The 57,671-nt window shown below is 39.0% G+C and carries 45 protein-coding genes and 2 other RNA genes; 16 read left to right on the plus strand and 31 right to left on the minus strand.

What is annotated here, in order from left to right; genetic code table 11:
• The 5 genes from ACFILW_RS03905 to ACFILW_RS03925 form a co-directional block, all read left to right on the plus strand.
• On the plus strand, window positions 1–921 hold a 921-nt coding region (locus ACFILW_RS03905; RefSeq protein WP_375685208.1), incomplete at its 5' end, for a tyrosine-type recombinase/integrase.
• A gap of 237 nt (window positions 922–1,158) precedes the next feature.
• Window positions 1,159–2,085, plus strand: a complete 927-nt coding sequence (locus ACFILW_RS03910; protein ID WP_375646196.1) for a D-2-hydroxyacid dehydrogenase family protein — start codon at window positions 1,159–1,161, stop codon at window positions 2,083–2,085.
• Between the two features lie 232 nt (window positions 2,086–2,317).
• Window positions 2,318–2,956 carry an MFS transporter gene (locus ACFILW_RS03915; RefSeq protein WP_375685209.1) on the plus strand — a complete coding sequence of 213 codons (639 nt, stop codon included), beginning with the start codon at window positions 2,318–2,320 and terminating at the stop codon, window positions 2,954–2,956.
• Window positions 2,957–2,970: 14 nt separating this feature from the next.
• On the plus strand, window positions 2,971–3,342 hold the full coding sequence (locus ACFILW_RS03920) for a hypothetical protein (protein WP_375685210.1): 372 nt from the start codon (window positions 2,971–2,973) through the stop codon (window positions 3,340–3,342).
• 365 nt (window positions 3,343–3,707) lie between these two features.
• Window positions 3,708–4,547 carry a TauD/TfdA family dioxygenase gene (locus ACFILW_RS03925; protein ID WP_375685211.1) on the plus strand — a complete coding sequence of 280 codons (840 nt, stop codon included), beginning with the start codon at window positions 3,708–3,710 and terminating at the stop codon, window positions 4,545–4,547.
• Between the two features lie 673 nt (window positions 4,548–5,220).
• Here the strand turns inward: ACFILW_RS03925 and ACFILW_RS03930 are convergent.
• The 7 genes from ACFILW_RS03930 to ACFILW_RS03960 all read right to left on the minus strand — a co-directional run bounded on the left by ACFILW_RS03930 (window position 5,221) and on the right by ACFILW_RS03960 (window position 14,311).
• Window positions 5,221–7,020, minus strand: a complete 1,800-nt coding sequence (locus ACFILW_RS03930; RefSeq protein ID WP_375685212.1) for an acetolactate synthase 3 large subunit — start codon at window positions 7,018–7,020, stop codon at window positions 5,221–5,223.
• A gap of 270 nt (window positions 7,021–7,290) precedes the next feature.
• A complete protein-coding gene (gene miaA / locus ACFILW_RS03935) occupies window positions 7,291–8,163 on the minus strand; it encodes a tRNA (adenosine(37)-N6)-dimethylallyltransferase MiaA (protein WP_375685213.1) in 873 nt (290 codons plus the stop codon).
• 966 nt (window positions 8,164–9,129) lie between these two features.
• Window positions 9,130–10,653, minus strand: a complete 1,524-nt coding sequence (locus tag ACFILW_RS03940) for a Do family serine endopeptidase (RefSeq protein ID WP_375646187.1) — start codon at window positions 10,651–10,653, stop codon at window positions 9,130–9,132.
• Between the two features lie 151 nt (window positions 10,654–10,804).
• Window positions 10,805–11,743, minus strand: coding sequence for a protease modulator HflC (gene hflC, locus ACFILW_RS03945; protein ID WP_273790755.1), 939 nt, complete (start codon window positions 11,741–11,743; stop codon window positions 10,805–10,807).
• Between the two features lie 2 nt (window positions 11,744–11,745).
• Entirely contained in the window at window positions 11,746–12,891 is a 1,146-nt protein-coding gene (gene hflK, locus ACFILW_RS03950; RefSeq protein ID WP_375623332.1) for an FtsH protease activity modulator HflK, read from the minus strand.
• A 119-nt stretch (window positions 12,892–13,010) separates the two neighbouring features.
• Window positions 13,011–13,520: a dihydrofolate reductase gene (locus ACFILW_RS03955; RefSeq protein ID WP_375623334.1), complete on the minus strand. Its 510-nt coding sequence runs from the start codon at window positions 13,518–13,520 to the stop codon at window positions 13,011–13,013.
• Complete coding sequence (locus ACFILW_RS03960; protein ID WP_375623336.1) at window positions 13,517–14,311, minus strand: thymidylate synthase; 795 nt, start codon at window positions 14,309–14,311, stop codon at window positions 13,517–13,519. The genes ACFILW_RS03955 and ACFILW_RS03960 overlap by 4 nt, the downstream gene beginning before the upstream one ends.
• A 213-nt stretch (window positions 14,312–14,524) precedes the next feature.
• Here ACFILW_RS03960 and ACFILW_RS03965 point away from each other — a divergent pair, with 213 nt between their 5' ends.
• The 3 genes from ACFILW_RS03965 (at window position 14,525) to ACFILW_RS03975 (ending at window position 20,051) form a co-directional block, all read left to right on the plus strand.
• The gene (locus ACFILW_RS03965; protein WP_375623338.1) at window positions 14,525–15,832 is read left to right on the plus strand and encodes an MFS family transporter; all 1,308 of its coding nucleotides are present in this window, start codon (window positions 14,525–14,527) and stop codon (window positions 15,830–15,832) included.
• Between the two features lie 952 nt (window positions 15,833–16,784).
• Window positions 16,785–18,095, plus strand: a complete 1,311-nt coding sequence (locus ACFILW_RS03970) for an MFS family transporter (RefSeq protein ID WP_375612015.1) — start codon at window positions 16,785–16,787, stop codon at window positions 18,093–18,095.
• A 648-nt stretch (window positions 18,096–18,743) separates the two neighbouring features.
• Window positions 18,744–20,051, plus strand: a complete 1,308-nt coding sequence (locus ACFILW_RS03975; protein ID WP_375632971.1) for an MFS transporter — start codon at window positions 18,744–18,746, stop codon at window positions 20,049–20,051.
• A 67-nt stretch (window positions 20,052–20,118) separates the two neighbouring features.
• Here ACFILW_RS03975 and ACFILW_RS03980 read toward each other — a convergent pair whose 3' ends face one another.
• A complete protein-coding gene (locus ACFILW_RS03980; RefSeq protein WP_375623344.1) occupies window positions 20,119–20,424 on the minus strand; it encodes a DUF2853 family protein in 306 nt (101 codons plus the stop codon).
• Between the two features lie 97 nt (window positions 20,425–20,521).
• Between ACFILW_RS03980 and ssrA the strand changes: the two genes are divergently transcribed.
• The 5 genes from ssrA to ACFILW_RS04005 all read left to right on the plus strand — a co-directional run bounded on the left by ssrA (window position 20,522) and on the right by ACFILW_RS04005 (window position 24,518).
• Window positions 20,522–20,878: a transfer-messenger RNA gene (ssrA, locus tag ACFILW_RS03985) on the plus strand.
• Between the two features lie 181 nt (window positions 20,879–21,059).
• Complete coding sequence (locus ACFILW_RS03990; RefSeq protein ID WP_375623346.1) at window positions 21,060–21,605, plus strand: SspB family protein; 546 nt, start codon at window positions 21,060–21,062, stop codon at window positions 21,603–21,605.
• An 8-nt stretch (window positions 21,606–21,613) separates the two neighbouring features.
• Entirely contained in the window at window positions 21,614–21,796 is a 183-nt protein-coding gene (locus ACFILW_RS03995) for a DUF4169 family protein (RefSeq protein ID WP_375623348.1), read from the plus strand.
• A 10-nt stretch (window positions 21,797–21,806) separates the two neighbouring features.
• Window positions 21,807–22,058 carry a ribbon-helix-helix domain-containing protein gene (locus ACFILW_RS04000; RefSeq protein WP_273790764.1) on the plus strand — a complete coding sequence of 84 codons (252 nt, stop codon included), beginning with the start codon at window positions 21,807–21,809 and terminating at the stop codon, window positions 22,056–22,058.
• A gap of 120 nt (window positions 22,059–22,178) precedes the next feature.
• Complete coding sequence (locus ACFILW_RS04005; protein ID WP_375685214.1) at window positions 22,179–24,518, plus strand: ATP-dependent helicase; 2,340 nt, start codon at window positions 22,179–22,181, stop codon at window positions 24,516–24,518.
• Between the two features lie 55 nt (window positions 24,519–24,573).
• Here the strand turns inward: ACFILW_RS04005 and ACFILW_RS04010 are convergent, their stop codons facing one another.
• Entirely contained in the window at window positions 24,574–25,203 is a 630-nt protein-coding gene (locus tag ACFILW_RS04010) for a DapH/DapD/GlmU-related protein (protein WP_375623353.1), read from the minus strand.
• A 139-nt stretch (window positions 25,204–25,342) separates the two neighbouring features.
• Here ACFILW_RS04010 and ACFILW_RS04015 point away from each other — a divergent pair, with 139 nt between their 5' ends.
• Genes ACFILW_RS04015 through ACFILW_RS04025 form a run of 3 tightly spaced genes read left to right on the plus strand, consistent with a single transcriptional unit; the run spans window position 25,343 to window position 28,664 of the window.
• On the plus strand, window positions 25,343–25,924 hold the full coding sequence (locus ACFILW_RS04015) for an SCO family protein (RefSeq protein ID WP_375623355.1): 582 nt from the start codon (window positions 25,343–25,345) through the stop codon (window positions 25,922–25,924).
• 26 nt (window positions 25,925–25,950) lie between these two features.
• Window positions 25,951–26,820, plus strand: coding sequence for a 50S ribosomal protein L11 methyltransferase (locus ACFILW_RS04020; RefSeq protein ID WP_375623357.1), 870 nt, complete (start codon window positions 25,951–25,953; stop codon window positions 26,818–26,820).
• Window positions 26,821–26,837: 17 nt separating this feature from the next.
• Window positions 26,838–28,664 (plus strand): aminopeptidase P family protein, encoded by a 1,827-nt coding sequence (locus tag ACFILW_RS04025; RefSeq protein ID WP_375646177.1) that lies wholly within the window; start codon window positions 26,838–26,840, stop codon window positions 28,662–28,664.
• Window positions 28,665–29,257: 593 nt separating this feature from the next.
• Here the strand turns inward: ACFILW_RS04025 and ligA are convergent.
• The 22 genes from ligA to ACFILW_RS04135 form a co-directional block, all read right to left on the minus strand.
• Complete coding sequence (ligA, locus tag ACFILW_RS04030) at window positions 29,258–31,417, minus strand: NAD-dependent DNA ligase LigA (protein ID WP_375685215.1); 2,160 nt, start codon at window positions 31,415–31,417, stop codon at window positions 29,258–29,260.
• A gap of 113 nt (window positions 31,418–31,530) precedes the next feature.
• The gene (recN, locus tag ACFILW_RS04035) at window positions 31,531–33,192 is read right to left on the minus strand and encodes a DNA repair protein RecN (protein ID WP_375685216.1); all 1,662 of its coding nucleotides are present in this window, start codon (window positions 33,190–33,192) and stop codon (window positions 31,531–31,533) included.
• A gap of 6 nt (window positions 33,193–33,198) precedes the next feature.
• Window positions 33,199–34,092 carry an outer membrane protein assembly factor BamD gene (locus ACFILW_RS04040; RefSeq protein WP_375623365.1) on the minus strand — a complete coding sequence of 298 codons (894 nt, stop codon included), beginning with the start codon at window positions 34,090–34,092 and terminating at the stop codon, window positions 33,199–33,201.
• A gap of 170 nt (window positions 34,093–34,262) precedes the next feature.
• Window positions 34,263–35,135: a UDP-3-O-acyl-N-acetylglucosamine deacetylase gene (lpxC, locus tag ACFILW_RS04045; protein ID WP_375623367.1), complete on the minus strand. Its 873-nt coding sequence runs from the start codon at window positions 35,133–35,135 to the stop codon at window positions 34,263–34,265.
• 213 nt (window positions 35,136–35,348) lie between these two features.
• A complete protein-coding gene (gene ftsZ, locus ACFILW_RS04050) occupies window positions 35,349–37,121 on the minus strand; it encodes a cell division protein FtsZ (RefSeq protein WP_375623369.1) in 1,773 nt (590 codons plus the stop codon).
• Window positions 37,122–37,184: 63 nt separating this feature from the next.
• On the minus strand, window positions 37,185–38,486 hold the full coding sequence (ftsA, locus tag ACFILW_RS04055) for a cell division protein FtsA (RefSeq protein WP_375646171.1): 1,302 nt from the start codon (window positions 38,484–38,486) through the stop codon (window positions 37,185–37,187).
• Complete coding sequence (locus tag ACFILW_RS04060) at window positions 38,483–39,394, minus strand: cell division protein FtsQ/DivIB (RefSeq protein WP_375623458.1); 912 nt, start codon at window positions 39,392–39,394, stop codon at window positions 38,483–38,485. Before ACFILW_RS04060 ends, ftsA begins: the two co-directional genes overlap by 4 nt.
• Entirely contained in the window at window positions 39,382–40,302 is a 921-nt protein-coding gene (locus ACFILW_RS04065) for a D-alanine--D-alanine ligase (RefSeq protein WP_375623373.1), read from the minus strand. Before ACFILW_RS04065 ends, ACFILW_RS04060 begins: the two co-directional genes overlap by 13 nt.
• Window positions 40,303–40,540: 238 nt before the next feature.
• The gene (murB, locus tag ACFILW_RS04070; RefSeq protein WP_375623375.1) at window positions 40,541–41,518 is read right to left on the minus strand and encodes a UDP-N-acetylmuramate dehydrogenase; all 978 of its coding nucleotides are present in this window, start codon (window positions 41,516–41,518) and stop codon (window positions 40,541–40,543) included.
• Window positions 41,496–42,923: a UDP-N-acetylmuramate--L-alanine ligase gene (gene murC, locus ACFILW_RS04075; RefSeq protein WP_375646169.1), complete on the minus strand. Its 1,428-nt coding sequence runs from the start codon at window positions 42,921–42,923 to the stop codon at window positions 41,496–41,498. Before murC ends, murB begins: the two co-directional genes overlap by 23 nt.
• On the minus strand, window positions 42,907–44,043 hold the full coding sequence (murG, locus tag ACFILW_RS04080; protein ID WP_375685217.1) for an undecaprenyldiphospho-muramoylpentapeptide beta-N-acetylglucosaminyltransferase: 1,137 nt from the start codon (window positions 44,041–44,043) through the stop codon (window positions 42,907–42,909). Before murG ends, murC begins: the two co-directional genes overlap by 17 nt.
• Window positions 44,036–45,190: an FtsW/RodA/SpoVE family cell cycle protein gene (locus ACFILW_RS04085; protein WP_375623381.1), complete on the minus strand. Its 1,155-nt coding sequence runs from the start codon at window positions 45,188–45,190 to the stop codon at window positions 44,036–44,038. Before ACFILW_RS04085 ends, murG begins: the two co-directional genes overlap by 8 nt.
• Window positions 45,191–45,332: 142 nt before the next feature.
• The gene (gene murD, locus ACFILW_RS04090; protein WP_375623383.1) at window positions 45,333–46,727 is read right to left on the minus strand and encodes a UDP-N-acetylmuramoyl-L-alanine--D-glutamate ligase; all 1,395 of its coding nucleotides are present in this window, start codon (window positions 46,725–46,727) and stop codon (window positions 45,333–45,335) included.
• Window positions 46,728–46,731: 4 nt separating this feature from the next.
• On the minus strand, window positions 46,732–47,802 hold the full coding sequence (gene mraY / locus ACFILW_RS04095) for a phospho-N-acetylmuramoyl-pentapeptide-transferase (RefSeq protein WP_375623385.1): 1,071 nt from the start codon (window positions 47,800–47,802) through the stop codon (window positions 46,732–46,734).
• A gap of 22 nt (window positions 47,803–47,824) precedes the next feature.
• Window positions 47,825–49,246 carry a UDP-N-acetylmuramoyl-tripeptide--D-alanyl-D-alanine ligase gene (murF, locus tag ACFILW_RS04100; protein WP_375685218.1) on the minus strand — a complete coding sequence of 474 codons (1,422 nt, stop codon included), beginning with the start codon at window positions 49,244–49,246 and terminating at the stop codon, window positions 47,825–47,827.
• Window positions 49,243–50,694, minus strand: coding sequence for a UDP-N-acetylmuramoyl-L-alanyl-D-glutamate--2,6-diaminopimelate ligase (locus ACFILW_RS04105; RefSeq protein ID WP_375685219.1), 1,452 nt, complete (start codon window positions 50,692–50,694; stop codon window positions 49,243–49,245). The genes murF and ACFILW_RS04105 overlap by 4 nt, the downstream gene beginning before the upstream one ends.
• Before the next feature lie 23 nt (window positions 50,695–50,717).
• A complete protein-coding gene (locus ACFILW_RS04110; protein ID WP_375646156.1) occupies window positions 50,718–52,460 on the minus strand; it encodes a peptidoglycan D,D-transpeptidase FtsI family protein in 1,743 nt (580 codons plus the stop codon).
• Window positions 52,460–52,864 (minus strand): hypothetical protein, encoded by a 405-nt coding sequence (locus tag ACFILW_RS04115; RefSeq protein ID WP_375623393.1) that lies wholly within the window; start codon window positions 52,862–52,864, stop codon window positions 52,460–52,462. The genes ACFILW_RS04110 and ACFILW_RS04115 overlap by 1 nt, the downstream gene beginning before the upstream one ends.
• Entirely contained in the window at window positions 52,861–53,859 is a 999-nt protein-coding gene (rsmH, locus tag ACFILW_RS04120) for a 16S rRNA (cytosine(1402)-N(4))-methyltransferase RsmH (protein WP_375623395.1), read from the minus strand. The genes ACFILW_RS04115 and rsmH overlap by 4 nt, the downstream gene beginning before the upstream one ends.
• 263 nt (window positions 53,860–54,122) lie before the next feature.
• Window positions 54,123–54,510: RNase P RNA component class A (gene rnpB, locus ACFILW_RS04125), an RNA gene on the minus strand.
• 84 nt (window positions 54,511–54,594) lie between these two features.
• Window positions 54,595–55,104, minus strand: coding sequence for a lytic transglycosylase domain-containing protein (locus ACFILW_RS04130; RefSeq protein WP_375623397.1), 510 nt, complete (start codon window positions 55,102–55,104; stop codon window positions 54,595–54,597).
• A gap of 1,352 nt (window positions 55,105–56,456) precedes the next feature.
• Window positions 56,457–56,834, minus strand: coding sequence for a hypothetical protein (locus ACFILW_RS04135; RefSeq protein WP_375623399.1), 378 nt, complete (start codon window positions 56,832–56,834; stop codon window positions 56,457–56,459).
• Window positions 56,835–57,671 lie beyond the last annotated feature (837 nt).

The following is a 57,671-nucleotide window of genomic DNA, read 5'->3' on the forward strand; positions in this document are numbered from 1 at the left end:
CAAGAGTTTGTTGATAACTACAAAAGCGCACTTGCCGAGTTACAAGGGCTTATACTTCCTAAATCAAAAACTGGTAAGCTAGTCGAAGGTTCATTCGCATGGCTCCTTAAACAGTATTTTAATAGCTCCAATTGGCATAACCTCGCTAAAGCCACAAAGAAACAAAGAGAATACACTCTTATGAAAGTGTGCGATACTATAGGTCACATTTCATACCAAGCAATCGAAAAGAAACATATCATAGCCGGTGTTGAACGGCGCAAAGAAACACCAGCAATGGCTAGAGACTTTCTACAATCCCTAAATGGGCTTTTTAAATGGGCAATTGAACAAGGACTTTTGGAAAGCAACCCTACTTTAGGTATCACAAGACCTCCTCTTAAAAATAAAGAGGGCTTTCCCATTTGGACAGAAGAAGATGTTGAAAAATATTACCAACGCTGGTCACATGGTACCCATGAACGCGTTTGGATTGATGTTCTTTTATATACGGGTCTGCGTCGTGGTGATGCGGTCCGCATTGGCTGGAAAGACGTCAAAGATAATATCATTCACATCAAAACAGAAAAGAGCCAATTTAAAACAGATGTCTTTCTCCCAATTTTGCCAGAATTAGCCAAAACGCTTGAAGTTGGTCCTATTGGAGAAGAAACATTCATTTGTGGTAAACGCGGGAAAAAAATACCCAAAAAAAGCTTCGGAATTACATTTTATAATGCTTGTACCCAAGCAGGTATCAAAAAATCAGCGCATGGCTTAAGAAAATTAGCAGCAACACGCGCAGCTAACTCTGGTGCAACAGTATCACAACTCAAAGCACTCTTTGGCTGGACAAATGACAGTATGGCATCTCTTTATACCAAGAGCGCAGATCGCAAAAAACTCTCCCTTGAATCGATACAAAAGCTCCAAAAAAGTTAGGGATAGAGATAAAAAAACATAATAGAATCAATAAGCACCTAATCCCTTACTACAAATATAACTTTTTGATTTAATTATTATTTGTTACCGTTGCTAGAAATAACAATGAAATCAAGGGGGATAATTTGTTAATAGGCTTGGCGTTATGTCAAAATATCAGTGGTGATATTGCTTTTTGGTTGTTTTAGAAATGAAATAATGAACTCAAATATTGATGAATAAAACAGGAGGTTTAAATTGAAAATATTAATTCCAGATGACTATCAAAAAGCTACCCTAACATTACAGTCTATTACAAAATTAATGAAATCGCATGAAGTGCTGGTTATAAATAATTTAGCTCAAGAATGTGATTTAGAAGATAGGCTCAAAGAGATAGATATTCTGATCTTAATCAGAGAGCGGACTATAGTTGATAGAAATCTTCTCCTGAAACTGCCAAATTTAAAATTAATCTGCCAAACAGGCCCTATAGGTTCACATATTGATATAGAAGCTTGTAGAGACTTAGGAATTGAAATATTAGACGGTGGTGGAGATCCAACTTCTGCTGCTGAATTTGCATGGCTCTTAATTATGTCTGCGCGTAGAAAACTCTGTAAATCTGTATCTGATATGAAAAAAGGACGATGGCAAACAACATTTGGCAACCAAATGAAAGGGGCTACTCTTGGAATATTCGGGTTTGGGCGTATTGGTAAAATGGTTGCTCAATATGCTCAAGCTTTTGGCATGTCCATTTTGGTTTATGGGAGTGAGCGTTCAACGCAAGAAGCAAAAAATTTAGGTTATCATTTTACGCATTCAAAAGATGAATTTTTTACACGTCCTGACGTTATATCCGTCCATTTACGTTTAAGCGATAAAACCAGAGAAATCATAAAATTAGATGATCTATTGAACATGAAACCACATGCTATTTTTGTTAACACAGCGCGTTCAGCTTTGGTTGAAAAAGGGGCGATAGAAAAAATACTCAGTTTGGAAAATTCAACTTACTTTGCACTGGATGTTTATGACAGCGAGCCAGTATATGAGAGCAAATTATTGCAATCAGATAGAGTTCTTTGCACACCGCATCTGGGCTATGTGACTGAAGAAAGCTTTGAGAATTATTTTGAAAAAGCTTGCCAAAATATAGCTTCTTTTATAAAGAGCGCTTGATGCTGGCTGAGCCAATGTTTGTAAAATTTATCTTATATCGCTAGCGTATCAAATTTGCACGACACATAATAGCTTATTTCCTTAAATGAAGCATATTCCTTAGCTTTCACATTAAGACCAATCGTATTGACAGATTTTTATGTAATCAGCATAAAATACCTCATTTATTGTTGCAATCATTATTAAAAAAAGGCTACTTTATTGGAATACACTTTAATTGGAGGGGGGCTGAGTGAGCAATAATAAATTTATAGAAAAGAATTATTATAGATGGATTATATTGCTTGTTGCCACGATCGCTCAAGCATCAGCTTGCTTCTTTGTTCAAGGGATTGGTCCTTTAGCTGAATTTTTTAAGAAGGATTTCTCGCTTAGTGACTCTCAAATAGGTTTGCTGTCTTCAGCAGCGCAGTTCCTACCTATTATTGGGTTACTCATAGCTGGTGAATTACTAGACAAGTTTAACGAGCGCTATATTGTTGGAGTTGGAGCGGTCGGCGTTTCTGTCGCTCTTTTGTTGGGAGCAATCACAGATAACTATATTTCCCTTTTGGTTTGTTTGCTCATTGTAGGGGGATTTTATAGTTCTGCTCAACCTGGTGGCGCTAAATCTGTTTCTGCATGGTTTCCACAATCGCAACGCGGATTTGCAATGGGAATAAGGCAAGCGGGGCTACCATTAGGTGGGGCATTAGCTGGGATGGTTCTTCCTGCGAGTGCCCTTGTCTATGGCATACAAGGTGCGTTTTTGGTCGGTACCATAGTTTCTTTTTTAGGTGGATGTATATTTATTATTTTTATCACTCACCAGCAAAAGTTATCACTATCGTTCCAGAAAGCAAGGCAAGAATTTCGTTCTATGCAAATGTAAGATCTCGTCTTGCAATGTTGGCTGCGCCTCATATGAAGAATATTATTTTTCCAAGCGTTTCACTTGTAATCGTTCAATATGTTTTAACTATTTTTATAACGATCTATTTTTATAGAATCTATCACCTGTCTCTAGATAAAAGTGCTTATTTATTTTTTGTTTCACAGGCTTCTGGTGCCTTAGGAAGAATTATTTTAGCAGCGTGGCGTGATCATTGTAAAAAAGGACAATTTTTTCCTGTCTTGTTTTGCATGATTGCAGTCGTTTTTGGATTTTTAATATTAATTTTGGGCATAAGTGGATCCATAATTTATTTAACTATTTTATCTGCTTGGTTAGTTTTTTGGGAATGGAATGGTATGGCCCTTGGGCTGCTTATATTGTAGACTCTTAAGCCGAAAGAAAGCGTTGTGTTTTCTCTGGGTTTAGCAATATCTGTAAATCAAATCGCAATTATTACTACTCCACCATTATTTGGATTAATCCAAGATTTTACAGACACTTATGTACTAACATGGCTGATTTTAATTATTATTTTTTCACTTTTCTTAATAAGAAAGTAGGGAAAGATAATTGGGGAGGAAATTATAATGATAAATGAAAATACTTTTGAGTTGAGCAATCTCGAAAGAGACAAACTTTGGGAGGCTTTGGACCATGTTATTTATGATCCATACGGTGGTATTGAATATTCGGTTAAGCTAAAAAAATAGCATTTTCGCTGCTACCCCATAGAATATTGACAATTCTTATGAATCAAAAGATGTCTATTACCCCTAGAGCATATTTAATCTTTGAAAACCTTCCAATTGATAGACAAATTAATACGTCACCTAATCCTTATAATTTAGATGCGTCTTGTAAAAGTGGCTATATTAGCGAAAATTTAATTATGATGTTTTCTTTATTAATCGGAGAGCCTTATTCAATTAAATTTGAAGGCGAACATATAGTAAACAACCTAGTTCCTTTAGAGGATAATAAAAAAGATTATACAGGATTAGGATCTGAAGTTGAGTTAGATTTTCATATAGAAAATGCTGCACTAAAATTTATAAGAGGTTTAAATTTATCTCCTAAAGGGATCCTTTTATCTGGTGTTCGCAATGATGTTGATGGCCCATTAACGAGAATATCTGATGCACGTCTCGCTCTAAAACTTTTAAATGAGGAGGATTTGAGGAGCTTAAGGGATAATTTATATATAATTAATGTTCCCTATAGATGGAGAAAAAATGGGGTAACCTCTACAAGTAAAGTACCCCTAGTTCAAGGGGACGGTGAATTCCCAGATATCAGCGCTGTTTTTTATCCAGGCATGTTAGAGCCACAATCAAAAAAAGCCAAGGAAGCTTTAGATCATTTTTATGAAGCTATTAAGGCTGTATCTTTTGGAATTGATGTACAACCAGGAAGATTATTATACATTGATAACAGAATGGCTCTACACTCTAGAGATAAATTTTCTGGATCATTTGATAGTTATGAAAATCCAATGCGGTGGATTCAAAGAGTGTTTGTGTCTGCAGATTTATGGAATCATAGATATGTAGAACAAATAAAAGAAAGAGTATTTGATTTTCAATGCTAATGTCCTGATAATGATATAATGGTGAGTATTATTCTGATTTATATATATTGACGATACATCTCATATGTATAGATTCCTCCCGCATAATCAGGTGAGGTTACTACCTGATTATAAGCTATGGTGACCTATTGATTTTCTATGGCTGCATTTGCTTTTTGTTATATTTGCCCTTCCTTTCAAGCCGCTAGGGGGATTTTCCTATCAATCCCTTGAAAGAGCGATTTGGAGTAATTTCATAATGCGAAACCAAAACATAGTGACAAACTTTTCTATTGTTTTCACAAGTATGACGGTTTGCATGGTTGCCCCCTTCAAGCACAGTGGATTTTTTTCTTGCACGATGGAATCTTTCATATATGAGACAACATAATTAATTTATAACAGATAATTCAATGTATTATCTAAAAAATGCAACGAAATAGCTATTAATGTGAACATATGAATTAAAAAAACAAACATCGCGTACAAATAAATTCAAACATAATTGTTGCACACGACTTATAACATTTTTTAGATGAACAAATAATAATACACCCCATGTCTTTAAACAAAGAATGAAAATCATAAAATGATCTCTAAGGATAATAGGAACTCTCCACAAAGAAGAGACAGAGATGAAGACTCCAAAGACTTCATCATCACCATCCTTCACTATTTTATTAATATATTCATTTTATACAAGAATCTTTCCATCGGAAGAAACAGCATTTGCAATAGCTTCTTCGTTTGCCTCATCGGGTAATAACATCTCATTATGGGCACATCCTGATGGGATCATAGGAAAACAGTTTTCTAAATGATAAACACGACAATCAAAAAGAACAGGCTTATCACAGTCAATCATTTGCTGAATTTTATCATCAAGTTCATCGGGTTTTGAACAATGAATTCCTACGGCTCCATAAGCTTGAGCCAATTTCACAAAGTCAGGCATAGATTCCGTATAAGAATGAGAAAGACGATTACCATGCAGCAATTGCTGCCACTGGCGAACCATCCCCATATACTGATTATTTAAAATAAAAATTTTCACCGGTGTGTCATGCTGGATTGCTGTTGCAAGCTCTTGAATATTCATCTGAATAGAGGCATCACCAGAAATACACAAAACAAGCGCATCAGGATGTGCTATTTGAACACCGATAGCAGCAGGAAGACCATACCCCATCGTTCCAAGACCACCAGAAGTCATCCAATGTTTTGGCTCATCAAAGTGATAATACTGCGCTGCCCACATCTGATGCTGTCCAACATCCGTTGTAATATAAGGACAGGCATCTTTGGTAAGAGCATATAGCCGTTCAAGAGCATATTGTGGCATGATAACATCTTTTTTTTCCATATATGCCAATGAATTACGAGCTTTCCAGCGATTAATTTGCATCCACCATGTTTTACGACTTTCTTTATCGAACTTTGATTGATGTATATGCAAATGTTGCATTATATCTGCCAAAACATGCGCCACATCGCCAATAAGTGGAACTTCTGCTTTTACAATTTTATTGATGGAAGAAGGATCAATATCAATATGAATAATACGCGCATGAGGTGCAAATGCATCAAGGCGCCCCGTGATACGATCATCAAATCGTGCTCCAACAGCTAACATAACATCACAATCATGCATGGCCATATTAGCCTCATAGGTTCCATGCATTCCAAGCATTCCAAGCCAATTTTTACCGGAAGCAGGATAAGCACCAAGTCCCATGAGTGTTGATGTAATCGGAAAATCTCCCAATTGAACCAAATTACGTAAAAGCTGTATAGCTTCCATCCCCGATGAAATAACACCACCACCAGAATAAATAATAGGACGTTTTGCTTCAACTAAAAGAGAAACAGCAGATTCAATAGCCTTAGTATTCTCTTTCAACGATAGAGAAGAATGCAAAGGATCCTGAACTTGAGGGGCTCTATAAAATCCTGAAGCAAATTGAACATCCTTAGGAATATCAATCAAAACCGGCCCAGGACGACCTGATTGAGCAAGAAAAAAAGCTTCATGAATAATTTCTGCAAGATCATTGACGTTTTTAACCAGCCAGTTACGCTTCGTACAGGGCTTTGTAATACCAACCGTATCAGCTTCTTGAAAGCCATTTGTTCCAATGATCGTTGTCGCTACCTGACCAGAAAAACAAACAAGAGGTATAGAATCCATAAGAGCATCTTGCAAAGGTGTCACAGCATTCGTTGCCCCTGGACCAGAAGTCACAAGCATAACCCCTACCTTTCCAGTACTGCGTGCATAGCCTTCAGCCGCATGCCCTGCAGCTTGTTCATGGCGCACCAAAATATGCTGGAGTGTATCTTGGTGATAAAGAACATCAAAAATAGGCAAAACAGCCCCACCAGGATAACCAAAAATATGTTCAACGCCTTGATCTATAAGAGCCTGAATCACTATTTCAGCGCCCGACATTATTTTTCCATCTGCACTCTCTTGCTTTCTTTGATCATTTCTCATTTTTCCCACTCACCTACTTTATAGGACAATAAAAAAGCCCCTAACGGAGCCCATAAAAAAAGCCCCCAAAGGAGCCCATTACACAACACATACTGTATGATTACCCCCCATTATTCCAACGTATAAAATATATAAAAAATTCCTTGTAGACAGATTTTTAATTCCATTGATACCATTCGTCAATAAAAAATTATATTTTCTAAAAAATTTCTTTTTTACGAATTATCTTTTATCTTTCGAAAGTTTCTTTGCAAGGCTCCAGCTCTTTTATCAAAAAGTAAGCATCCATTCTTCATCAAATTGATTACGAAACCATGTCATTTGTCTTTTTGCATATCTCCTCGTTTGTATTTTCACCGCTTCAAGAGCACTCTCAAAGCTTCTATATCCATCCAAATAAGCTATAAATTCAGGTATACCAATAGCCTTCATTGCTGGTAATGAAGGGGAAAGTTTAAGTTTTTTCATAGCCATCACTTCTTCTAAAGCTCCTCTTTCAATCATAGAATCCAAGCGTTTATGAATACGTTCATAAAGCAGAGGACGTGGTGGCATGAGAAGAATTTTTTCGGTCAAATTCGGCGCAATGAGAGGTGTTGTTTTTTGTTTCTGCCACCAACTGAGCGTCTTACCGGTTGCATCATAAACTTCCAAAGCACGGACAATACGCTGTCTATCATGCGAAGAAATTTTTTCAGCAACAACAGCATCAATCTGCAACAACTGGCGATAAAGACTTTCAGGTCCCTCTTTATCAAGCAGCAAACGCCACTTCTGCCGCACAACATCTGGAACATGAGGGATTTCCGAAATCCCCTCTAAAAGAGCACGAAAATAAAGTCCTGTTCCACCAACAAAAATAACTGATCTTAAAGAAAAAGTAGCCAATAGCTTCTCGACATCACATAACCATTGCCCTACTGAATAATTCAAAGTAGGGCTCACATGACCATAAAGATAATGTGGAACAATCGCGGTATCAGCCTCCCTCGGCCGTGCCGTTAAAATATTTAAAACATCATAAACCTGCATTGAATCAGTATTAATAATGAGAGCATTCTTTTCTTGAGCCATTTGCAAGGCAAGTTCTGACTTCCCACTTGCCGTTGGCCCTGCTATCAATGTAATTGTTCTTTGTGCCATGAATAGCAATTTCTCCCAATCAATAACTTATTGCAACATACAGACACCCCCAAAGCCACTGTATTTTCTCTCCATTATCATAGAGTAAATACTTCAAACAAAAATACGAACACAAGTTCTCTTTAATACAAAGAAAATCCTATGAAACTTATAAAAAAGAACAAATGGACTTAATAACTACACCAAAAGAATTTCCAAGCATTTTTGCTATCATAGTTCAATAATAAACTACAGCCATAATCATTCTGTCCATTAGGCCATAAAAAACAAACTCTTTGTCATCCTTCATAAATATAATACTGAGCTTAACCTATATAATCGCTTTATTTTGTCCTATAAAACAGCCTGCTACGCTGGTTTATAATAAGCGCCTCAAAAACTGTCTTCTTGACGCTCTCTTTTTTATAATTATTTTTTTATCTATCACTAAGAAAGGTACAAATATATATATAATTGATTGAATATAATATAATTTTTCTCCAAGATAACTTTTTCAAATTGAAGTGAAAAAACGTTAACTATAGCACACAAAGTATAATCACAAAGCGCTGAAAGTCCCATTGAATAAAACACTATTTATAACAGCATTTTGCAATTTGAATGAGCATCCCCAATATCATATGATTTCCTCATTTTTTCTCTTCTCATAAAACATCATAGCAATACCATTTACTTGCGCATCACAAGCAAAGATAAAAATAGACTTAAGAAAGGCGTAGCAATATCTCTTATGCAGCATTTTCAAAGTCTAGGTTGTTATAATATTGAGAACTGGAAAATACTATGAAGGCACCAATTTGTACTTTTATTTAACGCAAAAATAGAGCTGCCCAATGGATTTTATATTGCACACCCCATACTCTCTATCGTGAAATGAATTTGAGAAATATTGGACATCACATGCCTAGCTTGCAAAATATCCCATATACTAAAGCTGATAAAAACAAAAAATGAATTTTTCAAATATCAATCCATTAGGATCGTTACGAACCGTAACTCTCCATCTGGACGCGCTACAATAAATAGAGCATTTTTGCGTCCAGCTTCACGTAATTTATGAATACGTTTTTTAGCCTCATCAATTGTTGTGACAGAACTCTGATTGATATCAACAATCACTTCACCAACGCGAATACGCTTTTTATCCGCTGCGCTATTTTGTGCAACAGATGTCACCACTAGTCCTCGAAGTTTATCTGAAATTGAATAACGATGACGCAAATCCTCTGTCAATTCAGATAACGTCATTCCCATAAATTGCATTGTCACGTTTTTCGACAGATCTTGATTTTTTTTATCATCAACTTCTTCTTCTGTATCTTCATTTGGATCTGTTTCAATCAAACGTCCAAGCTTAACTTGTACTGTTTCTTCTTGCCCATTCCGTAAAACAGTAACATCCACCACCTTTCCTTCTGAACTTTCTGCAACTAAACGCGGCAAATCACGTGCATGCTTAATTTTGGAATTACCAAAAGAAAGAATGACATCTCCAGTTTGTAACTGGCTATTATCTACATTATTTTCTTCCGTCTGTTCTATTTTACCAGCCACCAATGCCCCTACAGCATTGTCCAATTTTAAACTTTTTGCAATATCCTCTGTTACGGGCTGAATACGAATAGCCAACCAACCGCGTCTTATTTCTCCAAAATCACGCAATTGATTAATAACAGAAAGAGCCATATCCGATGGAATAGCAAATCCAATACCGATAGATCCTCCCGAAGGTGAAACAATTGCTGTATTAATGCCAATGACTTCACCATTTCTATCAAACAACGGCCCACCAGAATTGCCCCGATTAATTGCTGCATCTGTTTGAATAAAATTATCATAGGGACCAGCATTAAGATCACGGTTACGGGCAGAAATAATACCAACCGTCACACTTCCACCAAAACCATAAGGATTACCAATAGCCATAACCCAATCACCAATACGTGCTTTTTCTGAGTCACCAAAACGCACAGCTTTTAATTTTTTACTTCCTGCATCGACTTGAAGCAACGCCAAATCAGTTTTGCTATCCTTTCCAAGAAGCTTTGCCTTTAGTTTTGTACCATCCGTAAAATTAACTTCAATATCATCAGCATCAACAATAACATGATAATTTGTAACAATAATCCCCTTTTGCGCATCAATCACAAAACCAGACCCTAAAGAACGCACCTTTTGAAATTGACTATCTTTTTGAGCATCCTTGGGTGTAAAAAAATCACTAAAATATTCCTCCAGCAATGAATCTTTTGGGATAACGGGTACCGAGGTATTTTCATCCTGTTCTGTTCCTTCAACAGTCTGTGCCGTGGAAATATTCACAACTGTTTCCAAAAGCTCAGAAGCTAAATCAGGAATAGAAAGCAATGCCTTGCTTGTCTCTGCTCCCCAAGACAAACCTGCCCCTGATAGAAACAAAGTCACACAAAAAACAACTCTTGTGATACAAGACTTCAAAAACGTATTTTTACTCACGACACTTCTATCCATGACATGCCTTTAATCAAAGATGCAAAGAGCCCCACTAAATTTATCTACATAAAACCAGCACGGCTCGATACTCTCTACCACTTTTACCATAAAAGAAAATGGTCACAGATCATTCTTTTCATGCAAAATCTCGTATCTGCAATCCATTATTTTATCTATTCTCTCCCGATTTTGGATCAGTTTTACTAATGCCAGTATTCATTGTCGGTAAGAATGCTTTATTTGCCTGCGGCGGATTACGAAAATAGAAAAAGAAATCCTCATTTGGAGAAATCACCATCGGTGTTTTCTCTAAATTCTTGTATTGTTCCATCGCCAACCAAAAATCATAAAAGGACGGATTAGCCTCCCTCGCATTCAATAAAAGACGAATACTTTCAGCTTGACCTTCACCACGGGTAATTTCAGCATCACGCTTTGCCGCTGCTACAATTTCCTCATATTCACGATTAGCTTCTGCTACAATACGATCTCGCTCTTGTTGACCACGAGCCCGGATATTTTCCGCAGCAGCTTCACGTTCAGCTGCCATTTGCCGATAAACATCTTCTGAAACAGCATCAGTCAAGTCGGTTTTACGAATACGCACATCAACAATAGTAATACCCAACGAACCTGCATCTACAGAAAACTGTTTCTGTACTTCAGCCATCATCGCGCCTCGTTCATCCGATAAAGCTGCTTTAAATTCTCGCTTACCATAAACAGCACGCAAAGCGTCAATAAACCGTGGTGCAAGATTTTCACGGGCAGCAATCTGCGGACGCCCAGAAGCAATGCGCTGTAAAAACAACTTAGGATCTGTAATACGGTAAATAAAGAACGCATCCACCTCATAATACGCACCACCACGAACCTGTACAGATTGTGTAGGAACATCGTAACGCAATAACCGATTATCAACAATGATCATCTTATCGATAAAGGGCGCCTTGAAATAGATTCCAGGATTAGATTCTACCTGAACAATTTGTCCAAAACGCTTAATTGCTACTTGTTGACGAGGATAGACGATAAATACGGACATCCACAAAATCATCAAAACAAACACTATAGCACTAAAAACAAACAAAAAGCGAGATTGCTGCATAATTAATCTCCTCCAGAAATACGAGAATCTAAGAGTAACGCAGGACGCGCTGATGTTGCCTTTACTTTTTCCGACGACTTGCTACGCAACAATTCGTTCAAAGGTAAATAAGGCACGGCTGGAGAATTTGCCTGATCAAGAACCAGCTTATTGGGTGAAGAAAGAATCCGCCCCATCGTCTCCATATAGAGACGGTAGCGCGCAGCTTCTGGTGAAATCGCAGCCTCACGAGCTATGGCCTGAAACCGTTCAGCACGCCCTGTTGCCTCTTCAACCATTTGTGCCTTTTCACCTTTTGCGATTTCCCGTGTGCGTGAAGCTTCACCATTTGCTAAACCAATTTTCGTAAAACGTACACGATTCCCCTCTTCAATCATTCTTCCACGTTCCTGCTCCGCCTGCTGAACAGAATTAAACGCAGCAGCAACCTTTGTCGGAGGAGCAGCTTCACTGATAGACACACGGCTTATTTCAACACCAAGTTGATATTTATCTACAGTCAACTGGATAATCTTTCTAACGTCATTAGCAACTTCTTCTTTCTTGTCACGTAAAACATCATCAACCGGCCGCGAACCAATGACCTCACGCATTGCACTCTCAGCAACTTGGCGAACTGTTCCTTCTTGATCATTCACATTGAATAAAAATTGACTAGGATATGAAATCCGATAGTAAACGGAAAAATTAACATTCACGATATTCTGATCACTCGAAAGCATTAAACCATCACTTTGTTGCACCTGACCAGGCTTCCCACCAATCGCGATTGTTTTTTCCGTTAAAGGTACTTTCATATAGGTCTCAATTGGCCAAAAATGAAAATGCAATCCATCACCAATGATGCCTTCTTTAGGGATGCCAAAACGCAATTCCACTGCTTGCTCATTTTGTTGGACAATATAAAGTGACTGATAGAGCAAAAAACACACAGCAAACAGAAGGAACAAAACAAAAGTTCCTCCTCTACTAAATTGTTTAAACTGATCCTGTCCTTTGCGCAAAATATCATTAAGATTGGGACCATTTTCGCCACCATTACCGCCACCAGAACCAAAAAGATTCTTAGCGGGTGTTTTTTTATCACCACTGTTTTTGGTTTTATCGCCACTCCATGGGCCACCACCATTTTGATTTGTCCAGGGCATTATCACCTCTTTAACTGATTACCACTACTCGAATACCAACCATTTGCTTGATCTTATAGGGTGCCTCTTACCTCATTACAATACAACTGATAACCCCTTCCGCTTTATATTACAAAAAATTATTTCCGCTCATAAACAACAAAACGTGTCGGATGACTATCTTTATCCCCTTTTGGAATATCTTGTGTTTGCACAATAGTCCACTTTTCTTTATCAAAAACAGGAAAAAAACTATCACCTTCTATAGAAGCTAAAACTTCTGTAAGGAATATTTTATCAGCCATATGCAACCCTTGTTGAAAAATTTCACCACCACCAATAATAAAAATTTCCTCTATATTATTTTGAGAAGCAACATTTGTTGCAAAAAAACAAGCTTGCGATAAAGAGTGAGCAACAACAGCCCCCTCAGCACAAAAGGTACAATCACGCGTAATGACGATATTTGTACGCCCTGGTAAAGGCCTTCCGATAGAATCCCAAGTTTTTCGCCCCATAATAATGGGCTTACCCAATGTCAAAGCTTTAAAGCGTTGCAAATCCGTTGATAAATGCCACGGCATTGCACCTTCACGACCGATAACACCATTTTCTGCAACAGCAGCAATGAAACAAATGGAAATCGTCATATTGCTACCGGCGCTTTAATATGGGGATGTGCTTTATAATTAAGCAATTCAAAATCCTCAAATTTAAAAGAAAAAAGATCTGTTACCGCTGGATTTATGCGCATAGATGGCAAAGTATTTGGTATACGAGACAATTGATATTGTGCCTGTTCAAAATGATTAGAATAAAGATGAACATCCCCCAAAGTATGAATAAAATCCCCTACTTTAAGACCGCTTACTTGCGCAATCATCATTGTTAACAATGCGTAAGACGCAATATTGAACGGAACACCTAAGAAAATATCCGCCGAACGCTGATAAAGTTGACAGGATAATTTCCCCTCAGCAATGTAAAATTGAAAAAGACAATGACACGGAGGCAACGCCATTTCCTCTATTAATGCAGGATTCCAAGCTGATACAATCAAGCGACGAGAATCTGGCGTTTCCTTAATCATCGTTAAAAGATTGTTAATTTGATCAATATGGCGTCCATCAGGAGCAGGCCAAGAACGCCACTGATAACCATAAACAGGACCAAGATTTCCCTTTTCATCAGCCCACTCGTCCCAAATTGACACACCATGCTCTTTCAACCAAGCAATATTTGTATCGCCTTTAAGAAACCACAAAAGTTCATAAATAATTGAACGTAAGTGTAGCTTCTTTGTTGTCAACAACGGAAATCCTGCTTGTAAATCAAAGCGCATCTGATACCCAAAGATAGATCGCGTGCCAACACCCGTTCGATCTGTCCGATCAATACCCTGATTTAAGACATGAGATAAAAGAGCAAGATATGATTTCATGAGGGTATTATGTCCGATTCTTCTTATTATAGAAAATAAAAACTGTAAAATCCGTACAAACATAATTCAAATCTTTTTCCAAAAACATCTTACACAAGAAATTATCATGATCTAACTAAATTTTTGATGCAAAAGATAAAATACTATAGACAGCTTCTAAGAAAATAACATAAATGAACAAAGATGGATGAACATCAAATAAAGGGATCGACTATGGAAAAACAAGAAGCTTTAAAACCACATGATACAAGAAAACGTATCTGGGCTATCGTGTCCAGTGCATCAGGTAATCTAGTAGAATGGTATGACTTTTATGTTTATTCCTTTACATCTATTTATTTTGCATCACAATTCTTTCCCTCAGATGGCAATGACGTTACGCAACTTTTAAAAGCGGCGGGTGTTTTTGCTATTGGTTTTCTTATGCGCCCAATCGGCGGATGGCTTTTTGGCTTCATTGCCGATCGTTACGGACGCAAACGCTCAATGCTTATCTCTGTTTTTATGATGTGTGGTGGTTCGTTCTTAATCGCCCTACTTCCTACCTATGAAACCATTGGAATGGCAGCAGGAATTCTTTTACTTTTACTCAGAATGCTTCAGGGGCTTTCTGTCGGTGGTGAATATGGTACAACAGCAACTTATATGAGCGAAATCGCCCTCAAAAATCGCCGCGGATTTTTTAGCTCTTTCCAATATACCACACTGATTGGAGGTCAACTTCTAGCCAGTCTCGTTATATTCATTTTAGCGCTTTATCTCACCGAAGATCAGCTAAAAGCGTGGGGCTGGCGTATTCCATTTGCCATTGGTGGATGCGGCGCAATTGTTGCGATTTATCTACGCCGCACACTCCATGAGACAACAACCAAAGAAAGTCGTTCTAGTGCACAAGCTGGTAGTATTCGGGGACTTCTGAGCAACCACCGAAAAGCTTTCTTTCTGGTTATTGGCTTTACAGCTGGAGGATCGCTCACATTCTACACCTATACGACTTACATGCAGAAATATCTGATCACAACCACTGGCTTTGATAAACATACAGCCACAACAATCATGACAGCTGCACTCTTTGTTTTCATGTTACTCCAACCCCTCTTTGGTTCTCTCGCAGATAAAATTGGAACAAGAACTTCTCTCCTTATTTGGAGTGTCTTATCTATTATCTTTACTATTCCTGGACTTAATATGATTGGTAATACTGATAGTACATGGATTGCTTTATCAGTCATTACTGGAATGCTCTGCATTATGAGCTTTTATACATCTATCTCTGGCATTGTAAAATCAGAAATGTTTCCCGCTTCAGTACGAGCAATAGGAGTTGGGCTCTCTTATGCTATTGCCAACGCACTGTTTGGCGGTTCTGCTGAATATGTCGCGCTTGGATTAAAAGATCTTGGATATGAATCTGTCTTCTATTTTTATATAACCGGCATGATGATTATTGCATTCATTTCTGTTCTCTTAATGCCAGATGCTCGCAAAAAAGGGTATTTACAAGGAGACGATATTCATTAACCTTTAATGTTAACAAACAAGGATTTTAACAAAAAAGCCCAGTATTCTGGGCTTTTTTATATTCTTTCCGATAGAAGTTTAAAGCTCACAATTTTTTATCCCTTCAAACACTCTAAAGAAGCAATGTTCCCTCCTGCACACGCCGCTTATAAAAATAAATGGCTTCATATTATGATGTAATAAATACTTCTTTTTCTGAATTTAGTTCACTAAAGATAAAAAACGTTTGATTTATTTTAATATTCCCATTTCCACTCAAAGTCGAAGAAAAGTGATTATCTTTCAAGAGATTTTATCAATAATAAAGACTACACTCATGATTTTGTTTAATACGTTCTTAATGGTACCCCTCATGCAACACAAATCCTTTCATGAAAAATAGAAAATACAATTATATTATGAATTCGCACACTTTTTTGAGAAACATTTCTCAATGTACCCAACTCCATTTCACAACGGCACCCGTGAATGACATAACGTAAAAGCCCCGTAAAATATAAACATAGGCATTACTCTCTTTACACTTAATAAAAGTGCAAGCCGCTATTATTATACTATTGGCGAACTCTTAATATTGTACTCCTCCTTAACACTTAAGATCATTCCTAAAAAGTATTTTAAATGATACACCAACCTCGCATGCAATAGTCAATAACATCATTTTACGAAACAACATCAAGCATATAAACTAAAGAGTATCATATCTTCATAAATACTCTGCATATGCAAACAATTCACAATCAAACAAAAAATAATATTTCCTTAAGGATAGTAAAAAGCGTATGATTTACGCAATATAACAACACCATGAGCCCACAACATCACTGATAGCTCTAGAAAAAATCTTTATGTTTCCCTAAAAAATTATCATGCTACAATAGCGTTTTTATAATGCACATCGTAAACAACTTTAAAAAGAAGAAAAGTTATAAATCTAAAAGGGGAATACTTCATGAATAATCAAACAACGTTAGATCCACATGATACAAGGAAACGTATTTTTGCTATTATATCCAGCGCATCAGGAAATCTGGTAGAATGGTACGACTTTTATGCTTACTCCTTTGCATCGGTTTATTTTGCATCACAATTTTTTCCTGAAGATGAAGATATTGTTACACAACTGTTAAAAACGGCAGGAATCTTTTTTATTGGCTTTCTTATGCGTCCAATTGGAGCATGGCTCTTTGGATACATTGCGGATCGTTATGGACGTAAACGCTCAATGCTTATTTCTGTTTTTATGATGTGTGGTGGCTCTTTTCTCATTGCCATACTTCCCACTTATAAAACCTTGGGAATAACAGCAGCATTTCTTCTCCTTTTAGTCCGTATGTTTCAAGGGCTTTCCGTTGGCGGTGAATATGGTACAGCAGCAACGTATATGAGTGAAGTTGCGCCCAAAAATCGTCGTGGTCTCTTTGCTTCTTTTCAATATGCAACAACGATCTCAGGTCAACTTCTGGCAAGTTTTATAATATTTATTTTAGCCATTTACCTTAACGAGGATCAGTTAAAAGCATGGGGATGGCGTATTCCCTTTGTCATTGGTGGCTTTGGAGCAATCGTTGCAATTTATCTGCGTAGCTTGCTTCATGAAACAACAACCCTCAAAAGCCGCTCTGAACAACACGCTGGTAGTCTTAAAGAACTTTTTCGTAATCATAAAAAAGCTTTCTTTTTGGTTGTTGGCTTTACAGCTGGTGGATCTCTCACATTTTATACATACACCACTTATATGCAAAAATATCTGATCACAACCACTGGTTTTGATAAACAAACCGCAACAACGATAATGACTGCAGCCCTCTTTGTTTTTGTGCTACTCCAACCCCTTTTTGGTTCCCTAGCCGATAAAATTGGAGCAAGAGCTTCACTCATTAGTTGGGGGGCATTATCCATTATCTGCACCATTCCTGTACTTAAAATGATCGGTAATGCCCATAATCCATGGACAGCACTCTTAATTATTATTGGAATACTCTGTGTTATGAGTTTTTATACGTCCATTGCTGGTATCATAAAAGCAGAATTGTTCCCTGCTTCAATCCGAGCAATTGGTGTTGGATTTGCTTTTGCCATTGGCAACGCACTCTTTGGCGGTTCTGCTGAATATGTAGCGCTTGGATTAAAAAATATGGGATACGAATCTGTTTTCTTTTTTTACATCGTTGGTATGATGGTCATTGCACTCATCTCTATTCTTCTTATGCCCGATATAGATAAAGGAGGATATCTCGATAAAGACGATAGACTTCATTAAACTTATTTTCTGGATAAAAAAGCCCAAGAAATTGGGCTTTTTTTGATCTCCTATCCATCCTAATAAAGAACAAAAATTCTGCCCCGCATTCGTCTTACAAACAACTCAGTTTCTCTTAAGCTGTCTATAGTTACTGCCCTCTTTATATAATTTACTTGATAAGATTCTATAGGCAAGCCCTACCCTAAATATTATCACGATATCTAAAAAACACCTCATACGGAAAACCTTATCTGAGGCTTACCTCCCCTCCTAAATAATGATGTGTGGTGATACAACAAGATAAGCAAGGATACAAAAATCCCCTCATTATTTAAGCTTTATGAAATGTTTTCAATTTTGGGGCTTTCCATCATAAAGACCATCTCCTCTATGATCTTCCGGTATTATTCCAATAATTGCATTCTTCTCATCAAGTTTAAAGGTATCTTGATCTACTTTTCAATGTTCTCTCCCTTTAAATGCAACGTGATAACTTTTTATTCTATAACACAAGTAAAAATCTTAAAACGAATGACAACATAACTCTAATAAATCATCTTAAAGAGTTTCCCTAAGAAATTATTATAATACAATTGAATTTTTCTGGAAATCATAAACAATTATGTTTAGAAAATATAAAATATAAATCCAAAAGGGGAACAATTCATGAAAAATGAAACAACTTCAGCATCACAGGATGCAAGAAAACGTGTTTTTGCTATTATAGCAAGCGCATCAGGAAATCTCGTAGAATGGTATGATTTTTACGTTTACTCATTTGCATCAATTTATTTTGCATCACAATTCTTTCCCTCCGATGGTGATACGATTACACCACTGTTAAAAACCGCGGGTGTGTTTTTTATTGGCTTTCTTATGCGCCCTATTGGAGCTTGGTTTTTAGGGTTTGTCGCCGATCGTTATGGACGTAAACGCTCGATGCTTATATCCATCTTTATGATGTGTGGTGGCTCTTTTTTCATCGCCATACTTCCCACCTATGAAACCTTAGGAATAACATCAGCAATCCTTTTACTTTTAGCTCGGATGATGCAAGGACTTTCAGCGGGTGGTGAATATGGTACAGCAGCCACTTATATGAGCGAAGTTGCTCTCAAAAAACATCGTGGGCTTTTTGCTTCTTTCCAATCAGCCACCCTTATTACAGGTCAACTTCTTGCCAGCTTCATTATATTTATTCTAGCATCTTATCTCTCTGAAGATCAGTTAAAAGCATGGGGATGGCGCATTCCTTTTGTGATTGGTGGTTTCGGGGCAGTGATTGCGATTTATCTGCGTCGTTCTCTCCACGAAACAACCACGAAAGAAAGCCGCTCTCACAAACACTCTGGCAGTCTTAAGGAACTTCTCACCAAGCATACAAAAGCCGTTGTCGTAATTGCATGCTTTGCATCAGGAGGATCACTCACGTTTTACACCTTTACGACTTATATGCAAAAATATCTGATCACAACCACCGGCTTTGATAAACATACCGCAACAACGATTATGACAGCTGTACTATTCATTTTCATCCTATTCCAACCCATAGCTGGTATCATAGCCGATAAAATTGGAACAAAAACTTTACTTATCATTTGGAGTATACTCTCTGTCATCTTTACATTTCCTGGACTCTGGATAATCGGTAATACGCATAGTATATGGATTGCCTTTTCCGTCATTATTGGCTTGCTCTTCATTATGAGCATGTATACATCCATCTCTGGTGTCGTAAAATCAGCAATGTTTCCCTCTTCAATACGCGCATTAGGCGTTAGCATCTCTCATGCCATTGGTAACGCCTTATTTGGTGGTTCTGCTGAATACGTTGCGCTTGGATTAAAAAAGTACGGTCATGAATCACTCTTTTATTTTTATATAACCGTCGTGATGATCATGGCATTCATTGCTCTTCTCTTTGTCCCGAGTATGCGTAAAGGAGGCTACCTCCAAGAAGATGAAAAACATTAACCCTTTTTATCAACGAAAAAGCCCAAGAGATTGGGCTTTTTTATCATTATCGCAAATTTAATATTGTTTAAATTTTATGAAGTGCATTAAGGTGCTTAGCAACTAGATAATAAAAAGTCAGTCGACTTTTTCTACGCTCTCCAGACATCATCTCAGCCACTTTTGAAACAGCCATTTTAGCACTCTTCTCATCGGCTTCTAAAACATCTTGAACCCATTTTTCAACACGTTCTAACTCTTTTGGATCCGATGTAGCAACAAGCGCTGCATCCTGCTTTTTCATCACTAAAGCTAAACGACGGCTAAGTCGTTCTATTGCTGCTTCATCGGGATTTGAATCATATAGTTTAATATCTGCTAAATTATTTGTCATTTTGCATCATCTCCTCTCCAAAAATGAGCGGTCTATACTTTATAGCCGCCTCGTATAGCTCCATAAATAATTAGAGGATTAAAAATATTAACAACCCCCCCTTTTCCTAAGACTGTTCTTCATCTATATTTAGAGGGCTGGTTTACCAGCTATGGTAATAAATGGACGGTGAAATAAACCTATTGGACCCGGGGGCGGTACCCGGCGCCTCCACCAAAATATAAAAAACCAAAGTTATATTTTGGTGGGGGCGAAATAGGATCGACAAGGGTGTAAAGATCGCTCTTTTACTCGGCATTGTACCACCGTTATCGGGCTAAATGAGTAGTTGCAAATGACAACTATGCGGAAGCACGTCTCGCCGCTTAAGGTGGTGTGAATGTTTCAAATTGAGTCTTAAACCGTCGCAGGTTTAAGCGGGGTTCGAAGGCACCTGGCAACAGAAGCCTTCACTTTTTTAAATGTTATTGATTGATCTTTCAGACATTATCAGACATTATTTACCATAAATTTTCGTGTTTTTTCGATTCATTGAGGTACATAGTAGACAAAATATTGCTAGTTTTAAAATACATTCTATTACACAATATCAATACAATCCATTCTGCTACGTGAAATAAAAGGAATAAACTTCGATGGTTAAAGATCAAATCCGTTACGATATTCTCGTTCAGGATGCGCTTCGTGGAGTTATCCGTAAAGTTTTATCGGAAGTTGCCAAAGCAGGGCTTCCGGGAAATCATCATTTTTTTATAACTTTTTTGACAAATGCCCCAGGCGTTAAAATTTCTCCTCGGCTAAAAAATCGCTATCCTGAACAAATGACAATCGTCTTGCAACATCAGTTTAGAGATCTCAGTGTTTCAGAAACAGCCTTCGAAGTAACCCTCTCTTTCAGGGAAATAACGGAAAAACTGGTAATTCCTTTTACTTCCGTTCAGGTCTTTTATGATCCTGTAGCAGCATTTGAAGCAGCATTTGATCTACCCTCAAGTCTGACCTCTGGAGAAAGTGAAAATTCAGAAAACACCTTATCTGCACCCATTACTCTCTCAAACAAACAAAAAAAAGAAAATACGCTCACAAAAGAACAAAATCTCAGTACCAATAAAGAACCTTCAAATAATGATACAAAACAAAGTGCTGATGTTGTCTCTTTAGATTCTTTTCGGAAAAAATAAACTTTCTCATGCCTGAATTAATTAACCTTCGCCAATTTCGAAAACAAAAAAAGCGTACAGAAAAAGCTCTTTGCGCTGAGCAAAATCGTTATCGTTTTGGTCGAACAAAAACTGAAAAACTTTTTGAGCAACAAAAATCTTTAAAAACGCAAAAATTTCTTGATCAAAATCGTTTACGAAATGACGAATAAAGGTAGAAAAATGCACGAAAATAATTCTATCGATTGGTCAAAAGTTATTCCACGAAAAATATCCGTTCGCGTTGATGGGCACGCAACAAGCGTCTCTTTAGAACCACCATTTTTAGATATTCTAAAAGATATAGCCCGCCAAAAAGGACAATCTTTAGCCTTTATTATCACTGATATTGATAGCAAAAGACCACAACAAGTAAATCTCTCGGCCTCGTTACGCGTTTATGCCCTTCAAAGTGTTCTCACCCAACGCCTTTAATGTTTGTGCTTATTTTTTTACGTTCTCTTTCTGTCTGTTCAACTGAAACTGTTGTGACTTTTTAAGAGAAGTTTTTTTAATCTAGAACTTCAATGAAAAAAAGACTACAAAAGAGAGATAATGAGTAATTTTTCTGATCACAACATACCTTTCTTTGAAGAAGATTCCCCTCCAGACCATGATAAAAAGAGCGCTGGTTTTTTCTCCCATACTCTAAAAGAACAAAAGTCATATAACACAGACTATTTAGAACAACTCAATCCAGAACAGCAACAAGCTGTTATGAATACTGAGGGACCTCTTTTAGTTCTTGCAGGTGCTGGTACAGGAAAAACGCGCGTTTTAACAACCCGTATTTCTCACATTTTACGCTCTGGACTTGCCTCTCCTCAGCAAATACTTGCTGTCACTTTCACCAACAAAGCAGCCCGTGAAATGAAAATACGGATTGGTGAACTTATTGGAGAAGTTGTTGAAGGTATGCCTTGGCTTGGAACCTTTCATTCCACTGGAGCTAAAATTTTACGCCGTCACGCAGAGCTTGTTGATTTAAAAAGAAACTTTACAATTCTTGATAGCGATGATGTTCTTCGACTTTTAAAACAGCTTATTCAAGCTGAAGGATTAGACGATAAGCGTTGGCCCGCACGAAACCTTGCCATGATGATTGATTCCTGGAAAAATCAAGGACTTTCACCAAAACATATCTCAAAAAGTGATGCTCATTCCTTTGGTAACGGCATGGGGCGCGAACTTTATCACAGTTATCAAAATCGATTAAAAGATCTTAATGCTTGTGATTTTGGTGACCTTCTACTTCATTCTATCTCTATTTTCCAACATAATCCAGATATTCTTCGCGAATATCATTCTCAATTTCGTTATATTCTTGTCGATGAATATCAAGATACAAATACAGCACAATATCTTTGGCTTCGCCTTTTGGCCCAACATCCTCAAGGTCAACATGTTAATCTTTGTTGTGTTGGCGATGATGATCAATCCATTTATGGATGGCGTGGTGCAAAAGTCGAAAACATATTACGTTTTGAAAAAGATTTTCCTTCTGCTAAAATTATTCGTCTAGAACGCAATTACCGCTCAACATCTCATATTCTCAAAACCGCCTCCCATCTCATTGCGCATAATGAAGAAAGACTGGGAAAAGTCCTTTTTTCTGCTCAAATAAAGAGTGAGGAAGAAAAGGTAAAAATTCATTCAGCATGGGATTCGGCAGAAGAAGCACGAGCAATCGGAGAAGAAATTGAACACGCACAACAAACCGGTCATGCATTAAATCATATGGCTATATTGGTACGCGCATCATTTCAAATGCGTGAATTTGAAGATCGCTTTGTAACACTTGGCCTTAATTATCGCGTCATTGGTGGTCCTCGTTTTTATGAGCGAATGGAAATACGTGATGCCATGGCTTATTTACGCGTTGTTGTCCAACCCACTGATGATTTAGCTTTTGAGCGTGTTATTAATACACCCAAACGCGGCATAGGAGATGCAACCCTGCGCATTCTTTATGAGAGTGCACGTGCACGTGCTGTTCCTCTTTTTTCTGCTGCCGCTGACATCATTGAAACAGATGAATTAAAGCCTAAGGCACGCAGTGCGTTACGAAGCCTTATTGAAAACTTCCGCCGCTGGCAAAATATGCTTCAAGACACTCCTCATAGAGAACTTGCCGAAATCATCCTTGATGATTCTGGTTATACAACCATGTGGTTAGAAGATCGCTCACCAGAGGCTCCTACACGACTAGAAAATCTTAAAGAAATGATTCGTTCCATGGAACAATTTGAAAATCTTCAAAGTTTTTTGGAACATGTTGCACTCGTTATGGAAACGGAAAATAATGAAAATATGGATGCAGTCAACATCATGACACTTCATTCAGCCAAAGGGCTTGAATTTGAAACAGTTTTTCTTCCAGGTTGGGAAGAAGGACTCTTTCCCCACCAGCGCTCATTAGATGAAGGTGGACGTTCAGGATTAGAAGAAGAACGGCGTCTTGCTTACGTAGGTCTAACAAGAGCAAAAAAACATTTGCATATATGGTTTGTATCGAATCGAAGAATTCATGGATTTTGGCAACCTGCTCTCCCCTCTCGTTTTCTAGATGAATTACCAGCAGAGCATATAGAAGTTGTAGAAATGGAAACATCTTATGGTGGTTATGGAAAATCTTCCTTTCAATATCACGATTCTTTTTATAATGACTATGCAACACCAAGACAAAAGCGTGCACAAAAAAACAAGAATATTGAAGGAAAAGTTATCACGCAATCAATCTCTCATACACCATCAGATTTTTCTGTCAATGATCGGATTTTTCACATAAAATTTGGTTATGGTTATATTACAGCAATAGACGATCATAAATTGACAATAATGTTCGAAAAAGCCGGAGAAAAGCGTGTACTAGATAATTTTGTAAACAAAGCTTAATTACAAGCAAACCATGATCCGTTTTTCCAAGAGATCATTTTTTTTATTCTGACTATCATTTCCATTTGCGAACAAAGGCTTCAATGGGCAAATTTTGCATATCAGGCAATGCGTCATGAATTTTATCAAGTGGCCAATCCCACCAAGCCATATCTAAAAGGCATTCTATCACATGATTGGGAAACCGCATCCGCAATCGCTTAGCAGGCACCCCAACGACAATCGTATAAGGCATAACATCTTTCGTTATAACAGCGTTCGCGCCAATGATAGCGCCATGACCAATTGTCACTCCAGGCATAATAACCGCACCATGTCCAATCCACACATCATGCCCAATAATAACACGTTTTGCACAACGCCTTTCACGAAAACCACTGTCTAATGCCATATAACGAAAATATTCGTTTGGACGATAGGTTATTTTATGCGTTGAAACACGCTCCATGGGATGCTCCAACGCATTCACACGGACATGAGATGCAATAGAACAAAAACGACCAATATCGCTGTAAATAGCCTCACTGTTACGTTCTAAATAAGAAAAATCTCCAACTATTACATCACGCAAAACTACCCGCTCATTAATTTCCACATAGCGCCCTAATTTACAACCATGCAGCCGTGCTGTCGTATGGATACGAGGTTTACTTTCATGAAATCGAAGATCGTTTTCAATATTCATTATTGCCTTCCATCAATTGTTTCATCAATAGATATGGAAAGACATACCAACCAAACCAATAAAATCAACCGTGAAACAAACATTGCAAAACAAACCAGCCAATGCTAGAATTTTTTGACACTTTTAAAAGAGACAAACTATGAAAAATGTACTCCGCATTTTAGGGCTAACAGTTATATTTCTTACGGGGATTTTTATTTATGATGCATTTATAAATAAGCCTTTAGGTGATAACTTTACGCTCACTGATTCAAATGGAAAAACGATTACCGAAGCTGATATTCGAAATAAGCCTTCAATAATTTTCTTCGGTTTTACAATGTGTCCTGAAAGCTGCCCTACCACACTGATGAATCTTGATCGATGGCTTACAGCCCTTGGACCACAAGCGGATAAGTTAGGAATATGGTTTGTGACTGTTGACCCCGAACGTGATACACCAGAAATACTCCATAATTATCTCAGTAATTTTAACAATAAAATCATTGGCATTAGCGGAGCTCCTGATAAAGTTCATAAAATGGTCAATTCTTTCAACATTGTTGCTGAAAAAGTCCCTGGGGAAGATGGAAACTATACTTATAACCATACGGCAGCAATTTTTTTACTCAAAAAAGGCGGAAAGTTAGCAGGTGTTATCCGTTATGATACGAAAGAAAGCGATAGCGAATTAAAAGATGAAATCGCCATTGAACGGTTAAAAAAACTCATCTTAAACTAAAAAAACCGATCAAAAGAAAGAACAGCATGTCGCAACAAATTCGCCTCTATTGTACTGCTTCTAAAAATGAAGCAGAACAATTTTATACCCTCATAGAAACAGCTTTTGACGAAGAAGGATATCCTCTTGCTCTTGTAGAGATAGACGAAAAAAATGCTATATATGAACTTTCTCTATATGTTGATCAAGACAATCAGGAGCACGCATTGAAACGTTTTGCAAGCGTTCTCTCTATAGATTTTGATAAAATTAATATAGAAGTTTTACCCAATATTGATTGGGTACAAAAAAGCCTAGAGGGACTAAAACCTATACATGCAGGTCCTTTTTTCCTTCATGGAAGTCACCACCGAAACACCATTCCAGCAAATGTTCTCCCTATTGAAATTGAAGCGAATCAAGCCTTTGGAACTGGGCATCATGGAACAACAGCCGGTTGTTTGGAAATGATTGCCAAAGTAATGAAACACGAAAATCCACAAAATGCCCTTGATCTTGGAACTGGCAGTGGAGTCTTAGCCATTGGCATAGCAATGCTCAAGCCCATTACTATTCTCGCCTCCGATATTGATCCTATTGCTATTCAAGTTGCACAACATAATATCGAGCTTAATGGCGTAAAAGAGTATATTACAGCGGTTACTGCAACAGGTTTTATGCATGAACACATTGCAACACGAGCCCCTTTTGATCTCATTGTTGCCAATATTCTTGCCAATCCTCTCATTGAACTTGCGCAAGAAATGGTAAAAGCCCTTAAAAAAGGAGGATCACTTATACTCTCTGGAATTCTTGAAGAGCAACACGCCCATGTTTTAGATATTTATATAAAACAAGGACTGAAGCATATCGAAACATACCACCGGCAAGGATGGGTAACGATACATCTAAAATAAATGAAAAGGACGTTGTTATGTATCAATCTTTTGAGGCGACAACAAATCCCACGCATGCTGCAAAACGCATTGCCTCCCTTCGTAAAGAACTTGATCGCCTTGGGCTCGATGGTTTTCTTGTTCCACGGTGCGATGAACATCAAGGAGAATATGTCCCCCCTCATGCTCAACGTCTTAGCTGGCTAACCGGCTTTACTGGTTCAGCTGGGATTGCCCTCATTTTAAAAAACAAAGCCATTATATTCACAGATGGACGCTATAAACTTCAAGTCCGCCAACAAACTGATCCTCATATTTTTGATTATGAAGATCTAATAATCTTCCCTCCTTCACAATGGCTTGAAACAAATGGAAAAAAACTTTCTATTGGCTTTGACCCATGGCTTCACACCATTACTGCTATCGATATATTGAAAAACGCATTAGAAAATAAAGCCGGCGGGACACTTGTAGAAGTTCAACATAATCCCATTGATTTGCTCTGGCATGATCAACCAAAATTACCGCAATCTGCCCTATCAGTTCATCCTCTCAAATATGCAGGATGCAGTTCAGATGAAAAGTTGGCATTGATTTGCAGATATATACAAAAAGCCAATGCAGATGCCTTTATTTTTACAGACCCCTCTTCCATTGCATGGACATTTAATATACGGGGCAATGATGTTTCCAATACACCTTTTTCCCTTTGTTTTGCTCTCATTCCACTTAATGAAACACCAGCCTTATTCATTAACAGCAAAAAACTTGGTGTAGAACAGAAACAATATCTGGAACGTTATGCAAAATTATATGAACCAGAACAGCTTGTTCCCAAGATCAAAGAGTATATTCAAAAAGGGACAGTGTTTGCCTTAGATCCACAACTAACATGCGAAAAATTACGCACTATCATTAAAGAAGAAAACAGCTCTTTCATCACGCTTACCGACCCTGCTGCTCTACCACGTGCCATTAAAAATGACACAGAACTCAATGGCGCACGCAAAGCGCATCTACGCGATGGTGTTGCCCTAACCCGTTTTTTTTCTTGGTTAGATAAACAAATACCAGGGTCAATAAATGAAATTTCTGCTGCTCAAAAATTAGAAGAATTTCGCATAAATACAGCAAAAGAAATGGGAGAAAAACTTGAAGATCTTTCTTTTGATACAATCTCAGCAACAGGAGCAAATGGTGCCATTATTCATTATCGTGTAACAACGCAAACAAATAAACAACTCAAAGCCGGTGAACTTTATCTTGTTGATTCAGGTGGACAATATCGTGATGGCACGACTGATGTCACACGCACCGTAGCAATCGGCAATATTGGAGAAGAAGAAAAACGCTGTTTTACGCTTGTCCTCAAAGGCATGATTGCGCTTTCAACTATCAGATTTCCAAAAGGCACACGTGGACAAGACATTGATGCTCTTGCACGCATTGCATTATGGAAAGCTGGTTTTGATTATGCCCATGGCACGGGTCATGGTGTTGGATCTTATCTTTCTGTCCATGAAGGACCGCAAAATATTTCCCGCAAAGGGTGCCAAGAACTCATCCCCGGTATGATTCTTTCAAACGAACCAGGCTATTACCGCGAAGGCGCTTTTGGTATCCGTCTTGAAAATTTGATGATTGTGCAGGCAGCACAAAAAATTGATGGTGGAGATATAGAAATGCTCTCGTTCGAAACACTCACACATTGCCCCATTGATCGACGGTTAATCCTTCCAGAGCTTTTGACACAAGAAGAACGACAATGGCTTAATGATTACCATGCACATGTTTATCAGGTTAATGCACCTTACTTGAACGAAGAAGATAAAAAATGGGCAAAAGAGGCAACAATGCCCCTTTAAATCAAGCAACCTATAACTTTTACCCTTTCTACAAAAACAGCACCGTCTTTTTTTAGAGAAAAATATGTACTTGCGTCAGGAAATACAAAAAATATTTCTACAAGATACTTCACGTTTTTTCTGATATGGCAAACACTGACCTAGGTGAAGCAAAGTGAGATACGCCTGCACGTGGTAATGCTTATTTTGGGTATTACCATCTAGACATTACCATATCCCTAGTTTCTTTATATGGAAACTCTCGTTATATTTTGTAATCCTTCGCATCGTATTTCTAAAACACCTATTATAACCAGCTTATTACGCTGTTTGGATTCAAAAATTCTGCATATTTATTTACAATTTTTACCTTGCTTCACAATGATAATTTATAAATTTTACTAATAATAACCTTGTATATTCTTCATCATAATAGTTTAAGTTTAATATTTAAGTTCAACGTTAATTATTTTAAATAACGTAATAAATATCAAAGTATATGGCGTTCTATGTTTGCAAAAAATAGCCCCTTTATCTCCTTTTTGATTCCATCTCCCCCAAATGTAAGAAAGATAACCACACAAACAGCATATGCATCTTCTAGAAAACATCCTCTAAACATTATGCCCCTCAATCAGCTGTAGCCAAGCCTCTTCATCGATAACCTCAACACCTAATTCTTCAGCTTTAGCTAATTTTGAGCCCGCTCCAAGTCCTGCAACAAGAAGATCTGTTTTTTTAGAAAGTGAACCAGATGTTTTAGCCCCTAATCGCTCTGCCAATGCTTTTGCTTCATCGCGTGACATATGCGCCAAAGTTCCTGTAAAAACAATGATCTTCTCCGCTATTGGTGAAGAATCTGTCATGATAGTTGCCTCATCAAGAGGTGTTACTTCTTCAAGCAAAACAGACAAAACCTCGCGGTTATGTGCTTCTTGATAAAAATCAACAATTGCACTCCCTACCTGTGGTCCAATTCCTTCAATATTGGTAAGCTCCATCCAAGCCTCATTTCCTTCTTTATTTTCCTGCTCACACGGCATAAGTGCTTCCATAGCCGCAGTTTCAAAAGCTGTATAATTTTGATAAGCACGGGCAAGACGACGTGCATTGACCTCTCCCACATGGCGAATTCCTAATGCAAACAAAAAACGGCTTAAAGGAATTTCTCGGCGCGCATTAATGGCATCATACAGTTTCCGAACTGAAACAATACCAAAACCTTCCATATTTTCTAAACGTATCAAAGACCTTTCTTGGCGCCGTTGTAACGTAAAAATATCGGCTGGTGTATGAATACAAAACGCCTCATCTTGAACATGGAAAAAGAATTCCACTTGTTTTTTCCCAAGTCCTTCAATATCAAAGGCATTGCGTGAAACAAAATGACGAATACGTTCAATCGCTTGTGCAGGACAAATAAGCCCACCGGTGCATCGACGCACGGCTTCTCCTTCTTCGCGAACAGCATGACTCCCACACACGGGACACAGATGAGGAAACACAAAAGTAGAAGCATTTTTTGGACGCTTTGCAGCAACAATATCAACAATTTGAGGAATCACATCACCAGCGCGTTGTACAATCACGGTATCGCCTACACGGATATCACGCCCTTCACGAATGGGCTCTCCTTTATGACCAATTCCCTTAATATAATCCTCATTATGCAAACTGGCATTGGTCACCACCACCCCACCAACAGTAACAGGTGTAAGGCGTGCAACAGGCGTCAAAGCTCCCGTACGACCGACCTGAATGTCAATATCTTCCAAAAGCGCCATTGCTTTTTCTGCTGGAAATTTATGCGCTATTGCCCAACGCGGCGAACGAGCAACAAACCCCAAACGCTTTTGGAGCATCAAATCATTAACCTTATAAACAATACCATCAATATCATAGCTTAAAGAATGACGGCATTCTTCGATATCGTGATAATAGCAAATAATGTCTTCTACAGTCTTAAAGACTTTTGTTAATGGATTGATAACAAAGCCATACTCTTTTAGCTTTTTCATCATCTCCATTTGACTTTCTGCCAATATTTCACTCACCTCACCACAAGCATAAGCAAAAAATTGAAGCTTTCTGCTAGCGGTTATCCGTGAATCAAGCTGACGGAGAGAACCAGCCGCCGCATTTCGAGGGTTGGCGAAGGTTAACTTTCCCTTCTCTTGTTGGCTTATATTAAGAGCTTGGAAATCTTCCCGCCCCATATAAACCTCACCGCGAACCTCAATGATATCAGGAAAATCACCTTGCAAAACTTGTGGAATATCAGCAATTGTTCGGGCATTTGCCGTCACATTTTCACCGACAGTTCCATCCCCACGCGTTGCCGCACGCACAAGCCGCCCCTTTTCGTAGCGCAAAGACAAAGATAAACCATCAATTTTGGGCTCCGCTGTTATTTCCAACATTTGTGTTTCTGGAAATCGTAAAAAACGACGAATACGCTCAATAAATTCACTAACATCTTCAGAGCTAAACGCATTATCAAGTGAAAGCATAGGCTGTGCATGAACAGATTTTTCAAACTTTTCAGAAATTGGTGCCCCAATTTTATGTGAAGGAGAATCAATACGTATAAGCTCTGGAAAAAGAGCTTCAATTTCTGCATTACGGCGGCGCAACGCATCATATTCTGCATCAGAAATTTCAGGCTGATCATCACGATTATAAAGTACATCATGACGTGCAATTTCTTTTGCCAACCACTCTAATTCACTTTCTGCTTCAACAGCTGTGAGATTTTTAACTGCATCTTTGTTCATAAAATCTATTCCAAATTACGAGTTACTGCCATAAGGACTTCCACACGCATCCTCATCAAATGAATCTCAATAAACACAAGCTTTCCAGTATTTTTATCGCTGGCTAATTACCTTTATGCGAGAAGCTTTTGAGCCGCTGCACGTGCTTCTTCAGTAATCTGTTCTCCTGCCAACATACGAGCAATTTCTTCTGCACGTTCATGCTCTTCCATTTTATGAATCGCAGTAACAAAGCGTCCTTTATCATGACTCTCAATTTTTGAAATAAGAAAATGACCATGCGCTTTCGATGCAACCTGTGGAGCATGCGTAATAGCAAAAACCTGAACACGTTCTGATAAGCGTTGCAACCGTTGTCCAATAGCCGCTGCAACAGCCCCCCCAACACCTGTATCAATTTCATCAAAGATCAGCGTCGGTGCTGATCCTCGATCAGACAAAACAACTTTTAATGCCAACAAAAAACGAGACAATTCACCGCCAGAAGCCACACTAAGCATCGGTCCAGCTCGTGTTCCAGGATTTGTTCGAACCCAATATTCAATACGATCACACCCCTCTGCACTCCGCCTTTCAGCATCACTTTGCATTTCAACAATAAACTCGGCCCTCTCTAATTTCAATGCAGGCAACTCAGCCATCACACTTTCAGACAAGTGCTTTGCAACCTCTTGACGTTTTATTGACAACGCTTGTGCTAACATATCATAGTTTTTTTGTGCTTGTCTTGCCTCATCTTCAAAACGTGTCAATATGGTCTGAGCCTCTTCAAAATCAGCCAGTTCAACATCCATTTTATCACGCAACTGAACCAATTCATCCGCAGAAACTTGATATTTACGAGCAAAACCCCGAAGAGCAAAAAGACGCTCTTCTATCCGTTCCAATTCATCAGGTTCAAAGTCCAATGCTCGTATTGCCGTCTCAATACCTTCTTGTGCTGTTGCAAGTGCATGCAATGCCTCATCAATAGATTTCACCACTGGTGCAATAAGTTCTTGCGCCTCAGGAATTTTCCGCTCCAAACGCCTCACCAAATTAGAAAGCACTGGGATTGGTGATTTTTGACCCGTTAAAAGATCATCCGCTTCTTTAATATCTGTCGCTATTTTTTCTAATTTAAGCATATCAGCACGACGAAGAGAAAGAGCTTCCTCTTCACCAACTTTAAAATCAAGCTTTTCAAGCTCTTCTACACACGCACGAAGATAATCAACCTCCCGTACAGCACTCTCTACTTTAAGACGCTGCCGTTGCAAACGCTCCTCAAATTCACGCCATGTGTGATAACACTGACGCAAATTTTCCACTTCATCTTCAAGACCACCAAAGGCATCTAATAATTGGCGATGTGTAGCAACATCAACAAGCGCACGATCATCATGTTGTCCATGGATTTCAACCAGCAAACGGCCAACACTCCGCATCAATGCAACACTAGACACCTGATCATTGATAAAAACACGGCTACGTCCATCACTTGATTGCACACGTCGTAAAATAATATCACCCTCGTCATCAAGACCATTCTCACGAATAAGTTGACGTGCAGGATGTGAAACAGACACATCAAAAACAGCTGTGACCTGCCCGCGGTCAGCCCCATGACGCACAAGCGAAGCATCACCCCGCCCCCCTAGAGCAAGTGATAAAGCATCAAGGAGAATAGACTTCCCCGCACCCGTTTCTCCAGTTAAAACCGTCAACCCCGCTGTAAAATGAATATCGAGCGTTTCGATCAAAACAATATTATGAATCGAAAGCTGTACCAACATAGAGAATCAACGTACCCTCTTCTTGTCACCACCTAAAGCATTTGAGATCCAAGAAGATTTATGCTCACGTGGTGATATTTTATTCTTCTGCAAGAGATTATAAGAAAATTTATACCACTCACTTTTGGGATAATTACGTCCTAAAATAGCTGCTGCTGTTTGCGCTTCCGCCGTTAAGCCGAGAGCAAGATTAACTTCCGTTAAGCGGAAAAGAGCTTCTTCAATTTGATTTGTATCGGAATACTCTTCAACCACGGTACGAAACCGTCTACTTGCCGCAAGATAGCGCCGTCCCTCTTCATAATAACGGCCGATCTGCATTTCTTTACCAGCCAGCTGTTCGCGCCCAAAACGGATTTTATCCTTAGCATCCTTGACATATTCAGAATTTGGATAGCGCTCTATAAGAAGCTGCATAGCAGCAATAGCGCGTTTCGTATCACGTTGATCACGCGTAACATCGGGAATCCGACGGAAAGAAGAAAGACCAATAATATAGTACGCATAAGCCGAGTCAGTTGACCCTGGATAAAGCGTAATATAGCGTTGAGCCATACTAATTGAATCATCATACTTTCCGAGTCGATAATTAGTAAAAGCACCCATCACAAGAGACTTACGCCCCCAGTCTGTATAAGCGTACTGTTTTTCAATTTTCAAAAACTTCTTCGATGCATCCCCAAGCCGCCCACTTTCAAGGCTAGCAAGCGCCTGATTATAGAGAACATCTGGTGGATCTATTTTCAAAACATAAGCAGATGGATCAAGAGTATTTTTCTCTTTAAAGAGACATCCCGCTAACATACAGGTGCTTCCTAAAAGTACCACCCCCAATATCTTGCGTACAATGTTAGATTTTCTATATGTCATATTTCCAATGCACACATGAAATTTTTCCATAATTTTCCGGCCTCCAGAGAATATCACCTTGTAGCAAAAACAATTTATTAAAGTTTTTATAGCATATCACTTTAAAATCCACATAACCAATTTAGCAGTTTAGGTCAATCATCCCCTTAAAAATCAAATAAACGATAAAAAAATCTTGTCAATTTCCTTTTATTCTTTCTCTAAAAAGCTTTTTCATAATATGATTCGTTTGCCAAAACAGCCTTCACCAATTGCGCATTAATTCTATGTCCACTACAATAAGAACGAAATAATCCAATAAAAGGTGCCCCAAGCAAAGCAGTATCACCAATCGCATCAAGCATCTTGTGCCGAACACATTCATTCTCCCAATAAGGACCATCGGGATTTAAAATTTTATCATTAAGGTCGATAACAAGAGAATTTTCCAAAGAAGCACCTCTCGCCTTTCCAGAAAGCCTTAATTTTTCCACGTCTTTGATAAAACCAAAAGTGCGTGCCCGTGACAATTCATCTCGAAACCCTTGTGTGGTAAGATCAAAACTAAAATGTTGCTTACCAATAGCAAAAGAAGGAAAAGAGATCGTTATATCAAAACGACGTCCATCGAATGGCAAAAGCTCTGCAACACCATGAGCTCCTTCAACCCGCACCGGCTTTTTTATAATGAAATAAGAACGCAACGCATTTTGCTGTACAATACCAACATCTTCAAAAGCTTGGCAATATAGCCACGCTGAACCATCCAAAATAGGAATCTCATTATGTGACACTTCAATAATAAGATTATCCAAATTATAAGCAGCAATTGCTGCCATCAAATGTTCAATTGTTTCAACCCTTACATCTCCATCTCCAAGGACTGTTGATAATTCAGTTTTTCCTGTTTGCGATGCATGGGCTTGAAATATTTTCTCGGTTCCGTTTAATCCACAACGCTTAAAAACAATACCACATCCAACATCCGCTGGATAAACCTTTACCACTGACAAACAGCCACTGTGAACGCCAATCCCCTTAAATGTTACTGCTTTTTTAAGAGTAGACTGATATTTTGGTACCAAATTCATCATATCATTTTATTAAATTGCTTGTACATCTTTTAACAAAATTTATAAAATTATAAAAAATATTCATAGTAAATAATAAAAAAAACCGCTTATAATAAGCGGTTTTTTTAAAAACAAAGTATTTTATCCAAAAAACAGCAATATATTTACTGTATAATTTTTGACTGATCATTAAAGAAACAATAAAATTTCTTACTTTACCTCATTTTTCATCAATTAATTTGCTTGACGACGTAAAAATGCTGGTATCTCCAACTGATCTTCTTCACTTATAAAAGTACGCTGATCTTGTGGTACCTGCGGGTGCAGCTCACCAGAACGACGTGGAACATATACAGAAGCATCTTGAGAAAGCGCCTGAGAATTTTTATTGTAAACATGAGACTCTTTCTGCTGAGACGATCTAACAGCAGGCTCCAACCTCGCTTCTGGCTCAGCTTCTTCACGATGTGTCAAACTCTGTTTCAAACGCTGCCAAAGATTACGAGGACCTTGATCAGTCACAAATGTTCTTTGACTTTGTCCATGAGCAACAGGAGGAAAATCCTTTAACTCAGGCATACGCATTGGAGCGCGCGCTTGCATCTGTTGCATTTGTTTTGGTTGCACTGGCTTTTCTGTTTGCTTCACAACCCCTGTCATCTCATCAAGAACATGCGCTGTTGCCTCCATACTCACGGGAGCCGTCATCGCCTGTTGAGAACCGCGGCTTACTTGCATACGAGGCACATTTAATTTCTGTTCCTGAACAGCATTTGAACCATACGCAACAGCATTCGTCGCATTTCGTGTCGTCATTGCTTCTACAGGATGTGCAAAAATTTGACTTTTGGGACGGAACTGTTCTCCGGTTGTTTTACCCTTTTCTATTTCAAGTGATTCGATCACTTCTACCATTGACTCAGAACGCAGAGGCGATGACTGAACATGAAAAGAACTGTGTGACGTTCCAGGATCGCTCTTGCGTATTGAAGAAGCAGGCCTTTGAATCTGAGGATGAGAGGACTGAACCACATCACTAACTTCACGATCAATACCGGTCGCAACCACAGAAACACGAATAACACCTTCCAATGACTCGTCATCAATAGCGCCAAAAATCACATTCGCATCAGCGTCCACTTCTTCACGAATACGATTAGCAGCTTCATCAACCTCAAAGAGAGTCATATCACGACCACCTGTAATAGAAATCAGTAAACCACGTGCCCCACGCATAGAGGTATCATCCAGCAATGGGTTTGCGATAGCAGCTTCAGCAGCAGCCAAAGCACGCCCTTCACCAGATGCCTCACCCGTTCCCATCATGGCTCGCCCCATTTCGTGCATAACAGAACGAACATCAGCAAAATCAAGGTTAATCAAACCCTCTTTGATCATCAAATCCGTAATGGAAGCAACACCAGAATAAAGCACTTGGTCAGCCATAGCAAAAGCATCAGCAAATGTTGTCTTATCATTTGCAATACGGAAAAGATTTTGATTGGGAATAACAATCAATGTATCGACAGACTTTTGTAATTCTTCAATACCAGCCTCTGCCGTTTTCATGCGACGTGCGCCTTCAAACTGAAACGGCTTTGTCACAACACCAACAGTCAAAATACCTTTTTCACGCGCCGCGCGAGCAACAACGGGAGCAGCCCCTGTTCCAGTTCCCCCTCCCATACCAGCAGTAATGAAAACCATATGAGAGTCTGCAAGATGATCAATAATTTCATCAATACATTCCTCCGCCGCCGCTTGTCCAACTTCCGGTAAAGCACCAGCACCCAAACCTTCTGTCACTGCTGCCCCAAGTTGGATAACACGTTCAGCCTTTGACATAGCCAAAGCCTGTGCATCCGTATTTGCAACAACAAAGTCAACTCCCTGAAGACCAGCATTTATCATATTATTCACGGCATTCCCGCCACCACCTCCAACACCAAAAACGGTAATGCGTGGCTTCAATTCCGCGATATCTGGCCGATGCAGATTAATCGTCATTTTCTTTTCCTTCTCATAAGACACCGCAAGCCAAAGCGATGAAATTTATCCAACTAGACTTAACTAAAAACTCTCACGCAACCACTGACCAACACGCTGAAAATACCCACGCGTGCCCATCGATAAATGATTTCCTGCCGCCTGCATTGTTTTTTCTTCAAAACCCACCAATTGCGGATAAATTAACAATCCAACAGCAGATGTAAACGCCGCCCCTTTTGCAAGAGAAGGAAGCCTCGAAATACCTAAAGGCCGCCCGATACGAACATTTCTTCCTAATATAGTACGTGCCATTTCTGGCAATCCTGTTAACTGGCTTGCTCCCCCCGTCAAAATAACACGTTTACCAATGATGTGACCAAAACCAGAACGATTTAAACAATCACGAACCATCTCTAAAATTTCTTCAACACGCGCACGAATGATACGCCCAAGAACCGCGCGCGGATATTGAGTTTCACGCTGTTCACTCCCAATTTCTGCTACATTAATCATTTGCCGCTCATCAGCACTTGTTAAAAGTGCTGAACCATAAACAACTTTTAAACGTTCCGCCTCTGTTAAAGACATAGAAAATCCGCGCGCAACATCAAGAGTGACATGATGCCCCCCAACAGCAAGAGCATCCGCATGAATAAATTTTCCCTCAAAAAACACTGAAAATGTTGTTGTTCCACCACCAAAATCAATACATGCAGCCCCTAAATGCGCCTCATCATTCATCAAGACAGCAAGACCACTTGCAAAGGGAGTAGCAACCATTGCTTCAACACTCAAATGTGCACGATTAATACAAGTTTCTAAATTACGCAAAGATGCCGTTTCCGCTGTTACCACATGCACATCGACACCAAATGTTTCCCCTGCCATGCCAATAGGATCAGAAATTCCTTTGTCTCCATCCAATACATAAGAAACTGGAACTGAATGCATAACATGACGTTCAGCATCAAAAGCTTTACGCGAAACATCTGAAAAGGCCATACGCATATCACGCTTGGTGACTTCACGACCATTCAAATGGACCATTCCATTAATCAAAGCACTTTGTAATCGACTTGAGGAAAAATTCACAATGACTGAATCCACCACCAAACCAGCCATTTTTTCTGCCGCATCAACAGCCAAGCGTATTGATTGCTCTGCTGCAAACATATCCATCACAACACCAGATTTAATACCGCGTGAACGCTGCACTCCAAAACCTAGAATTTCCATAGAATGTGTACGACCATGTAAATAGTGCGCATGCTTCAAAGGACGCAAACAAGCAATAAGACAAACAATCTTACTTGAACCGACATCAAGAACCGTTAAAAAACGTGTTTTACGTCCCCTCAAATGATGTGATCTAAGCAGCATCATAGGCTTCCTGCCTTTCGCGCTTTTAAGATACGTTCTTCTTCTGCTACAGTAGCATGATAACGCTCCAACGTTTCATCTGATAAAGAAACAGTAATTCGATCAGCAAGACGTAAATCAACACTGAGAATATCGCGAGATAAAAGATCTTGCATTGTACCGGACAAAACAAGAGAGGAAAGCCTTTCAAGTGCACCACTTTCAGGCAACATAACGCGCACTCCGTTATCCAAAACAAGATCCCAACGCCGATCACCTACCCGCACGAAAGCACGAACACGATTATATATTTCCGGATAAACTGACAGCGCTTGAATAAACACTTTAGCAGCATTTTGTGCACCCTGCCCAACCACAAGCGGCAAATTCCGAACAATTTTCCCTTTAAAAGGTACAATGACACGACCTGTATTATCAACAATATCGACCATGCCCTCATGTTGCCAAATAGCATAAGGTTCACGTTCCACGATGGAAACGCGCATTCTATTAGGATAAATCTTCTGAACATTAGCTGATTGAATCCAAGGCTGTTTTTCCAAAAGGGCACGTGCTCTTTCAACATCAAAAGTGAATATAGAGGGAGCAACATCAAGTTCTAAAATTTTCAAAATATCTTGCTTTGCCAAGCGTTTATTACCACTTATATCGACATCCACGACCACAAAACCAATATCCGATATTATTGTTTTTACGATCACTTCCATCTGACCACTGGATGAAAATCCATAAAAAGCCGTAACAAAGAACAACCATACAACAGCAAAAGAACCAAAATGGCGTGGAATATGAATATTGACAAAAACAAACTCAAACATAAACCGAAGAAAACGACGATAAAGACGTGGCAAAGCCGGCACTGAAAGCACCTCCATCGGAATATTCGTTTTATTAATACTCAACGCATACATGATGCGTCCTCCACTATCCATTGAACAATATCGCCATAAGTACGACCGCTCACTTTTGCAATATCAGGCAGAAGAGATGTTGGTGTCATACCGGGTTGCGTATTAATTTCAAGCCAAACCAATTCTCCTGTTTTTTCATCAAAACGAAAATCAGAACGGCTAACACCTCGACACCCTATCGCCTGATGGGCTGCTAAAGACATTCTTTGCACACTTTGGTAAATATTTAGTGAAAGTTGTGCAGGACAAATATGAAGAGAACCACCCGTTTTATATTTTGAGTCATAATCGTAGAATGGAAAGTGTTTATCGGGAAGAATTTCACACACATCCAGCACTTCATTCCCCAAAACAGCACAAGTCAACTCACGACCAGGAATATATTTTTCAATCATCACTTCATCGGCATACCCCCACTCAGCTCCCCCAATATTATGCGGCGGCGCAGATTCATTTCCCTGTACAACGACAACACCAAAACTTGATCCTTCACACACAGGTTTAATCACATAAGGCGGCTCCATAGGATGTGCTTGCCCAATAGCAAAGCGGCTCATGATACGAGAAGGCGCAACACAAACACCAACACTTGCAACGATAATTTTTGCACGTCCCTTATCCATTGCCAAAGCAGATGCCATCACGCCAGAATGGGTATAAGGAATTTTTAAATATTCAAGAATCCCCTGAATCCGTCCATCTTCACCAAATGGACCATGCAATGCATTAAAGGCAATATCGGGCTGCAACTGTTCAAGAACAGAAGCAATATGAGTGTCAACATCTACGCGACTCACGCGATACCCCTGCGCCTCTAAAACATCAGCACAAGCCGCCCCTGAAGATAAACTTACAGACCGTTCAGAAGAAAAACCTCCCATTAACACAGCTATATGTTTATCTTTCATAATAAATCACCCTCTTTTGCATACTATATGTAGTCTATATAGAACACATCAGCACCACATACAGAAAAAAACAAAGTTTATTCTTGCGAATCAATAACCTAGCATTTTTCATAATGAATCAGACTCAAAAGCCTGATGCAAGAGATTCTTTGTTAATTTATTGATTCTTAATAGAAATTTTTTATTATCTCTTTGAAATGACTCAATTTTTTATTTTCACTTTTTAGTGAACAATAAATCAATGAAATGGATCAAAAGGAGAAACACTTCGACCACGTTCAAATTGACCAATACGCTCTATTTCCCATTGTAAAAGGTGGGCTGAATTTGCAAAAACACGCGCACGCACTGTTTCTCCCAATGCTTCAAGATCATATCCTGTTGCTTGCCCTGTATTAATCATAAAATTACAGTGCATTTCACTCATTTGAGCGCCACCAATCCGTAAACCACGACACCCTGCTTCATCAATCACGCGCCAAGCAGATCCATTCTCAGGGTTTCTAAAAGTTGATCCACCGGTCTTTTCACGAATAGGTTGCACTGTTTCCCTATGGAGGGCAACTTCATCCATAGCAGCACGAATATTATCTTTATTACCAGGCTCCCCTTCCAATAAAGCAGCAGTAAAAATAAAACCTTCAGGAATATCACACTGGCGATAGGAATAATGCATATCTTTCACACTCAAGATATGACGTTGCCCTTTACGATCCAACGCATAAACCTCAACAACACGTGCTGCGGTTTCAACACCATTTGCACCCGCGTTCATTTTGAGAGCTCCTCCAAGACCTCCAGGAATGCCATGATAAAAATGAAAACCTGCAATCTCAGCTTCTAAAGCGGCAGCAGCTAAATGTTTGTCCGCCGCACCAGCACCAACTAAAAAGCCTTTTGGAGAAACCTGCTTCACTTGCCCAAAACTTTTTGGCGAAAGACGAATTACAACACCAGGAACCCCCCCATCACGCACCAGAAGATTAGAACCGATACCGACAATTGTGACAGGAACAAATTCAGGCAAATTTTGAAGAAAGAGCGCCAAATCTTCTTCATCAACAGGCTGATAAAAAAGCTCTGCCAATCCGCCCGTGCGAAACCACGTTACCTTACGCATCTCAACATTAGGTGTAAGTTTTCCTCTCACACCACCCAACAATGGTTGCAATTGCGCCAATAGCGCCTCACCATCAATGTGCTGAAAATTTATCATGACCATCCAATACCGCTAACTGATGAGGCAACGCACAAGCCCATTGTGTGATATTGCCAGCACCAAGAAAAACAACATAATCCTCTGCCTGAGCAAATTTTGAGATAAGAGACACAACATCTTCCAAACCATGTATCAAGCGCACATCACGATGACCCGCCATTTTAATATGCTCTACCAATTCTTGAGAACCAAACCCTACAATAGGCTCTTCACCAGCCGCATAAACGGGCGTAATCAACACTGTATCGGCATCATTAAAACAAGTAGCAAAATCATCAAATAAATGATACAATCGTGAATACCGATGGGGTTGTGCAATCGCAATAACACGCCCTTTTGCACTCTCACGGGCTGCACGCAAAACAGCTTTTATTTCGACAGGATGATGTCCATAATCATCAAATATTTCAATGCCACGCCAACTTCCTGTTCGCGTAAAACGCCGTTTTACTCCGCCAAATTCTGCTAAGCCTCTTTTTATAGCTTCATTTGAAATGCCAAGTTCATGCGCAATAGCAATCGCCGCCGTTGCATTGGCAACATTATGCTGCCCTGCCATGGGCAAAAGCAAATTTTTCAACTCAATCTTTCTTCCTGTTTTGCGTGAGCGAACAAGAACATCAAAATATGTTTTTTGACCATCCATCGAAAGATTAAGAAAACGAACATCCGCTTGTGGATTTGCACCATAAGTGATCACCCAACGATCATCAATACGGCTCGCCAAAGACTGAACCTCTGGATGATCAACGCACAAAACAGCAAAACCATAAAAGGGAACATTTTCTACAAATTGCCGAAAAGCCTCACGCACAGCATCAAAATTTCCATAATGATCCAAATGCTCAGCGTCAATATTGGTAACAACAGCAATATCAGCAGGCAGCTTTAAAAATGTACCATCACTTTCATCAGCTTCAACAATCATCCAATCGCCATCTCCTGTACGAGAATTCGTCCCATAAGCATTAATAATACCGCCATTAATCACCACTGGATCAAAATGACCAGCATCAAGAAGGGCTGCGACCATTGATGTGGTTGTTGTTTTACCATGTGTACCACCCACCGCAATTGCACGCCGAAATCGCATGAGCTCCGCCAGCATTTCTGCACGTCTGACAAGCGGCAAATGTCTTTCCTTTGCTGCAATATACTCAGGATTTGTTTTTTTAACGGCAGTAGAAAAAACGACAACCTCTGCATTCCCTAAGTTTTCAGCACAATGACCTATATGAACGTTAATTCCTTTTTTCCGCAAACGTTCAACATTTGCACTTTCAACTTGATCTGACCCTTGAACTTTATAGCCAAGATTATAAAAAACCTCCGCAATTCCACTCATACCGATTCCCCCGATTCCGATAAAATGGATAACGCCTATATCAAGTGGCATTTTCATTAAAAAGCTCCTCTTTTATATCTGACAACAATCGCCCTGCAATTAAGGATTCAGCCATATCAGCAAGGCAACGGGTTGCATGGGGTTGCCCAACTTTTTTTGCAGCAAGCGCTTGTTTTTCTAATAAATGGGGCGCACAACAAGCGTGCATTAAAAGAGAAGAAAGCTTTTGTGCATTTAAATCTTTTTCTGATATAATTTGCGCTCCCCCCACACGAGCAAGCAAAGCTGCATTGGCAGCCTGATCATGATCTAAAGCATGGGGATAGGGAACAAGCAGAGCAGGTCTACCAATCACCGCTATCTCACAAACGGACGAAGCCCCAGCGCGCGACAAAATAAAATGAGCATGTGCCATACGTTCAGCCATATCATCAAAGAAAGGAGCAACCTCTGCTTGTACACCCATATCATGATAGATTTTGATCAATCCTCCAGCGTCACCCCGAACTTGCTGTACAATTCGCAAACGTTTACGGTTTTTATCATCGAGTAAAGCAATGGCTTCTGGAACAATATGTGAAAAAGCAGAAGCCCCTTGACTACCACCAAAAATCAAAAAATTAAATGGCTTTTCCCCCTCTGAAGAATGATAAGGAATTTTGGCCGCCTTCAACACAGCCTCACGGACAGGATTCCCCGTCAAAAGTATTTTATGAGCATAAGCGCCTTTTGGCGACAACAAACCACCAGCGATTGCACGCACAAAAATTGCCAACATCCGATTGGCACGCCCCATAACAGCATTTTGTTCATGAATAAATGTCACACGCCTCGTTAAAGCAGCAATAAAAAGAGGAGGAAAGCTCGGATAACCCCCAAATCCTCCAACAAGAACAGGACGTAATTTATAAAACAACGCCAACGATTGCCCCATACCCCTTAGCAAAGACCAAAACGTCTTTATCAGAGCAAAAGGATGGCGTCGTGTAAATGTTGCCGATGAAACGATATGAATATGCTCTTCATCAAAGCCCCGAACAAAAGGTCGTGCTCTTTCATCTGTTATTAAATGAACATCATATCCACGCTTCCTTAATTCAACAGAAAGGGCTTCAGCAGGAAAAAGATGTCCACCTGTACCACCAGCCACCAAAACAATAACTTTTTTATCATTCATAAGGAGTATCCAAGACAGAAGAGGAAGAAAAAGCTGAAAGACGCGCTTCTGGCCAACGACGTGTTAAACTAAGTAACATGCCCATTGAAAAGGCAATCGCTACCATCGATGAACCACCATAAGAAATAAAAGGCAATGTCATGCCTTTGGGAGGAATTAAATGAAGATTAACGGCCATATTAATAGCGGATTGAAAGCCAATCATCATTGCTATGCCAGTAATACCAAGACGTATAAAGGAATCACGTGTATTCATGGCGATATACAATGAACGCATAACGATAAAACCAAACAGCATCATAATGAATAAACAAAGAATAATACCATATTCTTCAGCAGCAACGGAAAATACAAAATCTGTATGGCTATCAGGAATGATACGTTTTACTGTTCCCTCCCCAGGACCTTGCCCAAACCAACCACCATTCAAAATAGCCTCACGTCCTACATCCACTTGAAAGGTATCTCCTTCACCTGTCAAAAACCCATTGATACGCTCACGCACATGATGCAGAAAAAGATAAGCTAAAACAATTCCTACAGCGCCTAAAATAAGAAAGAGAAAAATAATAGTAAGAGGCACACCAGCAATAAAAAACAGCCCCCCCCATGTTGCACTTATTAAAAGTGTTTGTCCAATATCAGGCTGCAAAACCAGAAGCACACAACAAATGGCATAAAGTACAATCGCTAACGTGTATCCCAGCATTCCCCTCCGCTGTATCTGTTCGGAAAAAAGCCAAGCGGACATAACCACAAAAGCTGGCTTCATAAACTCTGAAGCCTGTACAGAAAAACCAAAGAGCACAATCCATCGCCGTGCTCCCTTTAATTCTGGACCCCAAAATAAGGTTGCAACCATAAGAGCAAGCGTTACAATAAGCAAAAGAGCACATAAACGACGAATATTAGGAATTGAAAAAAAAGAAATGGTCACCATCGTAAAAAATGCTAAAATGCTGAAAATGATATGCCACCGAACAAAATAAAAACTATCAGCAATTCCGATTTTTTTTGCAATCGTGGGGCTGGCAGCAAAAGACAGCATAATGCCGATCCCCATTAAAATTAAACAAGCTGCAAAGATAGAGCGATCAATCGTCCACCACCAATTAGCAATTGGATCTCTATCTGCGCGCGTAACCATGATATCTGCCTTATCCGTTTTATAAATTGTTTCAAAGTGATATGGTTCCCCCGCCTGTTTAACAAACACTTTAAAAACTAAATTACATAAAAAAAGATTCTGGAGTCTTAACGCAAAAATATTTTTTTATAACTGATGCTTTTTATTGTAACTGCATCACAAAAGAGACAAATGCTTCGCCCCGTTCTTCATAATTTTTAAATTGGTCATAACTTGCACAAGCAGGTGACAAAAGAACCGTCACCTCTTTTGCCTTACAACCTATTGCGTCAACAGCTGCTTCACACACCGCATTTTTCAAAGTTAAGCTCATAGAAAAGGGAAAAGCAGATCCAATAGTGCGAGCAAATTCTTCCGCCGCGCTCCCAATCAAATAGGCTTTACGAATTTTAGGAAAAAATTCTCTAAGAGACTCAATTCCTCCCTTTTTTGCCTGTCCCCCAACAATCCAAAAAATATCATTAAAGGTGGAAAGTGCAGGAGCTGTTGCATCTGCATTAGTCGCCTTGCTGTCATTGATAAACAAAACTGCCCCCATTTTACGCACTTGCTGCATACGATGATCCAACCCTTTATAACTTGCTAAATGCTTGTTCATAAAGGGATCGGTTATTTTTAAAGCCTGCAACGTTGCCAGTGCCATAAGAGCGTTTTGCGCATTATGACTTCCGCGCAAAGCATCCATAGACGCGAGATCTGCAAGCATATGGCGCTGTCCTTGACGAACAGAAAAGAGTTTCGTTTCCTCTGCATAAAAACCATTTTCAACAGAATGATCTTTGGAAATTGCCTCAATTTGCTTCCCCTCATCAAGTAACTGTTGATATAAAACCCGACAAGCTGCATCATCAACTGAAATAAAAGCCTGAGAAGCCTGAGCAACCAGCTGCCTTTTGGTTTGCACATAACAAGCAAAACTTCCATGTCGATCAATATGATCAGGTGTGAGATTTAATAAAAGTCCAATGGTCGGCTGAAGAGAGGGAGTAAGATCAATTTGAAACGATGAACATTCAATCACATAGATACGTTTTTTAACAAAGGGCTTAAGGGTTAATATTGCCTTTCCGATATTTCCCCCCATCTGCACATCATAGCCCATTTTTTCCAACAAATGCGCAAGTAAAGATGTTGTGGTTGACTTCCCATTCGTCCCCGTAATTGCAATGAAAGGAACATCTTGGTCACACAAACCATAATGCTGTAAAAAATGATGGCGCGCACGAACAAACAACTCAATATCACCGATAATTTCTATATTTTTTTTTCGTGCTTTTTCAACAACCCAATGGGGTTGAGGATAATTTAAAGAAACTCCAGGAGCTACAATCAATGCAACAAATTCTGACCAGTCCTCATCGTGAAGGTCTCTTGTTGGAATATTTTGCCGAAAAGCTGCTTGCACACTCATAGGATTATCATCCCACGCCACCACTTCCGCACCGCCACTGATCAATGCTTGTGCCGCCGCCAATCCCGACGTCCCTAATCCAAACAGAGCAACTTTTTGACCTTTATAACACGCAACAGAAATCAAAATCTCACCGTAATTTAAGTGTTGAAAGACCAATAAGAGCAAGAACAATTGAAATAATCCAAAAGCGTATCACCACTTGGCTTTCAGTCCAGCCTTTTTTCTCAAAATGATGATGTATCGGTGCCATAAGAAACACGCGTTTTCTTGTTAATTTGAAATAACCAACCTGAATAACGACCGAAAAAGCTTCCACAACAAAAAGCCCACCAATAAGAGCCAAAACAATTTCGTGCTTCGTAGCGACCGCAACAGTCCCCAAGAGTCCTCCAAGAGCCAACGAACCAGTATCTCCCATAAAAATAGCAGCTGGTGGTGCATTAAACCACAAAAAGCCAAGCCCAGCCCCAACAACAGCTCCCAATAAAACAGCCAGTTCACCTGTTCCCGATACATAATGGATTTGGAGATAATCAGCAAAATTCATATTACCAGAAAGATAAGCGATCAGAGCAAAAGATAAGGCTGCAACCATCACAGGAACGATAGCAAGCCCATCAAGTCCATCCGTCAAATTAACCGCATTACCCGTCGCAACAATGACAAAAGCAGAAAAAGGAATAAAAAACCAGCCCAAATTGATAAGATAATCTTTTAAAAAAGGCAAAGCTAATCCAGATGAGCCAATTTGCAGAATGGCAAAAGCCGCAATGGCCGCAACACAAAACTCCAAGCTTAACCGTGCTTTCCCAGAAAATCCTTTGTCTGTTTGTTTTGTGACCTTAAGATAATCGTCATAAAATCCAATTCCCCCAAAAGAAAGCATAACCAATAGCGATACCCAAAAGTAAATATTCGATAAATTACCCCATAAAAATGCCGATACCACAATGCCGGTTAAAATCATCAATCCACCCATTGTAGGTGTTCCAGCCTTTTTAAAATGTGTTTGAGGACCATCAGCACGAATCGGTTGCCCCTTACCCTGCCGCAATTTAAGAGAAGCAATGATGCTAGGTCCAAACAAAAAGACGATAAGCCCCGAAGTAAGCATAGCCGCTATCGTGCGAAAAGTAATATAACGAAATACATTCACACCTGGAAGCCAATCACTAAACGAAGAAAAAAATAGCATCATGGAATAAAAAAACCTCTTAAAACTATGAAGAAACCGCTTTATAGCGATCAAGCAATGCAGTCACAATATTTGATGAACAAAGGCTATTGGATGATTTAACCATAAGCAGATCCCCAGAAGAAATTTCTGCTAAAAGAAGCGATAAAATTTTCTCAATATTTTCAGCATAATGAACCTTAACACCAGCAGACAAATCACTGACTAAAGATTTCATCGCCTCACCAAATAGAAAAACCGGATTAGCACCAGAAAGACGTATTGGTTTTATTAAATCACGATGAAGCTTTTCACTATACTCCCCTAACTCTAGCATATCCCCTAAAATAGCAATTCGCCGCCCCCCTTTCCCTACAGGTCCTGTAGCAAGAAGCTCAAGTGCAGCACGCATAGAAGCAGGATTTGCATTATAGCTTTCATCAATGAGATAAAATTCACCCCCATTTGATAAAGACAGTCGATAACGAACACCTCGCCCCTTTTGAGAAGAAAAATGGCGAAAAGAAAGAAAAACAGGCTCTAACTCAACCCCCATAGCATCACAAGCAGCAATAATCCCTAAACTATTTTGCACAATATGGCGCCCAGGAGCACCAATTTGGACCTCCCTATCCTGCCCCCTCATACGCACAATCATAGAAGAACTATCGGTTAGAAGACGTATATCATGCGCTTGATAATCAGCATCTTTAGTCTCACCAAAGCTTAAGATCTTTTTTACACCGCATTTCTTTGCTTTTTGAACGAGATAAGAAAAAAAATCACTATCCGCATTTAAAATGGCAATGCCTTCCTCATCCAATCCTTCAAAAATTTCAGCTTTTGCCTCTGCTATTTCTTCAAGATCTTTGAAAAAACCCATATGTCCTGCACAAATATGTGTAATGAGAGCAATATGCGGACAAACCAGTTTGACCAGAGGGCGAATTTCATCTTTATGATTCATGCCAATTTCAAAAATACCATAATCACTCTCCATAGGCATCCGCGCTAAAGTGAGTGGAACCCCCCAACAATTGTTTAAAGAAGCGAGATTCGCATGAACATTCCCAGCCGTTGCAAGTGCTTGTTTCAAAGCTTCTTTTGTCGTTGTTTTTCCCACTGATCCTGTTACCGCGATAATCTTAGCTCTTGAACGTTTGCGTGCTGCTTGTGCAAGTTTTTCTAAAGCTTGCAAAACATCAGGAACAACGATGAGTGGAGCAGCTATCTTTTCCATATCTCTCAAACGGTGTTCCGCAACGATAAGAACGCCTGCACCTCGTGCATAAGCTTGCGCAGCAAAATCATGACCATCAAGATGATTCCCCTTAATGCAGAAAAAAACATCACCTTCCGCAAGAGTACGACTATCAATGGAAACCCCAGAAAAAGTTTCTGGCAGACTTCCCATTACAACACCCTTAACAGCAGCAACAAGTTCTTGCTTATCCCATAAAGCTGTCATCTCTTTCGGTCCTCTAGAGCTTCTATCGCTTTCAGACGATCTGAAAAAGGATAAGTTGTCTGCCCTATAATTTGGCCATCCTCATGACCTTTCCCAGCAATGATGAGTGTATCACCAGCTTTCAAAAGTTCCACCGCATAAGAAATAGCCTCACCGCGATCTGCTATCTCTATTGCTGTTGGCACAGCCTGTAAAATATCCTTGCGTATTTTTTCTGGCATTTCTGTGCGAGGATTATCATCCGTTACAATAACAATATCCGCTTTATCCGCTGCAATTTTGCCCATCAAAGGTCTTTTTCCTTGATCACGATCTCCTCCACAACCAAAAACAACAACCAAACGCCCTTGCGTAAAAGGACGAACAGAAAGCAAAACCTGCTCCAAAGCTTCTGGTTTATGGGCATAATCAATATAAACAGGCGCATTATTTTCTGTCTTTCCCACAAACTCTAACCGCCCAGGTGCCCCCTGCAAAGTTTCAAGGGCAGAAAAAACCTTACGAGGTGAAGCACCCGTTGCAATTGCTAACCCCGCTGCCATCAGCGCATTGGCTACCTGAAAATCTCCAGCTAAAGGCAAATCAAATGTATAGATATTGTTTTCCACACGACACTCAATACACTGTTTTAAGCGTTGATGTTCAACACGATTAATCGTGATAAATTGCCCCTTACGACCAATTGTCAAGACACGGCGGCGCGCTTGTGTAACAACATCAATAACCTTTTGTGAATAGACATCATCAGCAAAAATCAAAGCAGGAGCAGATTCAGGCAAAAGTGTATCAAACAACCTCATTTTAGCCCGCAAATAATCCTCCACACACCGGTGATAGTCCATGTGATCTCGCCCTAAATTGGTAAAGGCACCAGCCGTTAAACGGACTCCATCAAGACGTCTTTGATCAAGCCCATGCGAAGAAGCTTCAAGAGCTGCATGAGTCACACCTTCATGAGAAATTTCAGAAAGTAACCGTTGCAAAACGACCGGATCAGGTGTTGTGAGAGAACCATAAACATTCCGTTTAGGAGAAACAACACCAACTGTTCCTATACTCGCAGCACAAAATCCAACATGAGTCCAAATTTGCCGAAGAAAAGAGACAACAGATGTTTTACCACTTGTACCAGTTACAGCAACGACCGTTTCAGGCTGAGAACCGTAAAAACGTGCAGCTGCCAACGCTAAACTATGACGAACATTAGAAACACGTAAAATGGGAACAGATAAATCCTCAAGAACAGCATGACAATCTGTAACGATTGCTCGTGCGCCACGCTTTATCGCATCATTTATATAGTGTCTTCCATCACTTTTTTTTCCTTGAACAGCGACAAAAACATAGCCTGGCAAAACTTGTCGAGAATCGGCACTAATTCCTGTTATTTTCATTGCGGAAAGATTCTGATCTTCAAGACATTCTGTAAAAACTGTTCCAAACAACATAACGATGCACCTTTATATTCATTTTACCGTTGTTTAACGAAACTTGAATGGCTCTTTTTACTTAAAAGAGGCTCATATTCTTTTTTAAAATCTGGTTTTACACCAAGAAGACTAGCCGTGCGACGAACAATATTAGCAAGCATTGGTCCAGCATTCATTGCCGCTGTTGCTGAACGTGTTCCCTCCTCTGGCTTTGGTTCATCGATAATTGTTAAAATAACATAGGCAGGATCATCAATAGGAAAAGCAGCTAGAAAACTATTGAAATTTTTTGTTTTAGAATATTTTCCATTTTCAACTTTCTCAGCAGTTCCTGTTTTACCACCTACACGATAGCCTTCTACTTTTGCATTACGTCCAGAACCAATATCACTATTTAATTGATAAAGGTAACGCATATTTTGGCTTGTTTTAGCTTGCAAAACCCGTTTTGCATGGTGCAAAGTTTGTTCTTTTGGTCGTTTTAAAAATGTCGGTGGAATTAACCAACCACCATTCATTAAAGCTGCCGCCGCAACGGCTGTTTGCAAAGGTGTTGTTGCCATACCATGCCCAAAAGAAATTGTCATAGAATGGATCTCCTTCCAATGATGTGGTACAATAGGATGAGCAACTTCAGGCAACTCTGTTACGAGTCGATCCAGTAACCCAAGTTTTTGCAAAAAATCACGATGTTTATCAATCCCTATCGCCAATGCCTCTTTAGCAGAACCAATATTGGAAGAATAAACAAAAACCTCCCATAACGTTAAGGGACGATTTTTTCCGTGAAAATCATGAATCATATATCCACTACTTGCCTTTATTGGCTTTGAAGCATCAATAATACTGTTTAAATGAAAAATATTGGAATCAAGTGCCATGGCGGTCGTAAAACTTTTAATAATCGATCCCATTTCAAATGTTCCGGCCGTCATCCGATTGAGACGATCACTTTTTAAAGCTTCAATAGGGTTTCCAGGATCAAAATCTGGTAGTGATGCCAAAGCCAAAACTTCTCCCGTATGTATATTTAAAATAACCGCTCCTGCAGCAATTGCCTTATAACGCTTCATAGCCTCAATAAGTTCATCATGGACAATTGCCTGAAGTCGCACATCAATCGAAAGCTGAACTTGTTTTAATGATTCTTCCATGGCAAGACCAGCAGCACGCAGAGCACTCAAACCCGCATCATCAATATATTTTTCCATACCTGCAATGCCTTGATTATCAACATTCACCATGCCGAGAATATGGGAAGTTACAGGTCCATCGGGATAAAAACGACGAATTTCAGTCCGAAAACCAATTCCTGGAATACCAAGTGCCATAATTTGTGTCTTCTGCATTGGTGTTAACCCACGCTGTATCCAAGAAAAACCAGATTTTCTTTTTAAGCGCTTATAGGTTTCCTGCCAATTAAGATCAGGCAAAACTGTTGAGAGCAATTCAATTGTTTCATCCACATCAATAATACGTCGTGGCTCAGCAAAAAGTGAATAAGTTTTAATATCTGTTGCCAATAAACGACCATTACGATCAACAATATCAGGCCGTGCCATCAATTGAAGAACTCCTGGCCCCTTTGCTTCTTCAATCTGTCCACCTTCCAACCCATAAGAAATAAGGCAAGCCACCATGATGCCATATAAAATTAAAAAGCAGAACAACGAAAAAAGCAAACGTGGACGACTGGAATAGGAACGACGAACAGAAACATTATGATTATTCAACGAATTCTTAAAGTGCTTTTTCTTCTGTAAGAATAAAAAAGTCGACTTCATCACTGCACGCCTTTTTGGACAACACCATTCATCTGAAAATCTCGCCGATTTGCCAAAATATCTTGATTATCTTCCAAAATATTTTGTTTAATCAATTCTTCAATTGGATCATGTACCCGTACCGGAATGTCCTTCAATTCTACGATTTGACGCGGCTGTATAACTTCTAATCCAAGTTCTTTTTGATAACGTTTCGCAAGTTTTTGCATGCGCGAAGGCTTGATCATCACAGCCCACTCAGCATGAAGCAAACTCACCGTATTTTTTGCTGCAGCAATTTCATGCTCAAGATGACGAATTTCGTTCATTCGTTTTTGAACATCATATTTTACCTTATAAGTAAGACCTGCCATACAAATCATAATCATCACTAAAATCATATCAAATGTACGAAAAACTGTCATTTCTTGCTGCCTTCAAAACTGACAATCTCTGCTAAACCAAATAATTTCATATCTTCTGCAAGAGCCTCTGCCTCAGTCCGTACACCAATACGCAACCGCGCAGAACGTGAACGAGGGTTTTTTTGTAACTCCTCTTTGGTTGCCGTTATCCCACCTTTAAACAACGGAAAAAATGTTGCTGGAGCAGCCTTTATTTCAGGCAAATAGCGTGATCTCCCACATTCTCCAGAACGAGCCGAAAAAAATCTTTTGACCATACGATCTTCAAGAGAATGAAAACTGACAACCCCCAAACGGCCTCCAGCTTTTAAAACGCGTTCAGCAGCAAATAAACCACGCGCCAATTCACCAATTTCATCATTAACATAGATACGAAGAGCCTGAAATACACGTGTTGCAGGATGAATACGCTCTCCCGGCTTACGCCCTACCAACGCTTCGATAGCATACGCCAAATCACCCGTACGTAAAAAAGGCTGAACAACACGACGCTTTTCAATCATCCGTGCAATTCGTCCCGCATAACGCTCTTCTCCTAATATCTTAAAAATACGCGCTAAATCCCTTGCCTTTAAATGATTGACAACATCACTGGCTGTAAAACCAGTCTGAGCCATTCGCATATCTAAGGGACCATCTTTTTGAAAAGAAAAGCCTCTTTCTGCTTCATCAAGCTGCATTGAAGAGACACCAATATCCAAAATAACCGCATCCACCTTCTCTTCAACGACACGATCGAGCTGTGAAAATGTCATGTGTACCAAACGAAGGCGTGGAAAAAATTCATCAACAAGCGATTGTCCCGCACTAATAGCATAAGGATCACGATCAAGAGCAATCACCTGTGCCCCTGCCTTTAATAAAGCACGCGTATAACCACCAGCACCAAAGGTGCCATCAATCACTTTTGCTCCAACCAATGGCATAAGCCCAGCCAAAACTGGCTGCAACAACACTGGAATATGGCGTTCAGCTCTTTGATCCTGCTTTATCAAAATAATCCGTCTTGAAGTTATGCTGTTTCAAATCAACAGCTCTCTCATGGTAATTGATATCAGAATAACTCAACTTTCAACTTTCACATCAATCACAATGAACAAAAAGCTAAAGTTATCCCGATACGCATCCTAACGCATTATGCTTAAAGAAATGTTATAATTTTTTTAAATATTCTTTGTTCAAAGATACATTTCAAACACACCGACTCCATGAAAGCACATATGGAATCGATCTTATAAAATACCGCGTATAATCATGAAATATCAGTCGGCCTATAAGCCGGGTTCTGTATAGTAAAGCTTACACTTTACATGGCAACCATTCATCTGGGACGGATGTTACCATCCGCCTCGTGCAACCTACCCGAATGACTCGCCCGGAAATCGGCTGCAAATTAATTGCACGTCATTTCTATTTGGTCTTGCTCCCGGTGGGGTTTACCTTGCCACATTCATTACTGAATGCGCGGTGGGCTCTTACTCCACCCTTTCACCCTTACCTATAAAAATAGGCGGTTTACTTTCTGTGGCACTTTCCCTAGGGTCACCCCTGCCGGGTGTTACCCGGCACCGTTTTTCCATGGAGCCCGGACTTTCCTCACCTGCCGCATTTCAGCATTGGACAAGCGCGGCTGCCCAGCCGACTGACATCCTAGGTTTATAAAACATTTTTTGCTCAGTGGAAATAGCATCTTAAAATATTTTATGACAAACCTCTCTCAACAGATGTTTTTATTTTAATGAAGCCAGATAAGTTTTTACTTTTGTGCAATATTTCGCTGAAATGGAATTCATTTTTTTTGCCGCATGGCCTGCGTTATATTTCAGGATTGTACCACACGTACTTCCACCACTGAGTTTATATGCCCGTGCCAAATAACGCATACCATATTCAAGATTGGTCGCAGGATCGTACAAATCTTGTACAGAACCACTAAAGCCCAACCCTCGTGCAGTAGAGGGTTTAATTTGCATCAAACCTATTTCGCCAGCAGCCCCCTTTATACGTGCCTTATAATTACTTTCAACTTTTACAACAGCATGTGCTAAATTAACGGGAACATTATATTTATTTGCAAGTTTCTGAATAAGAAACTCATAAGGACGAGCAGAAATCTGAGAAGCAACACTCCCTAAACCTTCTCTTGTTTCTGCAACATTTAAAACACTATGAGCCAAACTTATATCAAACACAAAAAATACAGCATACGCTGTATTTAACAAGATTTTCAAAAATTGCATTTTCTTTCTCTCACTCAAAAATTCTCAAATTCTAACCGCGAATAATTTCCAAATGTATTGTACAAAAAAAGAAAGCAAGAAAACGGCTTGAAAAGGGAAATATTAAGACAATTTCAAGATAAAATTCTTTATAAAAAGAAAAACTCTTTATACATAAATTATAGATTTCTCTATATCATCAAATAAAAAAACTAAAAGACTATAACTCAACTTATATCATATTAACTAAAATGATATATTTTATCAAGTTCTGCTATATCTATTGTATCAATCGATTTTTATATTATAAAATAGCACTTTAAAGAGATATGATATTTTTTACATACGATGATTAAATTTTTTATTGAGATCAATTCCACAAAGCAATAGAGACGAAACCATCTTTATCGAAGATCCTCGATATCAAAAAAATTTCACAAAAAATATAAACCGTTATCAACACTTCTTTCTGGTTAATAAACACCCACTACACTCTTTATGTCCGATAAAACCTCAACAAATCCCCCCATCATTACGCATAAAAAATTCATAAATATACTAAAACCATTATACTCTTTACCAATTCAAAATATTGCAATAGACTTTTAGCTCTCAAGATGTCTCAAAGAAGCTTTTTAATTCCTTTTTTAAAGAGCTTTTATCCACACAAGCCTCCTACTTGTGGTGTACAAGAACCTGATTTTAATTTTTTCACCATGGATAAATTTAAAATGAGAGAATTTTACAATTCTTAAGATTCTTACTCAAGATGAAAATGATAAATTATCATTATAGAACAATATACTAAAAAATATATCTGTCTTTTTCCCTACAACAAAGCTTAACAATGACTTTTGTCTGTTTTTTGAAAAATGTTAGAAAGCTCAATACCCCCAAAGCCTTTTGAAATAAAAATAGACCTCTCATCTTCATTCAAATATTTTTTATTTGTTACAGACTATCATCTTATTAGCCTTGCACCTCATTTTCAGAAATAATACAAGTGGATAAATATCCTAAAATCCGTAGAACAAAGGAAGCTTAAATCCTTTAAAAATTTTTTATTTTCTCATATCAAATAAAAAATAACTGACATATAAAATGCAGTTAATGTGTTTTATTATAGTCAATACCGCTTTTGCTTTTGTCATTGTAGCGCTTGATAATGCAATTAACTTGACCAATACCCTTAATAGACTTTCTATCTCTCCTGTAATAATTGCAACATTACCATTATACTCCGATTGCTTACCTTTTGAGTAAGATAAATTTGTTAATTATCTTAAAAATTGATTATCTCCTCGCACTTTTCAAGATTTCATGAAAAGCTCTTGCTCCTTAAAATAAAACCCAAAAGCGCGATTAAAAAATAGCTAAAAATAAGTATTAGCAATGGAAGGACGAGAAATCGCTTTCGAGAGAGCCATAGCAACAGTTTCACCAGATTTTTGAGCCTGTTCACGACTCTGACCACTTTTAACAGCAAGCGCAGTTACATCACGACGCAGCTGCGCAATAAACAACTCTTGCTGTTGAGGGGTCATCTTAGAAAGATGCTTGATAATATCTGGAAAAGATACGGATAATCTCTCTAATAACTCCTCCTCTGTTACATCAAGCTGCTGAGAAGAAAAAGAAGAGCGACTGGAAAAAAACTGATAAACAACACTACTTCGAGAAGCAAAAAAGACAGCGCCAAAAATAAAAAATACAAATAAAACAAAAATAATACGATGCGAAAAAGATTCCATTATCTCTTACCTAAAGATCACAGAATACAAACATAGATTCCTTTTATGATTTCCCTTATAGCATTCAACAATGCCTCAATAAAGAAAAATCAAATTATTCAAAATGAATACGCTAACACTATCCGCCTAACAAAACTTTAGGTACTATAGGCGAAACAATAACAGATCTTACACTTCCCCCCTATAAAACCTTACACATCCCCTAAAATAATTATAAAAAGCCTGACTGAGGAAATCCTCAGTCAGGCCAGACAATCTAGGGGATCCACGCGGGGGGGGGGAGGAGGTTCCCCGATCGTCCTCTCACATCAACCACTAAGATAGCCGATGCAATATTCTTGCTATGGAATAAAATTCTTTAAACAACAAGAAATTCTTATCATCTTCTACGCAAAAAAACATAAAAGAATTATAAATTATTTAAAAATGTTTAAATTTAGGCAAAAAAAGTTCAAAATGACCCAATTTGAAGCAATTTTATTTCTAGAAGCACCAATTAGAATCTACGATCATTATAACTTTTAAATAGTTTCTTTCATAACTCTGATGATCATAATTAAAAAAACAGTAATTTCTACGTATCCACCCTATAAAAATCAAACTACGTAAAAGTAGAATCATTTTTCCAACAGCAATCACCACAAAAAGAAAAACGTAGATTTTTAAAATCTTACACAAATAACCGTAAAAAATGAAAAACTTTTTCTTGCAAGAAATCTATGAATTATTCATATAAAACAATAAATTATAGAAATAAAATCTTATCTATTTTTATAAAAAATTTCTGTAAATGATCATTAAAATATTGTTACATCCCTCATGTAACAATCAATGAAA

The sequence above is a fragment of the Bartonella sp. TT110JLCBS genome (assembly GCF_042193405.1).
GTDB lineage: Bacteria > Pseudomonadota > Alphaproteobacteria > Rhizobiales > Rhizobiaceae > Bartonella.

Coding starts and splice junctions, on each gene's coding strand:
- ftsZ (WP_375623369.1), bottom strand. CDS start 37,121: ATGACGATTAATCTGCATCGGCCAGATATCGCGGAATTGAAGCCACGC.
- ACFILW_RS04005 (WP_375685214.1), top strand. CDS start 22,179: ATGAGTAATTTTTCTGATCACAACATACCTTTCTTTGAAGAAGATTCC.
- ACFILW_RS04020 (WP_375623357.1), top strand. CDS start 25,951: ATGTCGCAACAAATTCGCCTCTATTGTACTGCTTCTAAAAATGAAGCA.
- ACFILW_RS04130 (WP_375623397.1), bottom strand. CDS start 55,104: ATGCAATTTTTGAAAATCTTGTTAAATACAGCGTATGCTGTATTTTTT.
- ACFILW_RS03965 (WP_375623338.1), top strand. CDS start 14,525: ATGGAAAAACAAGAAGCTTTAAAACCACATGATACAAGAAAACGTATC.
- mraY (WP_375623385.1), bottom strand. CDS start 47,802: ATGATGCTATTTTTTTCTTCGTTTAGTGATTGGCTTCCAGGTGTGAAT.
- hflC (WP_273790755.1), bottom strand. CDS start 11,743: ATGCAGCAATCTCGCTTTTTGTTTGTTTTTAGTGCTATAGTGTTTGTT.
- hflK (WP_375623332.1), bottom strand. CDS start 12,891: ATGCCCTGGACAAATCAAAATGGTGGTGGCCCATGGAGTGGCGATAAA.
- lpxC (WP_375623367.1), bottom strand. CDS start 35,135: ATGATGAATTTGGTACCAAAATATCAGTCTACTCTTAAAAAAGCAGTA.
- ACFILW_RS03975 (WP_375632971.1), top strand. CDS start 18,744: ATGAAAAATGAAACAACTTCAGCATCACAGGATGCAAGAAAACGTGTT.
- ACFILW_RS03940 (WP_375646187.1), bottom strand. CDS start 10,653: ATGGATAGAAGTGTCGTGAGTAAAAATACGTTTTTGAAGTCTTGTATC.
- ACFILW_RS03960 (WP_375623336.1), bottom strand. CDS start 14,311: ATGAAATCATATCTTGCTCTTTTATCTCATGTCTTAAATCAGGGTATT.
- ACFILW_RS03970 (WP_375612015.1), top strand. CDS start 16,785: ATGAATAATCAAACAACGTTAGATCCACATGATACAAGGAAACGTATT.
- ACFILW_RS03930 (WP_375685212.1), bottom strand. CDS start 7,020: ATGAGAAATGATCAAAGAAAGCAAGAGAGTGCAGATGGAAAAATAATG.
- murB (WP_375623375.1), bottom strand. CDS start 41,518: ATGATAAATTTTCAGCACATTGATGGTGAGGCGCTATTGGCGCAATTG.
- ACFILW_RS04000 (WP_273790764.1), top strand. CDS start 21,807: ATGCACGAAAATAATTCTATCGATTGGTCAAAAGTTATTCCACGAAAA.
- ACFILW_RS04010 (WP_375623353.1), bottom strand. CDS start 25,203: ATGAATATTGAAAACGATCTTCGATTTCATGAAAGTAAACCTCGTATC.
- murG (WP_375685217.1), bottom strand. CDS start 44,043: ATGAATGATAAAAAAGTTATTGTTTTGGTGGCTGGTGGTACAGGTGGA.
- ACFILW_RS03990 (WP_375623346.1), top strand. CDS start 21,060: ATGGTTAAAGATCAAATCCGTTACGATATTCTCGTTCAGGATGCGCTT.
- ACFILW_RS03920 (WP_375685210.1), top strand. CDS start 2,971: ATGTTGGCTGCGCCTCATATGAAGAATATTATTTTTCCAAGCGTTTCA.
- ACFILW_RS03995 (WP_375623348.1), top strand. CDS start 21,614: ATGCCTGAATTAATTAACCTTCGCCAATTTCGAAAACAAAAAAAGCGT.
- miaA (WP_375685213.1), bottom strand. CDS start 8,163: ATGGCACAAAGAACAATTACATTGATAGCAGGGCCAACGGCAAGTGGG.
- ACFILW_RS04040 (WP_375623365.1), bottom strand. CDS start 34,092: ATGGAAAAATTTCATGTGTGCATTGGAAATATGACATATAGAAAATCT.
- ACFILW_RS03955 (WP_375623334.1), bottom strand. CDS start 13,520: ATGACGATTTCCATTTGTTTCATTGCTGCTGTTGCAGAAAATGGTGTT.
- ACFILW_RS04115 (WP_375623393.1), bottom strand. CDS start 52,864: ATGACAGTTTTTCGTACATTTGATATGATTTTAGTGATGATTATGATT.
- ligA (WP_375685215.1), bottom strand. CDS start 31,417: ATGAACAAAGATGCAGTTAAAAATCTCACAGCTGTTGAAGCAGAAAGT.
- ACFILW_RS04110 (WP_375646156.1), bottom strand. CDS start 52,460: ATGAAGTCGACTTTTTTATTCTTACAGAAGAAAAAGCACTTTAAGAAT.
- ACFILW_RS04105 (WP_375685219.1), bottom strand. CDS start 50,694: ATGTTGTTTGGAACAGTTTTTACAGAATGTCTTGAAGATCAGAATCTT.
- ftsA (WP_375646171.1), bottom strand. CDS start 38,486: ATGATGCTGCTTAGATCACATCATTTGAGGGGACGTAAAACACGTTTT.
- ACFILW_RS04025 (WP_375646177.1), top strand. CDS start 26,838: ATGTATCAATCTTTTGAGGCGACAACAAATCCCACGCATGCTGCAAAA.
- ACFILW_RS03925 (WP_375685211.1), top strand. CDS start 3,708: ATGAATCAAAAGATGTCTATTACCCCTAGAGCATATTTAATCTTTGAA.
- ACFILW_RS04065 (WP_375623373.1), bottom strand. CDS start 40,302: ATGAAAGATAAACATATAGCTGTGTTAATGGGAGGTTTTTCTTCTGAA.
- ACFILW_RS04015 (WP_375623355.1), top strand. CDS start 25,343: ATGAAAAATGTACTCCGCATTTTAGGGCTAACAGTTATATTTCTTACG.
- ACFILW_RS04085 (WP_375623381.1), bottom strand. CDS start 45,190: ATGGTTACGCGCGCAGATAGAGATCCAATTGCTAATTGGTGGTGGACG.
- ACFILW_RS04060 (WP_375623458.1), bottom strand. CDS start 39,394: ATGTATGCGTTGAGTATTAATAAAACGAATATTCCGATGGAGGTGCTT.
- murF (WP_375685218.1), bottom strand. CDS start 49,246: ATGACAGCTTTATGGGATAAGCAAGAACTTGTTGCTGCTGTTAAGGGT.
- ACFILW_RS03980 (WP_375623344.1), bottom strand. CDS start 20,424: ATGACAAATAATTTAGCAGATATTAAACTATATGATTCAAATCCCGAT.
- murC (WP_375646169.1), bottom strand. CDS start 42,923: ATGAAAATGCCACTTGATATAGGCGTTATCCATTTTATCGGAATCGGG.
- ACFILW_RS04135 (WP_375623399.1), bottom strand. CDS start 56,834: ATGGAATCTTTTTCGCATCGTATTATTTTTGTTTTATTTGTATTTTTT.
- recN (WP_375685216.1), bottom strand. CDS start 33,192: ATGTTGGTACAGCTTTCGATTCATAATATTGTTTTGATCGAAACGCTC.